The sequence below is a fragment of the Atopobium sp. oral taxon 416 genome, from assembly GCF_018128285.1.
Lineage (GTDB): Bacteria > Actinomycetota > Coriobacteriia > Coriobacteriales > Atopobiaceae > Olsenella_L.
On the sequence record NZ_CP072380.1, the window covers coordinates 623,067 to 679,079 of the forward strand.

Consider the following 56,013-nt stretch of genomic DNA (forward strand, 5'->3'; position numbering starts at 1 on the left):
ACTGGCTTGGAGAACGCGTACGTGAAGCTCGACGAGCATGCGGCGTCAAGTCTGCTCGATGCCGACAATAGAGCTGAGATTGGTGGCTCGGCGGGTGCTCGATTTGCCACGGTGGGGAACTACATCGACGGTCTGCAGAAGACCCTCGAGGAGCTTTTCGCGCTCTTCTCGGCGGTTCTGGTTGTTTTGGTGGCCACCGTCTCCGTCATGGTTGCATGTCTTGTCAATGTGGTCAACCGAGTAAGTGCCCAGGAGATTTCCGTAAAGTACGTCCTGGGCTTCGGAGTGTGGGAGCTGTACCGTCGAGAGGTTCTGTTCGTGACCGTTACTGCTCTGCTTGGCGCTGGGGTGAGTGCTCTCTTCGGAAGCAGCGCTGGCGTGCTTGTTGGCTTTGCCTTGCTGGTCTTGTCCAATTTCGTTATCGGTGCCGCATCGCGCAGGAAATCTGCGGCCGTTGTGCTGGAAACCGTCTCCAAGGAGTAGTGATGCAGTCGTACATTCAGATTGAATCCCTCTCGAAATCCTATGGGAAGCATCGCATCCTTTCTGGTATAGATCTCGTTGTCGGAAAGGGTGAATCTGTCGCAATCACCGGGCCGTCGGGATGCGGCAAGACAACGCTGCTGAACATTCTGGGACTGCTCGAAACGTATGAATCTGGGAGCATTCTCCTATCGGGAAAGAAATATCCGGGACCAGAAACCAGACAGGCGATGCTTCTGCGTCGCAACGAGATTAACTATCTCTTTCAGTCATTCGCCCTCATTGACTCGAGGACGGTACGCGACAATCTCATGCTCGCCCTCTATTACACGAAGCTCTCCAAGAGGGAGAAAGAGGGGGCTATTGAAAAGACATTGAAGAAGTTCTCGGTCTCCAGCAAGCTCGATTCCAACGTAAACGAGCTCTCAGGTGGCGAGAAGCAGCGTGTTGCGATCAGTCGCGCCATGCTCAAGCCGGGCAATCTCATTCTTGCTGACGAGCCGACGGGTTCGCTGGATGCTCGCATGGCGGAGATAGTCATGGACTCGCTCGTGTCCGCCGCCCGAGAGACGGGAAAGACACTTGTGGTCGTGACGCACGACATGTTGATGGCAGATAAGTGTGACCGCACGCTTAGCATGCAAGAAGGGAAACTAGTCTGAGTCGGCCTTCTGACGGTGGCCGTGACGAAAGGCACCGCTTGTGCGTATTGCACTGCTAGCAGGCGAGGTTGAGATTATGGTGATGGACGGGATACGCATCAAAAGATGAGCAGCCCGCACTCCGATTGCGAGCGGTCTTTTCGGGCATTTGTCCCTCTTGCGGGAGGGCACACCTTACGTGAGGGGACTTCTGTTTGAAGGCTCCCATGACAGGGCGGGCCGTCTGATTATCCTCTCCGGCTACGGTCGGATTCCCCTTCTGCGCGAGAATTCAGGGCTTGCGATGATGGTGGCGTCTCGCTTCATGCAGGTGTCAGAGGAGGTCTACATGATGAGGCAAGTGCTGTTGGCATCGAGCGGCAGGAGGCTGAAGCTCGACTTCACGGCCCAGACGTCACTGGCATCTGCTACCCACTAGAAATGCGGAAGACCCCTTTAAAAGCTCACCTGCGGCAGCTCGGCGCCTTGGAGCTATATGCGTTGTCGTCGCAAAACTGCTAGAGGAAGTCGCGCTTAACGCTAAAGCTGCCCGATCGTCTTGAGAGCATTGTCATACCTTCGCCTGCTCCTTGCTTGCGCACTTCGTTCTTGCCTTGCCGAATATGTCGTCGGAGCCCGCCGGCAGCTCATCTTTTCAGCTAGCCGCCAGCGACAGGCTCTACACCGTGCTTCGCCGCTACCGGGGAGAGCATCTCCTGCTCCTTTGCGACCTCAAGTACCACCTTCATCTTGAACTATGGGCTGTAGGTCTTCCTTGTCGTCTTTGACATTGCCACTCTTACAATCCGTGTCTTTTAGACACATCTTCGCAGGGTTTAGATGGACGGTCAAATCTGTGTCTCAAAACCGGCAGCCACATCATCGAGATAGGGCATGCTCTTCGCCGACGACAAGCTCGCGGCGGCCATCGTGGAGCGCGTCGTGCACCACGGGCAGGCTCGTGGAGTTCGGTGGCCCTAGCCACAGGCTTAAGCAGAGTCTCATGCTGAGCAAATCAGGAAAGTAGGGCATCGGCGCGCTCATGCGTAAAGCCGAAAAATTTTAGAGCAGAAATCCGAAAAGAAGTCATGCTCAAAGACGAAATTCTGACTTGACTAAACAGTAAGACTCGCAGATGCCAGAGGTTTCGCTATCCGACGGGATGTGCGAGTCTGGTGGGGGAGGTGCTCCCGGCGCCTTGACCCGTGACAAAACCGACCCGATCGGTGTCGCTTCTGTGATCTGTCAGACGCCCTGACGGCTCCTATGACCGAATAGAGGCCTGATACCGACAGGCATCCCATCACTGTTTTGCCCGAGAGGCAAATGGCGGAGGCGATCGTTCAGCCGTAGGCAGTCGAAGGTCGCCCATGCAACAAGGACAGGTGGAAAGCGTCATCTACATTGGCGTCGACGCCGGCGGGACGGAGGTCGCCCCCATGCCTTCTGCCCGACGAGCAGGCGGGGGTGCGCCGAGATGCTCGCGTGGGCCCGCTCGAACGGCGAGGTGGCCCGCTTCGGCGTGGAGTGCACGGGGATCTACGGTGTCGGAGCTGCTCAGGTACCTCTCGCGCGAGCACGTGCAGGTCGTCGAGCTGAAGCGCCCCCGACCGCACGGTCGGGCGCAGCAGGGGCAAGGACGACCTTGGTGGCGCCGCGATAGCGCACAGGGCCGCCAGGAGCGGGGTGTGGTGCGCGACGCTGAAGGGCAGGGACAGAATGGTCGAGAGCCTGCAGGTCCTGACCAGGGCGAAGGCGTCTGCGCTGAAGGCGCGCAAGGCCGCGATCAAGCAGATCCGCTCCCTGATCGTCTCGGCCTCCGACTCCGCGCTCGCCGCTCGCATCGCCCTCGAGGCGCTCGCCGCTCGCTACCAGGACCTCGACGATAAGGTGGGCGAGCTCGATGTGGCCATCGGGGCCATCCTCGAGGAGGTGGCGCCACTCCTGCTCGAGGAGAAGTGCGTCAGCTCGCAGGGCACTGTCCAGCTGATGATCAGAGTGGGGGACAATCCGGAGAGGCTCAAGCAGCGAGTCGTTGCTGTGCGGGGTGGCAGCGCGTCCTGCGTCGTCAGGGCTCACGACACTCTACAGGCTCAACAGGGGCGCTGGCAGGGCAGCGAACAGCGCGATACACATCGTCGCTGTCGGAAGGCTGAGGACGGACGACAGGGCTCGCGCTTAGGTGGCCCGCAAGATGTCTAAGGGACACTCCAAGCTCGAGGCGATACGATGTGTCAAGCGATACATAGCGCGCGAGCTGTACTACGACATCATTGCCCAGAGTCGCATGCTCAAAACGACTTGACAATTAGAGGGGCATCACACCACCACAGTGCACTTTTGCTCTTCGGTGTATATACCCTTGCTGCGGCCGTCTTCTGAGATAGCGCCTGACATCTCGTAGTCTTTGACCCAATTGTAGAGGGCGTGCCTGTCAGGATAGCCGAGCTCGTTGATCAGTGGGGCGACCCTCCTGCCACACTTGTAGTAGAGCTCGATCGCGCTTTTCTTGTTTTCGTAGCTGAACATCTGCAGAATCCTCTCATACATCTGTTCGGTACGGATTTTCGGTACCACCTTCAGCTGGGGCATCCCTTTGTCCTGATTGGCAGCTTCTAGATTGCCATTAACAACCCTGAGGAGATCGAGACCGTGAAGCCTTACCCGACCGGTCACAATATGACAGTTGAACAGGGTAAGCGCGAGGTGAATGCGGGTTTCGGGCCCAAGATCAAACTGCTGAGGGTACAGCTTCAGGACTAAGACGCGGTGGCGATCGGCTCACCCACCTGGTGGTACATGGCCGCATCGGTGGTGCATACCTTCTTCGACGGGAATGACTCCACCGGTAAGATGGCTGTTCCCTTCACGATGAGCAGCGGTTGGCTGGGATATGCGTTGAAAGATTTGGAGAAAGGTGCGAGCTAAGCAACGGCTGCCCTTCCGAAAGAATTCCGGTTTGATTCGACCAACGAGGCAAAGATAGCGAGCAAGGAAAGTGGGCTCACAGATTGGGCCAACAACGTACAGGCAAAACTGTAGTAACGATATTGCGTGAGTGATAAGGATATCACGATGAAACAGATGACAAGCAGAGATCAACTGGGTAATTTCGTACTGCTCTTCGCCCACCTGAACAACGACGTACTGTTCGGTGAGGTGTGGGATCAGGATACAATCTCCAACAAGATTAAACCCATCGTCATGATCATCTCACAGGGTATCACCGACAATTCCTCACTCTATCATCTGCAGACCGCAAAGAAAAACGGTGCGACCCATGAGGAGATCGTCGCAGTCATCACCCACGCTACGATGTAGTCCGGCTAGCCTAAGGGATGGACGGTCTTCAACCTCGCTAAGCAGGTATGGAACGGAGAGGACGACGATAAGCCCGCAACTGAGAAAGACCCTTCTTTGATCCTTCCGGTTGACAAGCTGAGTGACGCCTTCACACAGTACTTCATCGGTCAAGGCTACCTCGCACCGTTGGGAGACGATCAGCTCAGTGCCGCAAACGTCACCCTCGAGCCGGGTTGCCGCAACAACTGGTACATCCACTACAAGGGTGGCAAGGTGCTGGTCTGCATTGCCGGTCACGGTTGGTACCAGAAGGAGGGCGAGTCTGCCCAAACCTTGAAGTCGGATGCTATTGTGAGCATCCATTCGGAGGTCAAGCATTGGCGCGGCGCGGCCAAGGATTCTTAGTTCTGGCACATCGCGCTGGCAGTCCCTGCTCCAGATGTAAGCAACGAGCGGCTTGAGCCGGTCACCGACGAGGAGTACGACGAGCTCTAATCCCTGACTGAATGAAGCTCATTCCCTTGCGGCGTCCTGATGATCCTGTGTGGATCGTTGAGGCGCCGTGTTTTGTTGTCAGAACAACGTATCTCAGCGATGCTCTTTTCGTATGCTTTCCTCGGTACAAGAACAACAGAAGGGGAGCAGTATGGCTACCACAGCGACAGACACATTAATTGGGTACTTGCAGCGACTCAATAACGGAGAACCGCTCGAGTCAGTACAGAAGGATTTCCGTGCCCAATTTGAGACGGTCCCACCCGAGGCGATCATGGAGGCGGAGCAGGAGATGCTCGCAGTAGGGGTACCGCTTGAACGTGTACAGCGGCTCTGTGATCTACACTCAGCGTTATTTCATGGAGAGGGAGAACCAGAGCAGCCTGCACCACAGGCACCGGCGCCGAAGCAGCAAAGCTTCGTCAAACCTTCTTCCAAATCCGAAGATATCAATGTGCCCGCAGGACATCCGCTCGATATCCTGATGAAGGAAAACACCGAGCTGATGTCCCGGCTGCAGAAGCTTCACAACCAGCTTGAACAGCATGCCCCCGCAGCGGAGCTGGCGGATACTATGCAGGACCTCTCACCGGTATCTACCCATCTCGCTAAGAAAGATGAGCTTGTTATTGTCCCGCTCAAGCACTACGGGTTCCCGGGGCCGTCGGACGTGATGTGGAACGTCGATATTGAGCTGCGCGACGAGCATCATTTCCTACTGCATGAGCTTCAGAAGCTCGCTGAAAATCTTGACGAAACTATGTCTGCCTATATCAATAGACGGATTGAGAAGTATATCGAGCGCGCACAGGAAATGGTCTTCAAAGAGAACAACGTGCTGTATCCGATGGCGAAAGAGCACTTTACGGATCAGGACTGGCGTTCAATCAAGGCGGATATGCCGAAGTTTGGGTATGCCTGGCTCAGAGAGATTCCTGCATGGCCAGGGGAGGCGCTTGAACCGTCACAGCAGTCACCGCTGCCTGAGGTCCAGGTAGGCAGTGATACGACATCCGTATACATTACGCTGCCGACCGGGAGACTGAGTGTGCCAGAGATTGAAGGGATCCTGCGGACGCTCCCGTTTGAGCTTACCTTTATCGATGCGCAGGATACCAACCGCTACTTCTCAGAAGATTCCAAGCTCTTCCCGCGTCCGCTCAATGCACTGGGGCAGAACATGCTTGATTGCCATCCTGCCAACATCCTCTCTAAAGTGAAGACCGTGCTCACCATGCTGAAGAGCGGAGAAAAGGACTGTATCACCCTTGTGATGCCTAAACAGGGCAGAAAGGCACTGGTGCGATACATGGCGGTGCGTTCAAAGGGGGGCACCTACCTGGGTACGCTTGAGGTGGTCGAGGACATCACGGACTACCCAACCGGGGAGTAACAGAGGAATCTCAGGATAGGACTACATAGGTAAGGAGATACACGATGAGTGTCGAAGCAGGCAAGGTATTCAGTGTTGTTAAGGACAATCCTTGGGTGGAGGGCTGCACGCTCTCCTCTGAGGTAATGAAAACTGCGGCCGGTGAGGTGCAAGTCTTTTCACTTGCCCCGCATACCCGTATCAGCCCTGAGAGCTATGCAAACACGAGGCTCTGGTATGTGGAATCAGGCACGTTTGATGTGGAACGCACAGATAAGCAGGCATTTCAAGTTCACACCGGGGAGCTCTATGCGGTTCCGTTGGATGAGCCGATCGGCATCACGACCGAGGAAGGCTGCATCTACCTTGAGTTGAGTTTTCCGAAGGGCTCCGTCTCAGAGTTGAAGTTCGAGCGGGGGAGTGCGGTGAAGCTGGCCTCCCACCTTCCGTATCAGCAAGGCAAGATCATCAACATGGATCTTATGCAGGCGAAGGGTGCCCACTTTGCGCTGATGAGCTTCTTTGAGGATACCGCCCTCTCAGAACATGCCGCGCCGGGGAGGGCGTTGGTGTTTGACGTTGCTGGTTCGACGACGATCACCTACAACGGGACACCTCACAAGCTGACCGCCGGCGAGCACTTTATCTTCGACAAAGGTGGCAAGCATGTGGTCCATGCAGACACGGATTATACGATGGCTCTCTTGATCCTCGATGACTGAGGGTAGTCCCTACGCCTGCCGGTAGGGCGGCGTCAGCAAGTGAAAATGGTTCTTCTGGTAGTCGATCACGCCCTGTTTCTTGAGTTTCGAAAGCTCATTGGACAGGGCGGATCGCTCTGCATTGAGGTAGTCCGCGAGCTGTTGGCGGTCGTAGGGGATATCGAAATAGGCGGAATGCTGCCGCTGTGATTCTGCCGAGAGATAGGTCAGGATCTTGTCCTTCAAAGTGTGCTGCGTCACGTAGGTCAGCTTCTTGTTGAGTAGCAGATTTTTGCGGGCGAGTAGCGACACGATATTGGAAATCAAGCGTGCATGGAAGGGGCAGGACGAAGTGCACATGTGGAGCGCCTTGTTCAGGTCCAAAAATATCACGCTTGTTTCCTCGCCGGTCACGACGCTCACAAAGGCAGTGGTCTGCGGTACAGCCGCAAAGCTCTCCCCAAAGGCATTGCCTGGCAAGAGGGCGGAGATAATATGGCGGTCGCCCCAGTAGTCGTAGCGCTCGATGTGGGCGCTCCCTGAGAGGATAACCCCGAATTTGGTGATTGTGTCACCCATACGAAAGATGTATTCACCTTTGCCGTAGGTACGCCTCTCTGCCTTCAGGCAGGAGAGCAATGCCTTGAGCTCGCTGCGATTGATCCCATGGAAGAGAGGGGAGGACAGTAGTATGTGCACATCGTCTTCGCGCTGCTCCGGATGTAGTTCTCCCATTGCGATGCCCTTCTCTCTGAGTTTGTTGTGTTGGCAACATAATTGAGTGTATGTCTATCCTAAAGTTTGAAGCGGACAATGCAAAGGGGACATGATGCAGAACATATTCATCATGAGCGCCTATGAGATGAGTGGGAGTTCTTCGGCAAGCTGCAGGGGGTGAAGGCGGGTCTGGTGTTGGACGTACGCCTGCGCAACAGCAATCAGCTTTGTGGATTCACCAAGCAGGAGGATTTGGAGTATTTTGCAGAGACCATCAGCCGGGCCCATTATGTCTACGATCCGATCTTTGCCTCGGCCTCTGAGCTTCTGGACGGGTATCGGAAGCATGAGCTGGATTGGGACGGCTTTAAGGAGGGCTATCTCACAGTGCTGCAGGAGCGTGATGCCCTGCAGCACTTCAAGGATGCTTGCTCAAAGTATTCAAGCATTGCGCTCTTAGGTGCAGGAGCCAAGAAGCGTCACTCCCACACTGAGATCCTATTGGAGCTCTCAGGCGGGAAGAAATAAGGCAGATCTACTATACATGCCGTGCACAGTAGGCTCTGGTTTTTGTATTGTACAAATTGCCTGAGAGTATAGGTGTTGAGAAGAAAAGCCTAGCCCAAGTAGGTATACATCATGGGGTACACAAAACTAGCCAACGGTCTTGAGGGTCGGTGCTCGGCTACGGAGCCTTCCAGATCGGAAACGATGAGACAAAGCACTGCGTCCAGGATGCTCCGGATAGCGGCTGCCGTCTGATCGACACCGCTCAGGCCTACGGCAATGAGGAAAGCGTCGGCGAGGGCATCAAAGAGTTCGGCGTCAACCGCGACGATATCTTCCTCATCGATAGGGTATGGATCACCAACTACGGTGAGGGCAATGTCTACGATTCCATCAAGGAGTCCCTCAAGAAGCTCGGCACCGACTACATCGATCTGGTGCTTCTGCACCAGGCGTACAGCGACTACCATGCCGCTTGGAGAGATATGGAGTGCGCTTACAAAGCGGGTCTCGTTCGCTCGATCGGTGTCTTCAACTTTCCGCCGGTCCGCCTCGCAGGCATCTGTGCCTTCTTTGACATAGCACCGATGGTCAACCAGGTTGAAACCCACGTGTTCTGGCGGCAGAAGCCGGCGCATGGGAAACATGGAGCGTCTGGGTGTACGGCACATATCCTGGAGTCCGTTTGCTGAGGGAACCAACAACTTTTTCAAGAATCCGACGCTGATCGAGAGTGGCAAGGCTTACAGCAAGAGTGTTGGCCAGGTTGTACTGCGTTGCCTGATTGATTCCAATGTGGCCGTTATTCCGAAGTCTACGCACAAGGCCTGTATCCAGGAGGACATCAACGTTTTTGATTTCGATCTGATTGACGATAAGAAAAAGTAGATTGCAGCTTTCGCCGGTGGCAAGCCCCTGATCTTTGATCACTCTGACTCAGAGTTCATTGGCAAGTTCCTGAAGAGCGTTAAGGACGCAATGTAGGTTTCACTTCGAATATCTCGATACCTTGAGTGATAGGGCAAGGACTTGGCCCGTACTCTTCTCGATAGAGGCTAAACCCGCACAACTGATGATGAGGTTGGAAGTGCGATATGTCGGATACAGTAGATGCGCAACAATACATTCGATTGGCGCCACGTGCCACTCCGTTACAGGACTATGAGGCAAGCGCTCGCAGGCAGTTCTCGAAAATGGCTGAGTGTTTGCATCACAGTTAGGTCTGTCGAACTGTAAGCGGCTTAGGCAACTTCGGCTGCAGTGTGGCTGTCGCGGCGATGCCGGAGAGAGCGGCACATGCACAAGGCACATCCCATGCAGGAGCTCCATACATGCATCGTTGTAGCCCCTGTGGCTGTACCTCTAGCTGAAAAAGTTCGCATACGACTGTGTGTGCGTCTTCGGAAGGCTATGGAATGTGCTACAGACATATGCCTTGATATTCGAGATGAGCCTGCAGACCTCAGGGAAGCGATGCATCACCGTCGAAGCTGTCACACTCCTTCTGGGCGAGCCTGCAGAAGGAGGAGAGCCCGACCGATATCCCCTTCATGCGTCCGCTCCTATCCTCGACCTGCCAGAAGTCCCCTGAGCAGTCCTTAGCCCAGCGGATTGACGCAGGCGCCCTGTCCATCGCAGCGAGCATGGGCTGCTGCTTTGTGCCGTATCCCCCTGTGCCTTTTGCCCTGGCTTCTATATAGGAGACGTCCACCTCGAGTGTGTCAGCTGAGAGGACATCGAGTACACTTCAATCTCGCTATGGCGCAGCAGCAAGGACGCTGTCCTGTAGCTGTGGCCTATCTGGCGCTTGAGCACATGTGCTCGTGTTCAGCCGCTTTGGTGTGCCATGAGGCAGAAGGCCACAAACCACGTCCTGAAGGCAGGTGGGTGTTTTCCATCATCGTGTCCGCAGTGAGGCTGAAGCCGGTGTTAAATATCTCGTGCACTACCATATGTATGTGCATGCCCGTACACCTTCTGAGCAGCTGGTCCCTTTGCAGGCCGGACAGGCAAAGCTTCAGGGGAACTTCTTTCCCAAAAGCCTTTTTCGCACGACTCCTCTCCTTGATACCTCTCTGTGAGGTTCATGAGCGTTTCTCCCTGCGCTTGCATTCCTTCAGGCTCAAGCCCGCCTGTATGCCCTTTGGCTATGTCTTTCTCTGCTTTGACGGATGTATCACTTTGCATCCATATCGTACAGTGCAGGGGTGACAGGAAGTGTTGGGACTGTGCCGGAAGTGCTTAGCCATTAGTGCACACAATAAAGTATTTGGTGACTCTATCAGGGCACGACAGGCTGAGCACGTGATGGGGCTCCGGCCATATTGAGGTTTTATGCAGAGGGCTTGAAGAGAATTGACAATCTGAGATTTCTTGAATATATTTCACACGGTGTGAAATAATACTCACAGTGTGAAAGAACTATTCGACCAAGGAGAGGAGGCCTGCTTGAGAGAGCTTTCCGCTCTAACAGATGAGATTGGCGCACCTTCGACAGCGGTGACGAGCAAACATCAGGCCCGGCCCGATCGCAGAAGCGTGAGAACACGGCAAGCGCTGCGCGACGCGTTGGCGCGCCAGATCGAGGAGACAGGGGATCTTGCGCAGGTAACAGTTACCAGGGTGACTGGCACGGCCGGCGTGACACGCCGTACGTTCTACTCCCACTTCCGGGATATCTCCGATCTCGTGAATTCGATTGAGGAGGATACCCTGGCGGATATCACCGTCCTTGTGCACGCATTGGCGCAGACGGATCTCGATCGGCTCCAGGAAGCGATCAGAAACTTCGAGCCCTGTCCGGGTGCCGTCGATATCCTGACCTATTTCCTGCAGCGCAAGAGTTATCTTCCGGCACTGTTGGGTGATGGGGGAGATCCGGGCTTCGTCGAGAAGATCAAACGCGTGGTCTTCAATACGGTCAAGGACCGCGCCTCCGAAGGGCTTCACGTGCCACTGCCATCTCAGATCTTTGAGTACTACCTCATCTTTGCAATTTCGGCTGAGGTGGGTGTCCTGCTCAGATGGCTCTCTTCGGGCATGCGGGAGTCTCCGCACGATATGGCCTGTGTCATGACTATTTTGATGTTCGTCCGTCCAGGCGATCTGTACGGTAAAAAGATTGACTTTTCAATTCCGGGAATACACGATGCATCCCCAAGCACAAAGGAGATGGAGTGATGACAGAAAATATAGCAGCTGAGCGCAATGCTCGCTACGCTATGCCGCTCGTCCAGGAAGAGGCTGAGCTGAAGCCAAAGAGCCGCGTTGACTTCCGTCATGCGCAGCTGCGTCTCGGTATCGACGTCGGCTCCACGACCGTCAAGCTGGCAGTCCTCGACCAGAACGACCATCTGGTCTACGCCAATTATGAGCGCCACCACACTGACATTAAGGCAACCGCAGTACAGGTCTTCCGCAAGGCACAGAAGGTCTTGAGGGACGCCGTGATGCGCGTTTCGATCACTGGTTCCGGCGGTATGCTCCTGGCTAAGTGGCTGGGTGTCGAGTTCGTGCAGGAGGTCATCGCTTCCAAGCGCGCGGTTGAGACACTGATTCCGGAGACCGATGCCGCAATCGAGCTCGGCGGCGAGGACGCAAAGATCATATACTTCGACAACGGTATCGAGCAACGCATGAACGGTACCTGCGCCGGCGGCACCGGTGCCTTCATCGACCAGATGGCCTCGCTGATGGAGACTGATGCACAAGGCTTGAATACGTTGGCCAAGGGTGCCAAGAACATCTACCCGATTGCGAGCCGCTGCGGCGTCTTTGCTAAGTCGGATGTGCAGCCGCTCCTGAATGAAGGTGCAGCGCGTGAGGACGTTGCGGCCTCCATCTTCCAGGCCGTCGCGAACCAGACCATCTCCGGTCTGGCCTGCGGCCACCCGATCCGTGGCTATGTCGCCTTCTTGGGTGGACCTCTACAGTATCTCTCTGAGCTCAGAAAGCGCTTCTATGTGACGCTTAAGCTCGATAAGGAACACAGGATTGTCCCGAAGAACGCCCACCTCTTTGTCGCCTGCGGCGCAGCGCTTGCCGGTGAGACCGACAAGCGCGTCACCTTCCAGGAGCTGATCGACCAGCTCGAGAGCCTGAGGGACGTTCAGGGCTCCGAGGTTGCCCGTCTGGATCCGCTCTTCAAGACCAAGAAGGATTATCAGGAGTTCAAGTCCCGCCACGACCAGCAGGTCGTGCCGAAGGGCAAGCTTGAGAACTACCATGGCCGTGTCTTTATCGGTATCGATGCTGGCTCCACAACCATGAAAGCCGCTATCGTCGGTGAAGACGGCAAGCTGCTCTACACCTGGTACGGCAACAACAACGGCGATGTCTTGGGTACCGCCCGCACAATCATGGACGATATCTACGACCATCTGCCTGAAGACTGCACAATTGGCCACGTGACCACCACCGGCTACGGCGAGGGCATCCTGATCGAGGCCCTGCAGGCCGACGATGGTGAGATCGAGACCGTGGCGCACCTGCGTGGCGCTAAGGCTTTTGTCCCGGATGTCAACTTTATCCTCGATATCGGTGGCCAGGACATGAAGTGCCTGCAGGTCCACAACGGCGTCATTGAGCACATCGCGCTGAACGAGTCCTGCTCCTCCGGCTGCGGTTCCTTTATCGCGAACTTCGCAGATTCCATGGGCATGACGGTCCAGGAATTCGCGCAGGCCGCACTCAAAGGCAAGCGCCCAGTGGACCTCGGCAGCCGCTGCACGGTCTTTATGAACTCTCGCGTCAAGCAGGCGCAGAAGGAAGGCGCTACGATCGGCGATGTCGCCGCAGGCCTCTCCTACTCCGTCATTAAGAACGCACTCTTCAAAGTCATCAAGCTGCGTGACTACGACCAGATCGGCAAGTACATCGTGGTCCAGGGCGGCACCTTTATGAGTGACGCGACGCTGCGCGCCTTCGAACTTCTGACCGGCCGCAACGTGATCCGTCCGGATATCGCGGGCGACATGGGCGCTTACGGCGCCGCACTGCTCGCGCGTGACCGTGCGGGTAAGGATGGGGTGTCCACGATCCTCTCCCGTGAGGAAGTCGATAACCTGACCGTCAAGCACATGAACGTCCACTGCGGACGCTGCTCTAACCACTGCCTGCTCACAGTGAACATCTTCAACAACGGTCGCCGCTTTATCACGGGCAACCGCTGCGAGAAGGGCTCCGGCAAGCCGCTGAAGGAGCAGAGCGACGCCCCGAACCTGTTCGACTACAAGAACCATCTGCTCTTTGACCGTGAGTGCCTTGACCCGACGACCGCACCGCGCGGCACGGTTGGAATCCCCCGCGCACTCAACATGTACGAGAACTATCCGTTCTGGCATGCGTTCTTCACGACGCTCGGCTTCTCAGTGATCCTGTCTGACAAGACCACGAGGAAGACCTACGAGGCTGGTACGGAGTCGATGCCGTCTGAATCGGTGTGCTACCCGGCAAAGCTCTCCCACGGCCACATCATGAACCTTCTTGAGAAGGATCCTGACTTCATCTGGATGCCCTGCATCCGCTGGGAGCGTCAGGAGGACGACGGTGCGACCAACCACTACAACTGCCCGATCGTGATGAGCTATCCACAGTCGCTGGGCCTCAACATCGACGAGCTCTCTGATCCAAAGGTCGAATACCTCGACCCGTTCATCCCGTACGATAAGAAGGATGAGCTGAAGCGTAGACTCTACGATATCATCTCCGTCCAGCGTGAGAAGGACGCTGCTGCCGGCCATGGTCGCTTTAAAGGTCCGCACATCACGCGCAAGGAGATCGACCATGCTGTCAACGTCGCCTGGCAGGCAGATATCGATTTCAAGAACAGTATGCACCGCGCCGGTGACAAGACCTTAAGGTGGATCGAGGATCACGATGCTCACGGCATCGTCCTTGCAGGCCGTCCGTACCACAACGACGGCGAGATCAACCACGCAATTCCGGAGATGCTGCACGGCTTTGGCTTTGCAGTCTTGACTGAGGACTCCGTGGCCCACAAGGTGAAGCCTGAGCGCCCGATCCGCGTGATCGACCAATGGATGTTCCACTCCCGTCTGTACCGTGCCGCCCGCTTCGTCGCTGAGCGTAACGACCTCGACCTGATCCAGCTCCAGAGCTTCGGCTGTGGCCTCGATGCACTGACGACCGACGAGGTCCAGGAGATTCTGGAAGCCTCCGGCAAGATCTACACGGTCTTGAAGATCGACGAGGTCTCCAACCTGGGTGCCGCCCGCATCCGTGTCCGCTCACTCATGGCGGCACTGAAAGAGCAGCGTGCGCAGCTTGAGCGTGAAAACGAGGAGGGCAGGCTTCACGAGATCACCCCGATCGACGTTCACAGTGCGGATGGCTCACTGGAGAAGACGCGTAACACCGATCTGTCCAAACGTCCGCCGGTCTACCGTCCGTCCAAGTCTGCCGCCTTCCACAAGGTACACTACACCAAGGCGATGCAGGATCAGCGCTACACGATCCTGGCGCCGCAGATGTCACCGATGCACTTCGAGATCTGCGAGGCAGTGCTGCGCGCGGAGGGCTACAACGTCGTGCTGCTCCCGGGCGTCGACCACAAGGCAGTGGACATTGGCCTGAAGTACGTCAACAACGACATCTGCTACCCCTCAATTCTGGTCACCGGCCAGATCATGGAGGCTATCCTTTCAGGCAACTATGACCTGAAGCGTACCGCAGTACTCATCAGCCAGACTGGCGGTGGCTGCAGGGCTACCAACTACATCGCCCTGATCCGTAAGGCGTTGAAGGATTCTGGCCATGCGGACATCCCGGTCATCTCACTGACCGCTGCAACGAACCTGGACGAGGATAACCCGGGATTCAAGATCTTTAGGAATCCGCGTCTGCTCATCAAGGCCGTCTATGCGCTGCTCTACGGTGACTTACTGATGCAGTGCACCTACCGTGTGCGCCCGTACGAAGCTCAGAAGGGTTCCACAGACAAGCTCTATGACACCTATATGGACCGTGCGGAGATGCAGATTGCCCACGATGCGTCCTCAAAGCACTTCTATAAGCTCTGCGAGGATACGATCCGTGACTTCGATACGCTCCCGCTGGTGAACGACCGTCAGAAGCCGCGTGTCGGCGTCGTCGGGGAGATCCTGGTCAAGTTCCATCCGACTGCGAACAATCAGGTGGTCCGCCAGATCGAGGCAGAGGGCTGCGAAGCCAATGTCCCAGGACTTGTCGACTTCTTCCTGTTTGGTCTGTCCAACCAGATCAATATGAATCAGGAGCTTGGCACGAAGGCAACCGCGCGTATGACGCACAAGGCTGGCATCGACGTGATCGAAGGCATGAGAAAGCCGATCAACGAGATGCTCGCAAAGTCCGAGCGCTTTGAGCCCTATGGCTCCATCTGGGGCTTGGCTGGCAAGGCGAAGAAGGTGCTCTCTCTGTGCAACACGATGGGTGAGGGCTGGCTTCTGACCGCCGAGATGTGCGATCTGATCGAGTCCGGCACCCCGAACATCGTCGTGTGCTCACCGTTTGCGTGCCTGCCAAACCATGTGGTCGGCAAGTCTGTGATCAAGCGCCTGCGTCAGATGCATCCTGAGAGCAACATCGTCGCGGTCGACTACGACCCGGGTGCTTCTGAGGTGAACCAGCTCAACCGTATCAAGCTGATGATCTCCGTGGCTAAGGAGAACTTCAAGAACGGCCACGACAAGAGGTTCACGCTGAGGAATCCGGATGGGCCGACTGAGAAGTTTAGGTTTGCGACAGCTGGCAACAAGCACATCCGCCGTCCGGGTGAGCTGCAGGATTCTTTCGTCCGTGAGGGACCAGCAGGCGGTGCGGACTATGCCGAGTTCGGTGAGAGAACCGACGCCGACGGCGGTAAGACCTATGGCTACGGTGAGGGTGCCATCCACCTCACGAAAGAGCAACTTGAGAAGATCAGGGAAGCTCAGGAAGAGGCTGGTGTCCTAAAGTAGTGACCTAGGCTTACGCACATATCCGTATATAGATAAGGCCGGCTCGCTTGTACGTAAGCGAGCCGGCCTTTGCTATAGTGTGTGAAAAACAACTCGGCAGTCGTTCATGCCTGTCGAGTTTATCATCAACTACTGAGCGTTGTTGAGCGCCTTGTGGCCGAGGGCATCTGCTGCGAGCATTGCATTGGCGACAGCGTCCGGGGTGACCTCAAACGGCATGTTGTGTAGGGTGTCGTTGTCTGCACAGGCAAGCCTGGCGACCTCAAGGATACGGTCGTAGCTCGCATCAGTGACGCCGAGCTGCTTGAAGGTGACCGGAAGCCCCACTGCAACATCGAAGGAGAGGACCTGGTCGAGCTCAGGCGCATCTTCGAGGACCAACTGAGAGATGGTGCCAAAGGCGACTTTCTCACCATGATACATCCCATGCGTCTCAGGAAGTGCGGTCATCCCGTTGTGGATCGCATGGGCGCCGGCTAAACCTGCAGACTCAAAGCCCAGACCGGAGAGCAGGGTGTTGGTCTCAATGATGGTCTCGACGGCCTCCGAGCGGGCTCCTGCCTCGAGTGCGGTCTTCGCTTTGAGACCATCCCGCATCAAGTTGTCAAAGCAGAGTTTTGCGAGTCCCAGGGCTGCCGTGGTAGTGTGGCCACCGTTGCAGGTGATTGCGTCGGAGCGCTTGCAGGCGCGGGCCTCAAAGTAGGTGGCAAGGGCATCACCCATACCGGAGACGGTGAGTCTGAGTGGGCTCTTCGCAATGACCTCAGTGTCCATCAGGACGAGGTTCGGGTTCTGCTTGAAGTACTGGTACTCCTTAAACTGTCCTTCCGGAGTGTAGATGACCGAGAGTGCAGAGCAGGGGGCGTCGGTGGCGGCGATAGTGGGAACTACGACGACCGGGATGTCCTGCGCTGCCGCGACCGCTTTAGCGGAATCGCAGATCTTGCCACCGCCGATACCGACGATCACATCGCAGTTGCTCGTGTAGGCAAGCCCGGAGAGCCGGTCGATCTCATCCTGGGAGCACTCGCCGCCGAACTGGTCGACCACCGGTTTGATCTGAGCCTCGTCGAAGCTCGCTTTCAGGATGTCGGCGAAACGTTTGACGCCGCCCTTCGAGATAATCACCAGTGGGGTTGTACCGTAGGCCTCAACGTACGAGCCGAGGTTTTTGAGCTCACCGGATCCCTGAACGTACTTGCCAGGGCTGATAAACACACGTGCCATACCATCGTTCCTTTCTGCTGGATCATCGTCGATTCTAGTATAATCGTATCGTATGTAATATAAAAATAAATCAAAAGAAACTAATTATGGTTGTTAAATGACATCTTTACGGTTGTAGTGTGACGTCGCCGGAGCTCAGAATCAGCGGGTGATGCTCCAAAAAGATTGATTAATAATCTTTGTAAAAAATCAAGAAAAATTGTAGGAGTGATTGGAAATTCTCTCTGAACGGTATATGATAAGCCGTGTTTACAGTACAGGCCGTAAACAGTGAGAACCAACAGAACGTTCTCACGTACTTTGTTAAGGCTACGGAGGAATAGGTAGCCGATAGTTTCTTTTTTTGAGCGCAGAGTCGCTCCATGTTCACCCTTTTTGTATAACCGAAAAATTGAGAGGATTGTATTATGGCTAAGGCAGCAGAACTCAACTGGCAACGTCTACCGCTGGAGGGCGCCTGCAACGTTCGCGATTTGGGTGGCTATCCCGTTGGTATCCGGCAGACCAAGTGGCATGCTTTTTTACGTGGCGACAATCTGAGCCATCTGACTGAGGACGATGAGCAGTTCCTGTATGACTACGGGGTGCGTACCGTTATAGACTTACGATCTGATGAAGAGGTCAAACGAGAGCCTGACCAACTGGTTACGCGACCGGACCTGAGCTTCATTCACGTGGCGCTGGGCCAGACTGACTACTCTGATACCGAAGTGTTAAACGAGCTGCAGAAGAAGGTTCTGTCTCAGGGTTTTAAGATTGAGTCTGTCTACGACGATATCTTCGATAACACCAAAGCGTTGCGCGCGATCTTCCGTTCGATCGCAATGGAGCCTGAGGACACCGCGATCCTGTTCCACTGCAACGCGGGCAAAGACCGCTCCGGTATCATCGCAATGCTCCTGCTGATGCTTGCGGGCGTCTCCCGTGAGGACTGCATCGGCAACTATATCCTGTCCTATTCCAACATCTATGAGTCAAAAGAGGGGAAGGCCGAACTTGACCGCGCGCCTGAGGAGGTCCATGAGCTCGTGTATCTGATGCAGAACACGCTCGGTGGCTACATCTACGATACGATCGAGGCCCTCGGCGGCGCCCGTACCTTCCTGGAGGAGAAGTGCAATGTCTCCGACAAAGAGGTTGGTCGTGTAAAGCAGCGTCTGCTTTAGACGCTCATTGCTCGCGGTCGCGTGGCTTGGTATGGTGGGAAGGGTGAAATCATTTTTGATTGATTCGCTCTCCACCGTATCGATGTAAGGGGGCCGCTAGTGGCTCAAACAGGATATTCCGACGTCGTAGAACGCTTTTTGCGTATTGTCCAGATACCTTCACAGTCCGATGAATCCAATGCGGAGGTAACCCCTTCGACGAAGGCTCAGCACGCAATGGCCCAGGCACTCTACGAGGATCTGAAAAAGCTGGGCTGCGAGGATGCTACCGTCGATGAACACGCGTATGTCACTGCTTCATTCTCCGCTTCAAAGGGGGCAGAGGATCTGCCAGCACTCGGCTTGATCTCTCACATTGACACCTCACCGGATGCCCCTGCAGACCATATCCATCCGCACATCGTGCACTATGAGGGTGGGGATCTCGTTGCCGGTACCGCTAACGGGAAGGCGGTTGTCACCACACCAAAGCAGGTCCCCGACCTCGCGCAGTTTGTGGGTCAGGACATCATCTGCTCGGATGGCTCGACACTGCTGTCTGCAGACGATAAGGCGGGAGTTGCAGAGATCTGCTCACTGCTGCACCGGCTGTCTCAGAATCCTGAGCTGCCGCATCCGACCCTTAAGATCGCCTTTGTGCCGGATGAGGAGATTGGGCATGGAGCTTCTCTGCTGGATTTAAAGAAGTTCGGCGCAAAGTGGGCCTACACTGTGGACGGTGAAGCGCTCGGCGAGTTCAATTACGAGACCTTCAACGCTTCTGAAGCCCTTGTCGATATCACTGGTGTGATGGTCCATCCGGGTTCCGCTAAGGACGTAATGGTCAACGCAATCACAGTGGCCGGTGAGTTTGATGCGCTGGTACCGCAGGCGGAGCGTCCGGAGCACACCGAGGGGCATGAAGGCTTTTACCATCCGCTGGCAGTGAATGGCACTGCGGCACATGTCCGTCTCACATATATTGTGCGTGACCACAGCGAGCGGAAGTTTGCGGCGCGTGAGCAGACCTTATGGGATATCGCAGCCTTCCTGAATAAACGCTACGGTGCGGATACGGTCAAGATCACGATCAAAGAGCAATACAAGAACATGGCGGCTTACCTCAAAGGTCAAGATTTCCTGATCAACAATGCCCTCGAGTCTAACCGTGAGGCAGGCATCGATCCTCAGGTCGTTGCGGTGCGCGGCGGCACTGACGGCTCGCAGCTCTCGGCGCGAGGACTTCCGTGCCCCAATATCGCGACGGGCGGTTACAATGCGCACTCGGTGAGGGAGTTCATCCCATTGAAGTCGCTGGAGAAGACTGTCGACGTATTGACAAACCTGGTAGCAAAGTTTGCTAAGCCGCAACAGTAATATATCTGTCCCAGACATTGTTGTGATCGAATCTTGCGAAGAGCATCGGGAAGGCAGCCGATTGCGGTTGCCTTTTGCCTAATCAGGGAAAATGCCAGTAGAGAGTAATCAAAATAGACGCTTTATACACCCGAATGTGACGATTACGCTTATATGGACGCCTAAACCTATGTATACACGCACTTTTTGGCCGTTTACGGAAATATTTGTTGCGGGTACAGCCTGTTGTGCATAATGGTTACTTAATTGAGCTTCTACAAGCAAAAAAGGCTATTTACGGGGCATTTTGAGTGCTCGACAGTGTCGAGCACCTTGTCGAGTAGAGCTCAACGGGAAAAGATATATTCACGATATAGAGTTAAGAAGTTGATTTTTGTGGGCTTTGGTTATCAATTTCTGATTGTTGCGGGGATTCCTGTGGCCGCGGTATTGGTGGACTGCCTTGCATCTGCTGCTGTCTCTGAGCGTCACCATACGCACCATGATACCTATCAGGCTCCTGCCAGTCTCTTTCACAGTCTTGTTATCATTATGGTCGCTATGGGCATCCTGGGTATTGCGGTTAGCATCATGCTCGGCGGTATGAATCTGATGAGCTACTATGAGTCGGTCATGATGTTCTTTGTGGTGTTTGAGATCGTCCTCTTCGCCTTTTGGTTTGGCATCCGTCGCTATGCGGTCGCGACCTATAGCGACTACATGCGGGTTATACCGTTCGTTGGCAAGACCGTGATGATCCCGTACAAAGACATCACGGCGCTCAGATGGACCGCCTCCCATTCGCTTCTCAGAGATCGCAACCTTCACATCTTTGTAGGAGACAAGGAAGTAGCCTCACTGTGGAATGCGATCGATATTGACCAGATCCTAGGCACGATCGACAGAGACGATGTGCTGCAGATCCTCGGTGCTTGGGCCTGGTAGCGCTGCTACACTGAACAACAGAAAACCTCTGACAGGGTTCGCGCTGAGGTGGCGCGAACCTTTTCTTTACTGTGATGAATATCGTTACAACAATCAGTGAGGCTGTATCTCAGGATCAAGCTTGTAGTGAGTTAAACGACACGCTGCTGCCGATCGGGCAGTACACATTCTCTCCCTTAGCGATGGAGGGCATCCGGGCCCTGCAGCGGGAAGGCATTGCCTCTGTCGCAGGTATCGACAGAGGCAGGGAGAGCTGCGGCAGTTTTTCGACGGCTCGGCTGCACCGAGCAGTGCTGTCCGTACCGACGGACAGCAGATCTGGCTTCAAGGACAGCTGATCTTCAACAGAACCATTCCACTCCCCGATGTGCAGGCACTCTCGGAGGCGTTAGAGCCACATAACTCCCACACATATCTGATTGCCTTCAGTGAGGACTATCATGGCTCTATCAGGCAGGGCGGCTATCTCTGAACGGACAAAAGGTAGGGCAGGACACGAGCATCGTCGAGGCCTTTACCGATACTGTCTATTCCAAGTCGGGGATTTTGCTCAACACGGATGCACAGCGTGATGAGATCCTCAAGGCAGTAGTACCTGCGGTCCCGCACTTCGATTTGGTACCACAGCCTCCCGGATGGGCCGATGTGATTATCAAAGGCATCGGCAAGGGTTCCGGAACCCGCATGCTGATGGAGCAACTGGGCGTGAATCCGGATGAGGCATTGGTATTCGGGGACGCCGAGAATGACCTCACGATGCCCCAAGCGGTGGGTAGATCGGTTGCGGTTGCCAATGCAATCTTCCACAGTGAAAGCCCATACCCGCTATCATATAGGGCGTGCAGAGGACGGTGCGGTGGGAAAGGCCTTCCATAAGCTTGCTGAGGCTACCGCCCATGGAACCCTACCTGACTTTATGCGCGACTGACGACTGTTAGGGAACAGGCAATGATCGAACTCGTTGTAACGGATCTCGACGACACTTTAGTGGCCCGGGATAAGCTCATCGCCTCAAAACGATGCTTACACTCGATCCATCAGATGCTCGATGCAGGGGTGGTTTGCGGACCGGCAACGGGGCGGGATATTTCCCATGTGAGCTACCTGTATCGGTTCGACAAAGCCTGCTATCAGACGGCCATTGTCGCTAACGGGATGCGTGTGTACTACAACGGGGAAGGGGTCCTCACCAAAGAGCTTGACCGTGAAGGTATGCGCAAGGCGGATGATGTGGTGAGCCAGGACGAACGCGCCTGCATTCTGGCGTATCAGGCGGACAACCGCTCCTGGGCTTCCGGCACGACGGTCGATGAGATGGTTGAGCACCACATGGGGCACCTGAGAAATTGTTCCGGTGTCGATCGGTACAATCCCGATACCTTCTCGCTGGTCAAAGCCAACGTGCAATTCGACGGACCGCTGGAAGATCAAAATGAGCTGATGGAGGCGCTGCAACAGGCGTGTCCTGAGCTCTCTTTCTCCTGTCCAGTCGGCGGCATTATCGATATCACCGCACACGGTTGGGACAAAGGGGAAGCGGCGCTCTGGCTTGCCCACTATCTCGGTATTGCCGACGCCGAGATCGCAGCCTTCGGGGATGCAGGCAATGACTATCAGATGATCAAGAAAGTCCCCAACTCGGTTGCTGTAGCCAACGCCTTCGACGAGATCATCGATACCGCGCGCTGGCACATCGGGTTCGCAGAGGATGACGCAGTGGCAACTGCCTTTGAGGACATTGCGCAGGCAGCACAGGAACAGCGTATGCCGAAGTTTATGAGCACAGAGGAGAACGAGAAGTATCTCAAACTGGCGCACCAGATCAAGACCGTAGTACCGTCGGTGAGATGTCGGGATAAGCAGTAGCCTTAAAACAACAGATCAGTAACCAAAACGAGGGCTGCAGGAACACTCCCGCAGCCCTCGTGTCAGACGTGTGAGGTGTTTCGCTTAGAGCAGCTTGTTGAGTTCCTTGACAAGTTTGTCGAACTCTTCAAGCGCGGAATCCACAGCCTTGCCTGAGGCCATGTCAACACCCGCTCCACGGAGCAGTTCGATCGGGGTTTTGGAGCAGCCACCGGAGAGGAAGTTCAGGTAGTCGTCGACTGCCGGCTTACCTTCGGTCAGGATACGGTTGGAGAGTGCCACCGCAGCGGCGAAGCTCGTCGCATAAACGTAGACGTAGTAGTTGTAGTAGAAGTGTGGGATGCGTGCCCACTCGAGCTCGATCTCTGAGCTGTCCTCAAAGGCTGGACCGTAGTAGAACTCGTTGAGTTTGGCGTAGAGGCGGTTCATATCCTCTGCACCGGTACCCTCGTTGTTTGCGCAGGCTTTGTTGATGTCACGCTCAAACTCGGCGAAGAGGGTCTGACGATAGAGGGAGCTCTTGAAGTTCTCACAGAACTCGTTGATCAGATAGGTACGCTCTGCTTTGTCATCTGTCTGATTCAGCAGGTAATGCGTAAGGAGGCATTCGTTGGTCGTGGAAGCTACCTCAGCGACGAACATCGCGTAGTTCCGATAGCGAACAGGCTGGTTCTTGTGGGAGAGCCAGGTCTGCATCGAGTGACCCATCTCATGGCAGAGGGTGGAAACGTCTTCCAGTGTGCCTTGGAAGTTCAGCAGGATCAGCGGGTTAGCGCCTGAGCCGTCTGCAGAGTAAGCGCCGCTGTGCTTGCCGGGGGTCTCAAAGACGTCGATCCAGCGGCTTGCGACACCGTGCTTAACGGTGTTGACGTAATCCTCACCCAAAGGAGTGAGCGCCTTATACATGAGCTCACAAGCCTCCTCATAGGAGTATCTGCGGTTGATATCTGGCACCAGTGGGGTGTAGATATCCCAGTAGTGCAGGTGATCGACGCCCATAACGCGCTTTCTCAGCTCAACATAGTCATGCAGGGGCTGAATGCGGTTGTGGACGGAGTCGATCAGATTGTCGTAGACCTCGACCGGCACTTCGGTGGGGGTGAGGGAGGCCTCCAGAGAATTGCTGTAGTGGCGAGCCTGCGCGAAGAATTTCAAGGTTTGCATCTGTGCGGTGAGGACCGCAGCTGCGGTGTTTTTCACGCTACCGTAGACGCCATACACCGAGTGGAAAGCGTTCTCACGCAGTGTTCTATCCGGTGACTTTTCAAGCAACGGCACAAAGCTACCGTGCGTCACATGGTGGGTGTTGCCCTCGCTGTCTTTGACATCCGGGAAGGAGAGGTCTGCGTCATTGAGCATCGAGAAGATCGTGTTCGGCTGTGACTCCAGAACGTCTGCCTGTGCGAGCAACTGCTCCTCGTCCGGCTCTAGGGTGTGAGCTTTGAGTGCTCTCATACGATCCAGTGCGAGCTTGTAGAGCTTGAGGCCCTCAGTCTCGTTGTACCAGGTGTCGAGTTGTTCGTCGCTGACAGCGAGAAGAGCGGGCTGGAACCAGGCGTTGGCAGCTTCGATTTTGGCTTCGAGGTCGTTCATCTGTGTCAACACGGTCTGCCACTGGCTGTTGCGGGTATCCTGGTCAGCTTTGCAGGTGCTATAGTTCCAGAGCTTACTGAGCTCAACCGTTTCCTCATCGTCGAACTTCATGTAGGCGAGGAGGTTCGCCCCAGAGGTGAAGGCTTTGTCCTTCCAAGCGGCGTACGCTTCTGGGATTGATTGTACATCCTTGAGCGCCTGTTTGAAGTCGTCGTCGGTTTTATAGAGTCCCGTGAGGTTCCAGGTGTATTGCTCGGGGATCTCATCTCTCGAGGAATACGGAGGGACTTTATTCTCTGTATCTGCCATATGCTCCCTTTCTCAGAGATTTTCAGAATACAGAGTTCAGTATGGCACAGATGGAATGAGTATAGGGACGCCTCCGTCGTATGGGCAGCCCCCATACTCTGGGCCCTGTCTCACATCCAAGGGTGATGAAAGATCCATGAGAGATTTTTGTACAAGCCAGAAACATTTCATGTTGCAGCATCGACAGGATGCAAAAGGTTGTTTCAAGTCCTCTGAAACCGATATCTCCCTTAGTTGCCAAAAATGGACGCTCCTATAGGGAAACGATGATTGATTCGCCTCGATGAGGTCAGTGGGACCACACGCTGTATGCCACCGGCTCAAAATGTCTCGAACCACGCAGTGCCCATACCCACATAGATGCCTATCTGTCTTCTGGATATGGTATAGCTACATCCACGCATTCCTGCATATCCAAAAGGAAGATATGGGCAGATAGATGAGCTTTTAGGACCTTACATCCTAAGGTCTGAGGAGAAAGACCAGGCGAGAGGCACACCTGGAGCAAATGGATGCAATCGTTGTGTGGGATAGCTGGATTGCACTGGTGAAACCCAGCTACCACTGACAGGCTCTTGTCAGGCATGTGTGCGCTGCAAAGACGATGCTTTGAGATGTAGCCTGTTTAGGTAATGTTTGCTCTCTTAAGACGAGGGAACTTAAGGATGCTATCCTGGATTGCCACTCCTAGTAGCGCTTCTGTGCACGTAGACCTTATGCAGGCGCAGGTGCCGGATGCAACGACACTTGCGAAGATGCGCCATAGCCTTAAAGAGGCAGGGATCACGGCGCGCGGTGGCTCCATAGTGGATGCGACCTTCACCTGGGCCTTAAAGCTTCACAAAGAACAAAGACCATGCACGCGACCCTTAAAGCGCACCAGTCCAAGAAAAGGGGAGCCTGGCGTATCGGATACAAGGCGCATATTGGCGTAGACGCCGGTAGCGGCCTTGTGCACGGTGTGGAGACGAGCGCTTAGAATGTATCTGACATATCCTGTGGCACATGCACTCGTGAGGGAAGATGACAGGTTCTGCTATGCAGACTTTAGGCTATAGAGGTATAGCGAAGCGCCCTTAAGGACGGTGGATCAGCATTCTAAGTGCAACAGGATGGCCTGCTGAATGCAAGCGTGGCACACTCCGGAAGGCTACGATGTTGGTTGTCTCAATCAACGTCGAAAGCTAAAAGGAATGTGCCACTACACACATCTTAGCCTACAGGAGAGGAACTGCATAGCCGAGCTGCATGGCACAAGGGAAGGCCAATTGCCTATATCGCGGCAGAGATCGGCAGGGACAGCTCCAGCGTCTGCCACAAGCTCAAGAGGAACGGCTGGCACGGCCGCTTTAAGGCATGTACTGCCCAAAAGGAGGGCGGATGAGCGCCGCAGGAGATGCAGGGCGAAAAGGCGGCTTTCAGACCCTGCGCTTGCACAGAAGGTGCGCTTGCTCATCATGGACAGACACTGGTCCCTGGAGGAGATAGACTATATCTCAGGCTCGAGGGTGGCGGCAGGTGCGTCGTTGAGCCTGCCGACTATTCTTACCGGCAGGTCCGTAGCCGCCACGCTCGAGCTGCCGGGATCCGGCCCGCAAGGCCAGGTGCGGCGCCACCTGCGCAGGAAGGGGAAGCAGGTCTGCAGCAAGAGGCCTAAGACGAGGGGTAAGATCAGGATCTTACACAGCGTGGATGAGAGGCCCAAGCAGGCCGATGAGAGGTCTCGTCTCAGCGAGTGGGCAGACGACACACTCGTGGCAGCGAACCCGTGTGCCTGCTCGTGCTTGCCGACAGGGCAGTGAGGCTGCTTGGCCGCGAGAAGATGCCACCACGACAGCGGGAGCGTCTCTAAGGCCGAGGTCGGGCTTTTGCAGGGACGTCCCCTTAAGACGCTCACTTCCGGATAGGGGCAAGCAGCTCGCAGGGCATGCAGATGTCACAGATGCCCTTTGAGGCGTGCAGTTCTACTTCTGCGACCCTCACCATCTATGGCAGAAGCTAACAGTTAAGAACACCAACGGGCTCCTGCGGGAGTTCTTCCCCTAAGGGCAGCGACTTCGGCAAGGTCACAGACGAGGAGGTGCAGCATGCAGTGGAGCTGATCTGCGACAGGGCAAGGAAGGTCCTGAAATACAGGACAGCCAACGAGGTCTTTAGGGAGATGTTACACTCAGCTTGACAATCTGCCGACGCATAAAGACCCACACCTCTCATCTATGCGCTGGAGTGTCGCAAGGAAGCCTTCGACCATAAAGGGCCTTGCCTGTGCACTCTTGTCCGAGAAAGGCATCGAGTCCAGGAAGGCCTCCGGCCGCTCAAAGGCAGAAGCATCCCTTCCTTATCGTGAAGCGGCGCTTCTGCCCCTTAAGGAAGCGCTACTAGGGGATAGAGAAGATGCCTGCACACTCGAGTCTGCCTCGCCCTTGCAAACCTTACCCATGTGCATCTTTTGCCGGCAGGCTGCACCTCCCGGCTCCCAGAGTCGCTTGATCTGTCTTGGAGCCTTCTTGCGGTGCATGGGGCAGGACAGATGTAAGGATAGCGGCTCCTGCACGTGCTGGATGAGCATCCTTTTCTGCCTTCCCCGCATACCGGCCGCGAAAAGTCGTGTGGTCGGTCCCCTCAGGCACGTCATAGGGCATTAATCATCGTTTCCCTAAGGGCACCGACTTCGGCAAGGTTACGGACGAGGAGGTCCAGCATGCGGTGGAGCTGATCTGCGACAGGCCGAGGAAGGTCCTTGGATATAGGACAGCCAACGAGGTCTTTAGGGAGATGTTGCACTCAGCTTGACAATCTGCCGTCCGAAATATTGACACAGGTCATCACCCCCCCCACGGCAGTGCTTCGAGGGGCCTCTCCAGGAACAAGATCTGCATAGGCATCTCCGCCAATGTGCACGGGGCATCGCTTCATCTGGCCGATGAATGCGGGAAGACGAGTCGGAAGAGGACATGGGATGCCTTCGGTGGGTATATCGCGCAAGGCACCGTGCTCGTGTATGACAGGGAAAAGTTGTAAGGCATCCTCGCAGAGCGCTTGGGCCTTAGGAGTAAGATGCAGGGCGCTAAGGCATGCCGCAGGTTCCCCGACAGGGAGAATTCCTAGGACATGGTCAACCAGGAATGCAACCTACTCAAGAGTCTCCTGAGGTCCTACAGCGGCTTCAGGGCAGCCGACATCCAGAGGATGGCTCGACCTTTGATGAGTCTTCTGGAATGTCAGCGACACCATGGACGAGGAGGTCACTTGGATGCTGGGGTGCGCCATGTGCTGCCGAGAAGTGCTCAGATACAGGGACTTCTACGCAAGGCAGGTCATGTAGCCAGCACAGCTATGCAAATTGGGCTTGTTCTCGAGAAGGGCGCCAAGGTGGTTATTGCCGGACGTGACGAGGAGCGCGGTGCTAAAGCGTTTGAGGAATTGAAGGCAGTATCCCCGAATGGTTTCTTTTCACAGAACCGATGCCAGCGATCCTAAGCAAGCCAAGGACCTGATTGATTTTGCCGTGAAGACCTATGATTCCATCGATATCATATACAACAACACCGGTATCGACAGTGTCCATCCGGTTGACCAGATGGGTGACGATGACTTCAATAACGTTGTCAAGTACGCAGCCCAGCAGATGGAGCAACAGGACCATGGTGGGGCTATTGTGAGTACCTCATCGATCGAGGGATCTGTTGGTGATCCGAATCTGCCTTCCTACAACGCTTCTAAGGGCGGCGTAAACCTGCTGACGCAATCCGTCGCCTTGACGCTTGCCGAGTATAACATCCGTGTGAACGCCGTGAACCCCGGCTATGTCTATAGTGGCGCGGTGAACGGGGAAACCAAGGGTAAGGAAGGCATGGAGCGTTTGGCCGCTTTGCATCCACTTGGTCGGCTCGGTAAGCCTGAAGAGATTGCCCACGGCGTTATGTTTCTCGTCGAGAACGAATTCACCACCGGTACGCACCTCTATATTGACGGCGGCTATCTTGCCCAGTAATCCACCGACGAAGTAATGCGGTTGAATCGCATGGATTCCATCTCGTATTGAAGGGCCTCCCATTTTGAATAGATGGGAGGCCTTTCTGGTATGAGGTGCCTCAGAATCCGGAGGTTGTGCCCTCCGTATGGGCAGCGTCCAATTTAGCCGATTTGCTGTAACACTCTGCCTTGCTTCGTGGGTATGCTGAAAGTAACCATAGATATCTCTTGAATGAAAGGACCTAAAGGATGGCGAAAGTGAGAGTCGCGACAATCGGCAGAAGTCACATTACAGAGCTCTTTTTGGATGCGCTGTCTCAGGTGGAGAAGGCTACATATGCCGCAGCATATTCGCGCAAGCTTGAAGATGCAAAAGCCTTTGCGGAGGCACATGGTGTCTCCCTCTGGTTTGATTCCCTCGATGATCTGGCAGAATCGGATGAGGTAGACGCCGTCTACATCGCGACGCCGAACGGGCTGCATGCCAAACAGGCAAAACAGATGATTGAAGCTGGCAAGCACGTTCTGGTGGAGAAGTCCTTTGCGGCAAACCAGAAGCTCGGACAGGAGCTCATTGACCTTGCCCGTGAAAAGCATGTCGTGGCCCTTGAAGCGGCACGCAACACCTTTGGCCCAGGACCGGAGAAGCTCCAGGAGCTGATCGAGCGTGTGGGAACTCCGAGAAAGGGCACCATCCGCTTCTCGAAGATTACCTCACGTATTGCAAAGCTGAAGGCGGGGGAGGGTGTCAACATCTTCGATCCGTACATGGCAGCAGGCTCACTGATGGATATCGGCGTTTATCCACTTGAAGAGGTGATGCAGCTCTTCGGTAAGCCTGAATCAGTCAAAGCGAGTGCGCTTACCCACAAGGTGGAGCCAAAATGCGACAACGATCCGTATACACTGATTGATCTTGCGGGAGAGGCGATCCTAACCTATCCGTTATTCCTTATTGATATTTCCTACGGCAAGGTGTCCAACGATTATCTCTCCTCACAGCTTGAAGGCGATGCCGGTACGCTTTTGTGGGATGAGGCATCATTGCCGTACAAGTTCCGCTTTATCCCATATGTGAGCTCCGGTGAGGCCTTCGGTAGCCGGGGTAACGGTAAAGCTGAAGATATTAATCTCGAGGTACCAAAGAACGATATGGTCTTTGAAGTACAGGTCTTTGCCAACGCAGTACTGGGTGACAAAGAGAACGATAAGACAGTGTTTGAGCACCAGCAGAACACGCTCAATGTGCTTGCAGTATCTGATGAGATCCGCAGACAGATCGGTGTTAAGTTCCCACAAGACGACGAGTAACGCTAACGATGGAACTTTGATTTGACTGTCAGGGCAATGTGTGCTTTCGGTGTAGTACCGCTCTTGATCTCAAGGATCGCTGGGAGATGCTCTTCCAGCATAATGAGGGAGAGTGCCAGTGCGGCAAGCAGCGAAAGCACGTCTGTGCCCCGGATGAGCAGGATAATGAGATAGGAGACAGGAATCACCAGAGCCCCGACGCAGAGGTATTCAGAACCGAGCACCGTGGCAAAGCCGATAAGGCTGGCGATAGTTCCCCACACGGGGTCAGAGAAGATGATCGTCGAACAGGTTGTTGTGACCCCTTTGCCACCCTTGAAGTGGTGCCAAATCGGGAAGTTGTGGCCACAGGTCACGCCTAAGCCGGATACTAGCATCAGAGGAAGCGTGTGGCCGAAGAAAATCCAGGTGAGGGACATACCGAGCACAAACTTCAGGATGTCTCCCGCAAGTACGACGAGGGCCCATTTTGTGCCTAGTTCATGCCCCACGTTTGCCATGCCTGGATTGCCAACGCCTACGTCGAAGACGCTCTTGTGAACCACGTGACGGCAGACAACATCAGCGGTAAGGAAGTTACCGCAGGCATAACCGATCAAGAGTGCAATCACGTATTGCATGGCTACTCCTTTTGTATAACAGCTGACACACCCGGCAATAGAGTGGATGAGCTCATTTTACCTATACGGGGCAGACAAAGCCGCCGGAGACCTTCTCCTCGATAAGCCTCCCCTCGCACGACTCCTCGTCTGAGAACCTCTCCAAAAGGCCCATCAATGTCTCTTTGCTCTCGCATTCGCGCCTACTCAGAGCGCCTGCATGCCCCTTTACCATCTCTTTCTTTGCCCTCTCGGATGCATCAACCTTGTATCCTCATTGTACGGTTTGGAGGCGACAGGAACTCCTGCGGTTATGCTGGAGGTCCTCAGTCATTTTTAGAGTCTTCGGTAGTTTGTGTGGCCCGGAGCTCGGCTAGGCAGCCTTCGCCTTGTCTGCCCTCTCCTTGCTCCTCTTCCTGTCGCGTTCCCGGTCCTTCCGCTTGCGCTCGTCCCTCTTCCGCTTCTCCTCGGCCCTGTCCTCCCAGGGCAGCGCAGGCTGCAGGTCGGGGCAGCGCAGCATGATCAGCGCTCAGAGGTTGTCAGTGTTGCAAAATCCGTATCCGCTGGCTATGGTGACCTTGATCTTGTTGTTGATGCTCTCGACGCGCCCGTTGCCGGTTCCGAGCTCGACGGCGGCTATCACGTCAGCACGCCTGCGCCTCACCTTCTTCTCGACTGCGACGACGGGCGCGATCCTGCAGTATGCGGTGGCCTTCAGCCAGCTGTCGTGCAGCCCTTGTGCCTCATGCGCATCCTTTGCGCGGAAGATGGCCCTCAAGATCCTCCTTGAGCGTCCATGCACGTGCAAGATGGCCCTCTGCGCGCTTCAGCTCTAAGAGCCGCTCCCTCTGCCGCGCGCTCAGGTCCTTAGGGGTTCTTCGCGAGCGCATAGCTGCTCCCCTTAATGCGAAAGGCATCCGCCGAGAGGCTGCGCGCACGCTCCCTGAGCTCCCCGGTACGTGCTGCGCCCTGGGCTCGGCGGCCCTCGCCTGCCTGTCTGCCTGGCGCGCTGCCTGCCATTCGTCGCGCCTCACCCGCTCGAGCACATCGTTTATCCATTCGACCACATGGAAGGGGTCCATGACCCATCTTGCATTGGGGCAGCGACGCCAGAGTAGCTCTTCTATCCACTTCGCTGCGTCTGCCGTGACGACCTCGATCGAGCTTTTCTGCTCGCGCGTAAGCCCGTCCAGGAAAAGCGACAGCACCTCCTTGCCGTATCCCTCCTGTGCCCAAACGAGGCATCCCAGATCATGGTCGACAACGGCCGTGAGGTATCTGTGGCCCTTCTTGTAGCTCGTCTTGTCTTATGCCTTTGTGCCTCAGGCCGTCGATGTGGCCCTGTCCGCGTGCAGCCTCGATCTCCTCCTACACCCGCCTGCAGATGCCGCCCACGCTCTTCCACTCGATCCTGGCCAGCCTTGCAGTCCATAAGAGCGGGCTGTGAACAGCGAGGCACGCCACCCACTCCTTAAAGTCGCGGGTGACCCTCGATGCCGCCCTTGCCCATGGCACCCTCTCCTCATGCACGCCGTGCTCGGGGCAGCTCACGCGTGCGGGGCGCTACTTAAGGTAGCACCTCGAGGAGGCGAGCTCCATCGCCCTCCACCGCCTCGCCGGCACGTGGTCGTGGCAGCTGCAGCGGCGCCCGCACACCGGGCACCTCAGCTGCTCGCGCCTGTGCGGCCTCACCCGCACGACTATCGAGTCCCCCTTATCGCGGCCCCCACCACGACAGTCTTCACAAGCGACAGGACGTAGTGCAGAATCGTTCCCATACGCCTGCCTCCCTTTGCATCGGATGCATTTGACGAAGTGAAATCCTTTGGGAAAACGGCGCGGGGCGGCCCCTCGCGCGGCCGTTCGTCTTGAGACTGCGTGTTTTCTGCATGCGAGCTGCGCAAAGCTATGGCGGGCTACCCACACAAACTACCGAAGAGCCCATTTTTACCTATTAGTGCTTTCTTAGAGCATCTCGAGGATAGGTACATCGATGAATACCAAGTAAAATGATTCAAGAGGGTAGAACGATTCCCATGGATCAGTGATGTTTGGTTTACTGCATGGTCTCTATTTACCTGCCACCAGCAATGTATCCACGTCGACTGGTATGTTAATATGATTAAGTGTGTAGAAAACGTAGTAGATTTGACTCAGTCCAAGGAAGCAATTATATTTATTATTTGCACTGAGGTGCAACGCATATTGCGGGGTGGAGCAGTTGGTAGCTCGCCGGGCTCATAACCCGGAGGTCGTTGGTTCAAATCCAGCCCCCGCGACCAAAATTACAGCCCTGAACTGCGAAAACAGGTCGGGGTTTTCTTTTGACCGACATCTGACCGCCAACCTGACCGACATTTTACCGCCAAAAATTTTTCGCGAGTAGCCAAAAACGCCACGAAAACCGGCTTCTGGTTGCGGTGTGGCGCAAGCAGTAGTTATTAACATGCGCCCTGGCGCAAATATGGTTGCGGCCCAGAGAAACCTCTTTTGCGCTCCAGCGCAAGCAACTAAGGGTGAATTTGCGCTCTGGCGCAACCGTTCTGAACTTCTCTTTGAATTTTTAAAAAGAAATGGCCCGAGAAGGGCTCAAACCGCCCGAGTTTTCAACAGACGTCGCAATCCCCCATCGCATCACCTCGAAGCGCTTCCACTCTAATTTGCAGCGATTCCTGCCTATTGCGCGCCTTCTGACATAGCGTGCTCACTAGAGACGAATCAGAAGCAACGGAGGCGGGAGGATTCCCATGGAGGAGAAGAGCGAAGCAAGGACAAGCTCGGAGGGGGAGATTCTCACCCTCGCGCAGGCGGCGGAGTACCTGAACGCCTCGCTTTCCACGGTGCTCAGGCTGGTCAATAGTGGCGAGTTGCGCGCGTTCAGGATCCGCAAGGCCTGGCGAACGAGCAGCGGCGCATGCGATGAGTTCGTAAAGCGGCAATTCGCGGACCAGGCCGTGGTATGCAAGTCGGTAGACGAGGGCTAAGTGGGGCGAGGAAGGAAAGCACCTTCGCCCTGTACGCCAAGCAGAGCTTCACGATCCTGCCCGATGCCCTCGTGGGCGTCCTCGTCGCGCGGCAGGTCGGCAGGAACGGCTGGGCGGTCATGGCGGCGCTCTGCCATGCGATCTTTTCCGACGGCAGGATAGGCGTCATGTCGAGCAACGAGGTCTGCGCGCGTACGGGACTCACGAAGTACCAGGTGGCGCGTGGCATGACGGAGCTGCGTGACAAGGGAATCATCGCACCCGTGATCAGGACTAATGCCGAAGGCTACCGCCATCCGGACCGCTCGAACTACGGCCACGTCGCGCGCTACTGCATCTGCCGCGACATCTGGGCGCTCGTGGAGCTCAAGGAAACGGGAGATCCGCCCCTCGGATAGAATTTTCTCGAGCACCCTCGCACGGGGGCTCCCAGACGCACGTCGAACCGCCGTGAAGCGGCACCCAGGGCGCGCGCCAGGGGCCTTCAGCGGAGCAAGACGAAAAGCCCGTGGCCGAGCCTGGTCACTCTGACTCCGAGCGGGAACCCTCGAATCGAAGGTGGAATTCGCACGGGACCCCTGCGAGCCGCTACCTTCCTGCCATCCGACCGGGAGGCTGCAGCGACATAGACGCTCCAAGCCGTGACCGGCACGACGCCGTGCGGTCGGAAGGCAGGAGTGAACCATGGAACTCAACAGGTACATCGCGAGCAAGATCGCGCTCGCCCGGGAGATGTCGGGCATGTCCATAGCGACGCTGGCACGCCGCGCGGGCATGACCCCCAACGCCCTGAGCGAGAGCCTGCGCGGCAACCGCACGCTCACGGCGGCCGAGCTCGTGGAGTTCGCGCTGGTCTTGGACATCGACCTCGTCTGCTTCGTCGAGAAGGAGCGCTTCGACGAGATCGTCGAGCGCCGCCGCCAGGTGATAGAGGAGTTCGGCTCCGGTGCCGGCATGTCCGACCTCAGGCAGGTGCGCAGGTGATGGGGAAAGCGCCGGGTGACGAGGCGCGCGCGACCGCGCGCGAGGTGGCCCTGTGCCTTTTGAAGCACAGGAGCAAGGAGATCATGGACGCCCACGACGACTGGTGGGCGTTCCTCTCGTGCGTGGAGAGGTCCATCGCCGAGAACCCCGAGGCAATCGCCGCCGACCTCAGGCGCCTGGCCGAGGAGAAGGGCGACGCCGAGGCGCTCGCCCTTCTCCCTCGTCCTCGGTGACGTGGCAGAGGGAGGCGGTGCCTGATGGCAGACGACTACGGTGACGACTCCGGGCAGAAGATACTGGACGACCTCACGCGATTCGCGGAGTGCATGGGCGCCGCCGCCATGATCCGGCGCGCCGACGGCCTGCATGCCGCCCTGGAGCATGCGAAATCAACTACCGCTCAAGAGAAGACGAGAGGCGGTGCCGCGCCCGTGGAGTACGCGAAGCTCGATATGTACGAGTTCCGCGCGCTCGACGACTACGACGGCATCAAGGAGATTATCGAGGCGAAGCTCAGGGCCCACGGCGTCAATACCGCTTGGTTCGCCGACGAGCAGCTGGACAAGGAGTACCTGCTCTTCCACGTCTCGGACGCCTAGGAGGTCTGGCAGGGGCTCGACGAGCTCTCGCGCGAGACCGAGGCCGCCAAGGCGAAAGCCCTTGAGCGGCTCGGGCGCGAGGCCGAGAGGGTCCGCGACGAGCGGCCCCTTGAGGAGCGCGCCAAGGAGGCCCGCAAGGCGTCCGAGGCACTGGAAAGCGAACGCGGGCACACGCGCGTGCGCGAGAGGCCGGCGCCCGACCGGGAGAAGGGCACTCGATGAGCGCCGTCTCCAAGGCCATGCTCGCAATCGCAGCCGCAGGGTCGGCGGCAGCGTTCGTCGTCGCGGACGCCTACGTCTCATGTTTAACCACGCTTCCTGGCCCTTTCATGGGAAACCTCAACCAGGCACTAGGAGCATTGCCTGCATTCATCGCGCAGAACGGAATCCTCCACGGAGGGGCCGCCCCGCTCGCGTCGGGGCTCGTTGCCGCCTGCGGCGTCTGGGCCCTCTGGGCCTACTCGCTCACGCACGGGCGGGCCGAGCGCGCCGGCGAGGAGCACGGCAGCGCCCGCTGGGCGAAGCCCAACGAGACCCGCAAATTCGCAGACACAAAGCACCCCGAGAACAACGTCATCCTCTCGCGCGACGTGCGCATGGCGCTCGACGCCAAGGCAGCCAACGTCGGCAGCCTATGGCAGCGCAACCTCAACCGCGCGGTCGTGGGAGGCTCGGGCTCCGGCAAGACCTTCTTCGACCTGCTCCCCAACATCATGCAGGCGAACGCCAGCTACTTCGTGACCGACCCCAAGGGCCAGACGCTCCCCATGGCAGGAGGCCTTTTGGAGGAGCGCGGCTACAGGGTGCTCGCGTTCGACACCATCGACTTCACGAAGTCCCTCCACTACAACCCCATCGCCTACGTCGAGGACGAGGCGGACATCCTGGAGCTCGTGGGCTGCCTCATCGCCAACACCTCCGGCGACGACCGCCACGCCGCCGACTCCTTCTGGGAGAACGCTGAGCGCCTGCTCTACGTGGCGCTCATCGGCTACCTGGTCAAGCACTGCCCGCGCGAGGACCGCTCGCTCTCGGGCGTGGTGACCCTGCTCTCGCTCGCGCGCCAAGGAGACGGACGAGGACTACGTGAGCCCGCTCGACCTCCTCTTCTATGAGGTGGAGACGGGCATGCGCTACGTGGAGGTGCCCGCAGGCGAGGACGTCGCGGACCCGCTCTCGCGGACGGCGAGCGCGGGAAGCGCGCGCTTCAGGTGGGTCAGGGTGGCAGAGCCCGTCGCCGTGGAGGACGACTTCTGCCTTCTGCACTACAAGATGTTCAAGGACGCGGCGGGGCGCACCGCCAAGTCCATCCTGGTCTCCTGCAACACGCGCATGGAGCCCTTCGCGATACCCCAGGTGCGCGAGCTCGTCTCCTACGACGAGATGGAGCTCGACAAGCTCGGCGACGCGGACTGCCGCCGCGCCATCTTCGCCATCGTGAGCGACACGAGCGGGCTCTGCTCGTTCCTCCTCGCGATCATGATGTGGCAGGCGGTGAACGTCCTCTGCCGCCGGGCGCTCTCACGCTACGGCGGGGCGCTTCCCACCCACGTGAGCTTCCTGCTCGACGAGTTCGCAAACATCGGGCGGCTCCCGGACATCGAGAGGACCATCGCTGTCGTCAGGAGCCGCAACGTCTCCATGACCGTCTACCTGCAGTCGATGTCGCAGCTCAAGAGCCGCTACAAGGACGACGCCGCGACCATCGTGGACTGCTGCGACACCACGGTCTTTTTGGGCGGCAAGTCAACCGACACCGTGCGCGAGATATCGGAGGCCGTGGGTAAGGAGACGGCAGGGTTACTGGGTTCAAGAGAGACGGCGCGCGGCATCGAGGAGTTCGATCGGGCTGCGCTCGTGGGGTGCGAGCCCGCACCCGAGGTCTACCCCGTGCGCATTCCCGTGACCAACTTGCGAGGAGAAGAAGACTGTATCCTCGTGCTTGAGATAGGTCCCTCATCGGGCCATGTCATCTCCAGGCGCAGCGACAGGGCGGTCTTCCTGCGCCAGAAGGACAGCAGCGTCGAGCTCGAGCGCGATCCGGTGCTGGCGCTCGAGTACGACAAGAACCAACGCCGCTACGAGGACGAGGTGCAGGAGCGCTCCTCGATGGGGGACGTGGACCCCGAGGTGATGTCTCGCTACAAGACCGAGCTTGGCACGGAGGCGAGCGACGAGCTGGTCCTTCGGAGCTGCGGCTTCCTCCAGGATGGTCACCTCACCAACGCGGGGGTACTCCTCTTCTCGGAGAACCCCGCCAGGTTCATGCCATGGGCTCGGGTGCGCGTCATCCGCCTCGACGGCAGCAAGATGGAGACGGGTCGCAGGCTCAACATCGTAAAGGATCGGACCTTCGACGGGCCGCTCCCCAAGACGATCGAGGGTGCGAAGGAGTTCATCTCGAGCCAGCTGAGGGAGTTCCAGTACCTCGGGGCCGACGACAGGTTCAAGGTCATACCGGAGTACCCGGAGTTCGCCTGGTTTGAGGGGCTCGTGAACGCGGTCACGCACCGCGACTACGCGATGAGTGGCGACCATATCCGCGTGATGATGTACGACGACCGCCTCGAGATAACGAGCCCGGGCAAGCTCCCCAACATCGTGACGCTCGAGAACATGAAGTATACCCGCCGGTCGCGCAATCCCACGATCGTGCGCACCCTGGTGGAGTTCGGCTGGGTCAGGGAGCTCAACGAGGGCGTGCAGCGCATTTACGATGAGATGGCGAGCTTCTTCCTGAGGGAGCCCACCTTCTCGGAGCCAAACGGCGCCTCGGTGCGGCTTACGCTCGAGAACAGTGCGACTTCGCGCGTCCTGCGCCGGGGCGATTCGATTGCGAGTGACCTCGGCGAGGACGTGGTCGGCGTCCTGGGCGAGTACGAGCGTGCCGCCCTCCAGTACGTGTACGGGAGGGGAAGGGTGACGGTCAAGGAGCTGGTCGGCCATCTGGGTCGTAGCGCCAAGGGTGGCACGCGCGGCGCTGAAGTCGCTCTCGAAGAAGGGTATCCTCGGCTGGCACGGCACGAGTCCGACGGACCCATCCCAGTACTATGACCTCTACAGGGCATAGTAGGGCAGAGCTCGGTCATAGCTTCCGGGCGTTTCGCAGGTAAGGGCAGGCGCAGGGCTATTACCAGAAGGGCATAGTGGGTTAGAGTAAAAACGGCCCGCCCGAGGGGCCCGCAGGTCCGGTAGCCCACGGAGGTCGAACCTCGGGTTCGAGCAGGTTCAAGTAGGTTCGAGCAGAAGCCTGGTTGCATGAACTTGAGCGCTATGCGCGCGACGGCCTTCAGCAACTGCAGCAGTGCTCTAAGCGCTCTCATGGTCGGCTTCCCTCCACTTGGCTTCGGCGAGCATGGCCTCAAGCTGCCTAACGGTGAACGTGGGGCCCTCCGGCTCGGCGACTGGCTATGCAGCCTGCGGTCCCCAGAGCGCCGTCGAGCTCATGTCAATGCCGAAGCTCTCGTCCGCCTTGCCCACGGCGGCGTGCTTGGCCTCCGAATCAAAGCCTGCGTATATGTCGAGCGTCAGTATTACCTCAGGGTTTTTGCGCTTATTGTGGTAGTGGTTGTTGCAATGATTGTGGTGCTCTCGTTTGTAGGAGCGCTCCTTCTCCGGTTTGTCTATGGTACGAGCATCGAGGAATACACCTACCTCTTCCCTTTGGTGATGGTGAGCACAGGTGAGATTGCCCTTGTCTGGTTCCTTACCGATTCTCTGGTCATTGCCCGTTGCATGCGTGGGGTTCTTATAATGAACGCTGGTGCCTTTGTTGTCTGTCTGGTATCGATGGTGCCGCTTGAGACAAGCTTTGGCATGAACGGCATCAATAGTACCGTTATCATATCGGTGCTTGTGGGGATTGGGCTGGGTGTATGCTTCCTTCGGGCGTCTATCGATGCATCGCTGGAGTAAACGTCAGCCCGGCGATAGGACCTTTAGCCACGGTAAGAAGAACAATGGAGGACACTTTACCCAAGGTTGCCATCGGAAATTTATAGGTAGCCTAAAATTATTTCAATTTATGTATTCCCTGAGAAGCACGACATGTACATATGGCGTCACGAAGGGACTTTTGCAAGTGTTGCCCATCCGAATATCCTGTAGGTAGCAGGTTGACGAGGGCGAGTCCGAAATTCACCGCTGCTGTCTCCCCACAGATAAGTCGGATGACAGCCATTAGAAGCTCGCTGTGTACTAGAGCGTAGATGTCCGCTAGACTTTCCATTACTAAGATGGCAATACAAAGTAGCATGACATTCGCGCTAGGACCCGCGAAGTAAAAGAAGACACGCTCCCATCCCCCACGTCGCAGGGGTGGTGTTCTTACTGAGATGGGATGGCCGATACGGTCGAGCGAAACGATCAGTTCAATGTGTTCTGCTCCTGCGAGCTTAGCTGCAGCAGCATGAAAGAGTTCATGTATGATGACACTAAGTAGCACCAGGGGAATGCACAAGACCACTGCGACGACAGGCCCCAACTTCCGCACGGTTGCGACGAAGCCATATGCAAGCTCTGTCCACGGAGTTGTGGGTACGAGCACAAAAAAAGAACCCAGCCTACGATAGAGGCCAAAAGTGCGGACATTCCCGCAATGCGGGGGATATGAAGGTTAACCTGTCTCTCCCCAGACCCCACGGAGTCCCTCCTTGTGTCTAATCGGTTAGTCGCCGCATACGGAAGAGCACGAGGAACAGCACGACGAGTGCCATCGCGTTGACGGCGACCACCATGGCCTCCCGGGAGGTCATGGTGGTGCTGGCGAGGTCGGAGAACTGCTCATACGCTGGCTGGGTGTAGGTCCAGCGTGCAAAGGCTTCAAGCCTGTCGTTCAGCGATGACAGCATGGGGAGCATACCCAGCGCCATCGAAACGGGAGCTGAGATGGGCGCCGCATTGACCTGCCGCTTGGCCACGAGCGCTATGGCAAGGCCAATGAGCAGGGAGCACGCCACACACGCCGCATTCGTCATGAGGAATCTCTCCACCATGCCCGCATTGAGTCCGTCGATGCAGGGGAGGAAGAGCAGCGACGAGAGGATTGACGCCACGCCGATGGTGCCGGCAACACCACACAGGTAGGAAAGCGGCCCCACGCCGGACATCGTGAGCATGCGCAGCGTGCCTGCCTCCTTCTCCTCTGCGACAACGCTTGAGGTGTAGATGATGGGCACGATCAGTACATGCATCGTCATGAACATGGGCAGGGCACTTGCAAGCTGGGTCTCGGTCATGGCGTTCTTGAAGATAAGGGCAACCAGCGGGAACATGAGAAACATCATGAGCGCTGATTTGTTGCGTAGCGAGTCGACCACCTGCTTGTAAAAGACGGCGTCCACTCCATTTGGGCCACTGCCCGGCCGTGTTCCGCTCATTCCAGCTCCCTTCCCGTCAGCTGCAGAAAGACGGCCTCGAGGTTTGGGCTCTCGGTCGAAATCGAGGTGACGTTGCCTGCCTTCAGGATAGCGCATATCTTGTCCGCATCTTTATTGATGTCTGAGAACCTGAAGCTCCGTTTGCCTTGAATCACTGTGACGCAGTGCTCCTTGCTATGGCGCGCGCATATCTCGCGTGGGGCTCCTGCCTCGACGATCCTGCCCTCATTGAGGAGGATGACCCTGTCACAGATTTTTGTAGCCTCCTCCATGTTGTGGGTGGTAAGAAAGATCGTCACGCCGGTGGCCCGCCGCTTGAGGAGCAGTGCGTGGATATCCTCTGCGGTGCCAGGGTCAAGACCGCTTGTAGGTTCATCCAGGAAGAGGAGTTCGGGATCATGCATGAGCGCCCGCGCAAGGCTCAGGCGCTGCCGCATGCCCTTGGAGAGGTCCTGCGCACAGACCGAGCGGCTCTTGTCCAGGCCCACGCGCTTCAGAATCTTGTCTGCGCATCCCATGTCTTTGATCCCGCGTGCCTTGAGGAACACCTTGAGGTTTTCCGTACAGGTAAGGCGCTCGTAGAGGCAAGGATCATCCAGAACGACGCCAATCCTCTTGCTGGCATCCGAAGAAAACGCCCGGGGTGGGTGTGAGAAGACGGAGACCTCTCCGGCATCGGGGGCGAGAAGCCCGAGCATGATCTTGATGAGGGTCGTCTTGCCGGCGCCCGAAGGCCCAAGGAGCCCGAGTATCTCCCCGTGCTGTACCCCCAGCGAGATGTCATCCAACACGACATGGCTGCCGAACGCCTTCCTCACGTTGCCGAGCTCTATAACGTCCTCTGTAGTTCTGGGATCGTCCACGATGCCTCCTGATGTGGTTGCTATCTGAAGGAATGAGATGATGGATGGTGATGAATAGGCAGGCCAGCGTGGCCGCCCAAACACACTGGACCCACGATACACCCCTGGCAGTGTAACGGCTGCCAGGGGTAGGGGCGTTACGCTGCGAAGGAAGCTGCTACGGCGCAGCCAATAGCAGCGGCACCCGCAGACGCACTTGTCGCTTCCTCGTAGGTCTCGCAAATCTCTTCGCCCAGGATAGTCGCATTATCGAGTTCCTCCTGGAGCATCAAGCCATACTTCTTCTCCATTGTCTCCTCCCTCCTTTATATCCGCATCTTTAAGTCCCATCCCCAATCGCAGAGAAGTAGGACTCATTGCCATAGTTAAGCGAGGGGATCTCGCTGGGATATGTCAGCACTGATCTCTGTTTGCTTGAGCGTGTAGAAGATATTGGAGATGCGGTCATAGATGTCCCGATAGCGTTCGTAAGGCGTTTCGCCATCACGTACTACGCCAGGGTATTGCTTCATCACGATTTGGGCCGGATTTACAAAGACCCTATCAAGTCGATCGCAGATGTCTGAGGTAAAAAACATTCTAAGGTATCCGATGACTTCATCATGGTCACCCATAGCTCCCATCGCTTCGGCATATTTCAGAACAGCGCGATACCATGGTGCGTCTGGAGAGTCTAGTTTGTCTGCGTGTTTCACTACTACTTTAAGTGATGGTACAGACTTTTTATACTCGCATTTAGATAGATGGCACATAGCAATCATGTACATACAGCCGCCATTGATACTTTCGGCGGGAAGATCTTCTTCCCGGGCGATACCGTAATAAGATGCCATGGTGTTCTCAAATGCATTGCCCAAAAAGTAGTTCATAACACCGATGACGTAATCTGCATTTCTACCATGAATTTCTTCAGGCTTATTGTTAAGCAAATTTGCCACGAAATAACGTGTGTTTGTTGCCCTGAACTGGGCATCCGTTACCTTCTGCATCTCAGATAGGCCAGGGATAATGATATGATAGGAGGGGAAGCCGAAGTACGAGACATCGCGGATAAGTACATCCCAACCCTGTGCTAGTAGACTATCAATCATATGACGCGCCTGTTTCTCATTGGACAATCTTGATACATCCACAGGTTCATCGAACTCGAAGGAGGGACATCGCCTGAAGAGCTGGTAGGGATACTTTCCCATACCAAACTTGAAGCTGTTGTAGATATTGAGAGAACTCCTCACATTCTCGTTCGAGAAGTCGAGAGTCGATCGATCGGTGTAATCGAAGAAGTCTTGGCCCTGGGTAGCCTCAGTCATACAACGTTCCATGGCAATGCCAAAGTCGGGGTGACAGCCAAGCTTAATGCCAAATCTTCCTGTATTAAGTTCGGTAACGACAAGGCCGGCTACCGGGTATTTCCGTGAACAGAGCTTCATTGATACACGATAATCCTTGTTATTCTCAGCTAAGGAGAGCCTTTCATCAATCTCGGGGAATCGTTTGATATAGGCTCGTGGAACATCTGGAAGTGATGGCATGTTGACAAAGAGATTGGTCTGCACAACACGTTCCAAAATCTCGGATATACCTTGAACAATCGCTTCGGCGCTCGTGTTGCCTGCGCACATCCCGTTACTTCCGTAGTATACGTTGTAGGTGCTCTTGGGCAGGTAAACAACCTTATGGTTCCGCATACTGTAGAAGGGAAGAGTGACGTACGAACCCTCTAAGCCATAGACCATGCTGTCGACCTTCTGGAGATTGCGGAATGCTTGCGCCTTCTTTGATACAGAAGAGCCGTCTATTCCTCGTTGGCTGAAATACATAGTATAAAGGCATTGTCCTGTGAGGCAATCTCCTTTGAAGACATGATGCGTTCATCCGCTGCATATAAGAAAGGAAGTTTGTCACCATAAGTCACACGTGGACCCATCATATCGTTTTGATACCGCTCGAACAGCTCTGCGTAGCCGCTTGCACGAGCGAATTCCTTTGAGACTCCCTTGCCATTAGCACCTAGGCCAGTACCCTTGAACTCCACACGCAACGCGTTGGTTTTGATTGAACTGGTCTCCTGCCACGACTCCGTAACGGGAATGTTGTTCTCTGCTAAAATAGTATGAAGTCGTTCCACGGTAGCGACGGGTGACGCCTCTTTGTAGTGGGCTCGCTGTGCTTCTGATCCAACCATGTAATGCCTCCAGGTATCCAACTTCTGGTTTACGCGCTACCTTCAAGGCGGTTCAATACAGTATAACATTCAATAGTGCGATATCGTAGAGCGGTTATTTAGAGTTTAGAGTAACGCTTACATTTCTATTGTGCTCCATATCTCTGCAATCAAAAACCAGTTGCATTTCAAGATTTTTATGGCACTGCATCACTTTTTGATGGCTTCGCCGACCTTGTATTTTATTTCACGTCCATTCTTCGATCATTAACGCCCCGTTTAGTCTGAATCAGTTTCGCTTCGTCTTTGTACAAGTAATGTGGCTGCCAGTTTCTAGACACATTTGCACCTGACTTTGCGAAAGCCTGACAATGTGCAGCGATGCACGGAAGGGGTCCTTGCCCGGCCGCGTGGGGTTGTAGGGGGTGGCTCTCCGGCTCCTGCGTCTCCAGGATCAGGGGTCGCACTTGAGGCCGAACTCAGCCATCTGCGCCCGCGACTCGGCGCGCATGCGCCTGAGGGCCTGAAAGGTGTGCTTCGCGAGCGGAATCGTGGGCGCCGAGCTCTGGATCTTGGGTTCTTTCACGTAGAAGCCGCCGCCGTTTCCCAGGGCGTGGCTCACGGCTATAGTGCCGCCGTCGGAGAGGTCGGACCACCTGGGGGCACAGGCCTCGCCGCGCCGCATGACCGTGGTGAGGGCTATCTCCACCGCAAAGTCAAAGGGCTGGAGCTCCGCCTCCATGACGAGGCGCAGCATTCGCGTGCGCTCCTCGCGCGAGAGGGCGTCTATCGGCGTCTTCACGCGTTTGAGCGGCTTGCAGAAGTCGCGGTGGTCTTGAACTGAGGTTCTGCGCCATGGCTCACTTGAGCAGGCGGAAGGCCTTCGAGCAGCTTTTGAGCACGTAGCCGACGGCGGTCGTGTCGTGTATCCATCCGGAGACGTCCGGTATGGAGAGCTCGGCGAGCTTCATGTTGCCGAGGTGGCGGCAGATGATGCGCGTCTCGGCGTGGTGGCCGCGCACCGTGGAGGGCTCTATGGTGCCCGAACCCTCCCCGTGGCGCATGAAATTAGAGAAACTACAGGTCAGACGCATATCGGCTGTGCTGTGGATTGGCAAGATTTACGGTGAAACGGCCTCTGACGCCCTCATAACCCGGAGGTCGTTGGTTCAAATCCAGCCCCCGCGACCAAAATTACAGCCCTGACCTGCGAAAACAGGTCGGGTTTTCTTTGACCACCATGTGACCACCAACGTGACCGACATTTTACCGCCAAAAACTTTTCGCGGGTAGCCAAAAACGCCGCGAAAACCGCCCTCTGGTTGCGGTGTGGCGCAAGCAGCAGTTGTTAACATGCGCGCCGGCGCAAATATGGTTGCGGCCCAGAGAAACCTCTTTTGCGCTCCAGCGCAAGCAACTAAGGGTGAATTTGCGCCCTGGCGCAACCGTCTTGAACTTCTCTTTGAATTTTTAAAAAGAATGGCCCGAGAAGGGCTCAAACCGCCCGAGTTTTCAACAGGTGGCCAAACCCTCATCACGCCGCATCAAAGCGCTCTCACTCGAACTTGCGGTGACTTCCGCCCAACGATCGCCTTCTGATATAGCGTGCCCACTAGAGACGAATCAGAAGCAACGGAGGCGGGAGGATTCCCATGGAGGAGAAGAGCGAAGCAAGGACAAGCCCAGAGGGGGAGATTTTCACCCTCGCGCAGGCGGCGGAGTACCTGAACGCCTCCCTTTCCACAGTGCTCAGGCTGGTCAATAGTGGCGAGTTGCGCGCATTTAGGATCCGAAAGGCCTGGCGCACGAGCAGCGGCGCATGCGATGAGTTCGTGAGGCGGCAATTCGCGGACCAGGCCGTGGTATGCAAGTCGGTAGACGAGGGCTAAGTGGGGCGAGGAAGGAAAGCACCTTCGCCCTGTACGCCAAGCAGAGCTTCACGATCCTGCCCGATGCCCTCGTGGGCGTCCTCGTCGCGCGGCAGGTCGGCAGGAACGGCTGGGCGGTCATGGCGGCGCTCTGCCATGCGATCTTTTCCGACGGCAGGATAGGCGTCATGTCGAGCAACGAGGTCTGCGCGCGTACGGGACTCACGAAGTACCAGGTGGCGCGTGGCATGACGGAGCTGCGTGACAAGGGAATCATCGCACCCGTGATCAGGACTAATGCCGAAGGCTACCGCCATCCGGACCGCTCGAACTACGGCCACGTCGCGCGCTACTGCATCTGCCGCGACATCTGGGCGCTCGTGGAGCTCAAGGAAACGGGAGATCCGCCCCTCGGATAGAATTTTCTCGAGCACCCTCGCACGGGGGCTCCCAGACGCACGTCGAACCGCCGTGAAGCGGCACCCAGGGCGCGCGCCAGGGGCCTTCAGCGGAGCAAGACGAAAAGCCCGTGGCCGAGCCTGGTCACTCTGACTCCGAGCGGGAACCCTCGAATCGAAGGTGGAATCCGCACGGGACCCCTGCAAGTCGCTACCTTCCTGCCATCCGACCGGGAGGCTGCGGCGACATAGACGCTCCAAGCCGCGACCGGCACGACGCCGTGCGGTCGGAAGGCAGGTGAGCTGTAATCTTTTGGTGGACAGTGGGATTCAGGGACTAGCAGCAGATATGCTCTGTCCAGATACCCACCCAGCACCGCCAGCAGATTGAAGAGATGAGATGTCGCTAAGCGCAAGCGAGATAGAGAAGGCAAAGTCCCGCACGAAGCCGGAAACACCCAAACACTACACTGAAGAAGTATTGCCTTAAGGCTATCGACTACTACAGGAAGGCACGTAAGGCCAACCCGAAGAAGAGCATCAAAGGATGCGCCGCGAAGCTTGAGGCCCACGACAAGACCTTAAACGACTGGATCATCAAGCACTCAAAGACCAAAAGGGTGACCCAGGAAAGGATCGACGAGCACAAGCAGCTCGACAGGGCCAACAGGCGCATGCACGAGCTCGAAAGCGAGAATAAGTTCCTAAAAAAGAGGCAGCCTTCTTCGCCGGAAGCCTCTGTTGAAGGACAGGTTTTAGCTCATGCTGGAGAAGAGGGCAACCTACAGCGTCTCGATGATGGCGCGCGTACTGGAGGTGAGCAGGGCTCACTTCTACAGATGGCTCAAGGCCAAAGGCGGTGGCGAGGATCCGTGGGGTCCTATCAAGGAAGCCATCTGCACGATATGGGAGGAAAGCGACAGGCGCTTTAGCTCCTGCTAGGTCTGGACCAAGCTCACAGGAGATCCAAAGTTACGCAGAATTTACAGGCACGACCCGCTACCGCGTGCGCAGGTGCATGGCTAAGCTTGGCATCTGCGGCATCTGATCCAATGCCTCCAAGAGAACGATACTGCCCGCACCTGATACCCCCGAGCGCCCTGCCCTCACCCGGCGCGGCTTTTCGTGTCTTGTGCCGACAGCCAAGCTCGTGGGTGATACAACCTATCGCAGGACCACGGCAGGCTTTATATATCTCGCCGTCGCACACGATCTGTACACACACATGGTGGTGGGCTGAAGCATACAGGACAACATGAGGGCAGGCCTTGTCGTCTTTGCCCTTGAGATGGCATATTCGCGCGGATACGTGGCCAGAGGGGCCATATTCCACAGCGACCGTGGCAGCCAGTACATAAGCTCAGAGTTCGCCGCCTGCTCAGCCGTACCCGACGTGAGGCTCTCCGTGGGGAGAACCGGAAGCTGCCACGACAACGCGGTCGCCGAATCGCTTTTCGCCACGCTCAAGAACGTGTGGTACTACCATAAGCGCCTCTTAGACGCATCCACGACCAAGCACAAGGCACACGAGTTTATCGAGTCATACTACAACCGCTTCCACCCGCATAAGTCCATAGGAGATCGCGTGCTGGCAGAGGTGATGCAGGAGTTCTTCGAGCGCTTCGAGAGAGGCCTTGCATACGATCCGGAGGTGATGCAGACCGCATAAAAAATCTGAGATTCCTCTGTCCATTATATTGACAGGGCTCAGTCCTGTAGTCTTCTTCCGGTCGCGAGGTTGGTGTTGTTGACGACGACGTGCGCGTGCGGGATGCGGCCAGCGTTGTCATCGTGGTAGACGATGGCCACCTCGTAGTCGCTGAAGTTCTCCCTGGCCCACGCGATGGCGAGGTCGCGCAGCCCCTCGAGGGAGACGGCGTCGCCGGGATCGGGCGAGATGACGTAGTGCTTGTAGGTCCGCGCGGGCCTGTCGCCCCAGGGCGTGTCGTTGCGGTAGGCATGGCGGGTCTCGTCCATGACGGCCGCCCAGTCGAAGCCTTCTTCCTCCGGCGCGTCGATGTTGAGGAAGTCGCGCGCAAGCGCCCTACCGTTCTTGGTGAGGTACCTGTAGACGCCGGCGCAGGAGGTGTGGCCGGATATGGGCTTCAGGATCGGCAACGCGGCCCCTAGAGGAAGAGGATCCGCGACTCTGCGACAGAGCGCACGCTGGAGGCAAGCGGGCCGGTCGCGCGGCGGACGGTGTCGAGGGCATCTTTCGTTTGCGCCAGTGCGTCGAGCACGTCGGCGGCGTCCATGTCGTTGCGCCTGAGGTAGTAGGCGATGCGGTTGAGCGCGTGCGCGGCTTGGTTGCGCTGGTAGCCCCAGTGGTTGAGCTCGCGGTAGAGCCTGTTGGCGGTCGCGAGGTCGAGCACGACGGCGCGCTGCGCTGCGGCATCGCCGGCGGGAAGCTGCAGGAGCAGCCGGACGAGGTCGGATACCGAGAGTTCCGTTCCCTCGGCGAGCGCCTTGGCACGGGCGAGGTCGGCGTCGGTGACCCGCACGTAGATTCTCCGCGTGTAGCGCTCCATGCAACTCCGATCTTCCCGGCGGGCGAGAAAGCCCGCGAATCCCAGGGGCGCGGGGCCTCCCCCGCTTGGAGGAGCGTAGCCGGTGCGCACGTGGATGTGCGGCTCTTGCTCCGGATCGGTGCGGCGCGGCCCCGGATTCGCTTTGCCGGAATCCGGGGCTAGCCAGGCGCCGACAAGCGCTGTTTCGGGCGCGTACGCACGAAACAGGCTGCTTGCTAAGAAGCATTTGAGTTCTTACTCGGTCGAATCCTCTTGCTTAGGCAGGTACATTTTCCTTGCATAGTGTATTTCTGTTTGGCAGAAGCAAGATGTCCTAAATCGCTCGAGAATAGTATCTGGTGTCATGCTCAGCTGCAACATAATTGCCCCGTAGCAGAGGACCTTAATCGCCATCGTAAGCGAATAGAGTTCTGCGTCAGAGAGCGTGCTTGATTTATCAAGTGCCGATGTCTGGTGCACATAGGCATTGCGGTTCTTGCGGAGGTCTTTTAGGAAACGCGGCTTATCAGGAATTACGTAGTCGGCAAATGGACCTAATTTTTCTACTAGGGAGCTGGCAAATTCGCTCGCTGGAGGTATGTTATTGATCTTTCTGAGAACCCATTGGGCATCCGCATCGTCTTCAAGGCACTTCTTTATCTGAACCCTAATTCTTTGGAATCTATCGCTTGCGATGTCTTGGGTCCTCTCTCCTACGCGCGAAATGGCTTCGAAGGCACTTGAAACCGTGGTGAACATCGGGTCGAGCAAACTGATACCATTGCTGTTGTGAACGCCAATCAAGGTTATTGCAGCGCGTTTTGCATCGCCGTCTAGGTGTAGCCAGTTTTCCAAGAAGCTCGTGTGCGATTGCGAGATGAAGCTATAGGGTAGAGGCATGTGATCCAATTGAGCCTCGCTGGGATTCTCGTCTCCTTCTATCAAGGGAAGGTAGTAAAGCGCGCTTTGGTCATCTTTTGTTTTGATTCTTATCTCATCTATTGAGCATCTGAATCCCATGCAGAAGATGAGCATTTGCCACGTAGGGTAAACCCACTGGTTCATGGCGTCATCAAGGGGTATTGGGTGATCAGTAAACTTAATTTGTAGGTGCAAGTCGCTCTTCATGCTGAATTCCTGCAGGGGGAGATGACCGCCTTTTTGTGTTATCACTGGCTGCAGAGATATGCTCACATTGCTGTCTGTAAACAGGGGTAGTTCTTCGAGAGTGTCGCTGTGCCAAGTACCGTTGGTTTCTATCCATTTGCCATCTTTGTATGTATGCGTGAACTCACCAAAATACTTTCCTACCCAGTTCCAGAGACCTGAGACCTGCAGTGTCAAACTCTGGACGTTCGGATTTGGCGAGATAAAGCTGGTCTTGCATACCAAAGCGGAGGTAGCTCTCAAGTCTTCCCGTTCGGTTCCCGGTGCCGAGAATCCAGGGCCAGTTGCCGATAGGTCCATCAGGGTGATTCGCTCACCTGTTTGGCAGAACCCGAAGGCTACGGGCGCCTCGATTGGGTCCATACCGTATGTAACCATTCCATTGACAGGGGTTTTGTCGAGAAGACATCCCATGGGGATAGCGAGGTCAAGCTCTCTTCCGTTGAAGGAAGCAATCCCTTGAATCCCCTCGCGTTCGAAGTCAGCATCTTTATTCAACACCCAAAGTGCCGGCGAGAATTTTCTGGTTCTCAATGTGCTCCAACACTCCCATCATCCCAGGATGTACATTTCCATTCTAATGATAAGATTATAAATGTATTCACGTTGTATTTACTCAAGAGACAGGTGCACGAGGTGAAGTATTCGGAGCTTGTGAACAGTGGCGCCACCGAGACCGAGCTGCAGGAGCAACTCGTCGGCGGCGACATGACCACCATCACCATGCGCATACCAAGAAACCTCAAGGAAGCGGGAGCAGAGGCAGCCGCCCTCAAGGGCATCAGCTTCAGCGCCTTCATCCGCATGTGCATGATCGAAGAGCTTACAAAGAAGGGACAGTAGCCAGTGGTGCTAGACGAGCTACATACCGCTGGCTCGGGCTTCATCGAAAGCTTCGACTCGCGCTACCCGACGCGCATCTTAGAGACCCTCCTCAGGGACCGTACCACCGGCCACAACATCATCTGGGCAGACGACGAGTACGAGGCCCTGGGCGACGGCTACATGGGAGACGACGAGATTACAATCGAGAAGATCACTGGCCTCTCATCCGGCGTCATCAAACCGCGCATCGCCAAGGAGCGGGAGCACCAGACGCAGCGCACCAAAACGCGGGCCGAGGTGTTCACGCCGTCGTGGCTGGTGAACCGCATGAACAACGACCTCGATGCCGCCTGGTTCGGCGTCCGGGATATCTTCAACGCCGAAGACGGCGTCACTTGGCGCACCAGCCATGAGCCGGTTGCCTTCCCCAGGAAAAAGGGGCACGGCTGGCACGCCTACGTCGCAAGTCCGCGCCTGGAGATCACCTGCGGCGAGGCTCCCTTTGTGTGCTCGCGCTACGACACCGTCACGGGAGACGCCCTGCCCGTGGCCGAGCGCATCGGCTTTCTCGACAGGAAGCTGCGCGTGGTGAGCGAAAAGACCAAATCCCGGCACGAATGGGCGCGCTGGGGACTCGCCGCCCTCAAAGCCTCCTACGGCTTCGAGTGCCAGGGAGACAACCTGCTCATCGCGCGCATCAACGTGTTCGAGACGTTCTGCGAGCACCTGCGCGAGCGCTGGGACGCGGGCATATCCGACGAGGAGCTCGACCAGGCGGCCTGGGTGGTGTCGTGGAACTTCTGGCAGATGAACGGCTTAACCTGCGCGGTGCCCACCAACAAGATGGATGCCGTCGTGCAGTCGGCGCTCCTCGAGTACGAGGAGCCCGTGCCGGAGCCCCTGCAGCCCACACTCTTCGATTTCCTAGACGAATCGCCCTTCAACGATACGGCAGAAGAGGAAGAGGAGCCCGGTGAGACGGTGCCCCTCTGCGTCATATACGACTGGCAGAAAAACGAGCCCCTCGAGTTCCAGGCGATGAAAGGCAAGGCACGTCCCATGGACAAGAAATTCTATGCGGTAATCGGAAATCCTCCGTACCAGAGCGATAAAGACGACAATGACCGTAAGCCGCCAATATACGATGTATTCATGGACTCAGCTTATCAAGTGAGTGACCGAGTTGAACTTGTTACGCCTGGACGTTTTCTTTTCGACGCTGGTCAAACGCCTAAAGTGTGGAATGAAAAAATGCTTAATGACGAACATTTGAAAGTTCTGTCATATGAGCCAGACGCATCAAAGGTCTTCCCCAACACAGACATTAAGGGTGGAATTACAGTCACACTGAGGGATGCCACCTCTGATTTTGGGGCAATAGAGACTTTCACAATTTACCCGGAGCTCAACGGGATATTAAAGAAAGTCAATCATGCAATACGTGGGCAGTTGCGCCTTGACAGCATCTTTGCGTCGCAGCGTTGCTACAAATTCTCTGACCTCTTTTACCAAGAAAACGCTAAGAACGAGAACGTCTCGAGACAACTAGGACCAGGGAATCGAATCAAAATTGTCTCGAAGGTAATGGAGACGTTGCCTGAAATTTTTACAGTCAAGCCGAACGGTCCTGAGACAGACGTCTATAAGTTCTTTGGCCGGATAAATGGTAAAAGAGGACATCGCTATATAGCAAAGAGGTTCATCAGCGAGAACGAGTACATAGATGGATTCAAGCTTTTGATTCCAGAAGCCAACAACTCAGGAAAATACGGAGAAACGCTCGCAGAACCAATGGTAGTTGGTCCCAATACGGGATCATCGGATACATTCCTGAACGCTGGGCCTTTCAAGACTGAGGGTGAGGCTTGTAATCTTGCACGCTATTACAAAACAAAATTTTTCAGAGCTCTTCTTGGTGTAAAGAAGGCGACACAGCACAGCCCATCGCAAGTATGGAGGACGATTCCGCTCCAGGACTTCACCGATAATTCAGACATTGATTGGTCGAAGTCCATCTCCGAGATTGACCAACAGCTCTACGCGAAGTACGGCTTAGATGACGAGGAAATCAACTTCATCGAGTCCCACGTGAAGGAGATGGACTAGCCATGGCCTTCACTGACATCAGCGATTTCGTCAAGACTTCGCGCCCGGCGCTGCCGCAGATATACGCCTATACCACGCCCGAGATCCGCAGCCATGACGGCTGGACCAAGATTGGCTACACGGAGCAGAACGTCGAGAGGCGCCTCAGGCAGCAGACGCATACCGCCGACGTTGACGTCAAGCTCGAATGGCACGGCAACGCGACCTTCGAGGACACGGGCGAGACGTTCCGCGACACCGACTTCCACGGTTACCTCCGAAAGCTCGACGTCAGGAGCAAGCCCGGTACCGAGTGGTTCCAGATAGAACCCGATCCTGCGCATCGGCGTTTCTACGAGTTCCGCGAGAACCGCGGCGTCGTCGAGGATGCGCCCACGGCTATCGGCTACCGCCTGCGCGACGAGCAGGAACGTGCCTCGAAAGAAACCGCGAGCTACGCGCGCAGCCACGATGGCGGCGAATTCCTCTGGAACGCGAAGCCCCGCTTCGGGAAGACGCTCACCAGCTACGACTTCTGCAAGCGCGTGGGCGCGCAGAAGATCCTCATCGTCACGAACCGGCCAGCCATCGCGAACTCCTGGTACGAGGACTACGAGAAGTTCGTAGGGCGGGATTCCGGGCTCGTGTTCATCAGCTTGGCGCCCGCGCTTCAAGGAAGGAAGTACTGTCTCACCCGAGAGCAGTACCTGAACGGCCTTCGGGAAGGCGGTCCCAAGGGCTTCATCGAGTTCGTGAGCCTGCAGGACCTGAAGGGCGCCATCGACTTTGGCGGCAAGTACGACAAGCTCGGGCACATTGCCGGCCTCGTGTGGGACGTCCTCATCATCGACGAGGCGCACGAGGGTGTGGACACCTTCAAGACCGACGTCGCCTTCGACCACATCAGGCGCAGGTTCACGCTGCACCTCTCGGGAACGCCATTCAAGGCCATCGCCAACGAGAAGTTCCCCGAGGAGGCCATCTTCAACTGGACCTACGCAGACGAGCAGAAGGCCAAGAGGGACTGGGACGACCCGGAGCTCCCGAACCCCTATGCGGACCTGCCACGCCTCAACATGTTCACCTATCAGATGTCCGACATCGTGGCCGACGAGGTCGGCCGTGGCATTGACATCGACGGCGAGACCGTCGAGTACGCCTTCGACCTGAACGAGTTCTTCGCCACCAACGAGAACGGCTACTTCCTGCACAACGAGGATGTGGACCGCTTTCTGGACGCGCTCACCACGCAGAAGAAGTTCCCGTTCTCCACGCCCGAGCTCAGAGACGAGCTGCGCCACACGTTCTGGATGCTCAGCCGCGTGGACTCCGCCAAGGCGCTCGCGAAGAAGCTCAAGCGGCATCCGGTCTTCAAGGAATACGAGATCGTGCTGGCGGCTGGCGACGGCAGGCTCGACGACGAGGACGAAAGCGCGCGAGCGTTCGACAAAGTGCGCGAGGCCATAGCCGAGCGCGACCGCACAATCACGTTGTCGGTGGGTCAACTCACAACCGGCGTCACCGTACCCGAATGGACGGCCGTGCTCATGCTCTCCAACATGAAGAGCCCCGCGCTTTACATGCAGGCGGCCTTTCGCGCGCAGAACCCGTGCCTGTTCAACAGGGACGGGAAGTTCCTGCGCAAGGAGAACGCCTACGTCTTCGACTTCGACCCGGCACGTACGCTCACCATCTTCGAGGAGTTCGCCAACGACCTCTACACCGACACTGCCTCTGGTGGCGGCACTGTGGACGACCGCAAGCGGCGCGTGAGGACGCTTCTCAACTTCTTCCCGGTCATCGGCGAGGATGAGGACGGCGAAATGGTGGAGCTCGACGCCGAGCACGTGCTCTCCATCCCGCGCAGGATCCGCTCGCGCGAGGTAGTGCGCCGCGGCTTCATGAGCGACTTCCTCTTCCAAAACATCGCGAACGTCTTTCGCGCACCCGCAGAGGTGCTCAATGTGCTGCAGAAGCTCGAGCCTTACAAGACGCCCAACAAAGATCTGGGCATTCAGGGGGACACCGCCGACGAGCTCGACCTCAACGGGGAGGGCGAGGTCGAGATGCCGCAGGAACAGGTAATAGGCCTTGCCGACGGGATGTTCGGCGACAAGGTTTACGGCTCCATCGCCGATGAGCTCGATGACGCTATCGACTCCATCGCCATCGACGAGGACGGCGACCCTGACGACGTCTTCCTTAACAATTTGCAGGCGATGTTCACGGACGGCATCGCCAAACCGCTCGTGGAAGCGGCGAACCGGAGCTACGGCGACGAGTTCCGGCCGTCCCAGCAGAAGAAGGTAAAGCGTCGCATCAAGGCGGATGTTGACGCCAGGCTCAACCGAGAGGTCGGCAACTTCTCCATCGAGAAGAACCGCATCGAGAAGGATCGCGCGAACCAGCTTAGCCGTGCGCAGACGCAGGAGGAGGCAGACGAGGTCAACCGCACCTGCGACGATCAACTCGAAGAGGCACGCCGTAATCTTGTCGAAAGTCTCAAGGACTCGCGCGATGAGCTGGTGAGAGGCGCCGGTGAGACCGTGGTGCGCGAGGTTGAGACCGCAAAGAGGGAGAGGAAGAAGCAGACCATCGAAGACGGCATTCGCGACCACCTGCGCGGCTTCTCTCGTACCATACCGTCATTTCTCATGGCGTACGGAGACGAGAACACAACGCTCGCGAGGTTCGATAAGATCATTCCCGCCGAGGTCTTCAAGGAGGTCACGAGTGTGACCGTGGAGCAGTTCCGCCTGCTACGCGACGGCGGCGACGTCGTGGATCCCGAAACCAGCGAGACAGTCCACTTCGAGGGGCGGCTCTTCGACCCCGTGGTGTTCGACGACTCGGTACGCGAGTTCATCGGCTTGCGTACGAAGCTTGCAAACTACTTCGACGAATCGCTAGACGAGGATATCTTTGACTACGTGCCGCCGCAGAAGACTAACCAGATCTTCACGCCCCGGAATGTCGTAGTGAAGATGGTAGATTTGTTCGAGAAGGAGAACCCTGGGTGCTTCGACGACCCGGACCACACCTTCGCAGACCTTTACATGAAGAGCGGACTCTACATCACTGAAATCGTCAAGCGCCTTTACCGCAGCGAGAAAATGAAGAAGTTGTTCCCCGACAATCGCGAAAGGCTCGATCACATTTTCGAAAAACAGGTTTTCGGAATCGCGCCGTCCGAGATCATCTACAAGATAGCGACGAACTACATCCTAGGCGCGAACGGCGAGGTAGGCGGTGGCTGCGACACGAACTTTGTGAAGGCCGACTCTGCCGAGCTCGCCAAGGAGGGCAAGCTCGCCGAGTTCGTCGAGCAAACGTTCGGGGATAAGCTGTGAGGAAGGGTCTTTCAATGAGGCGTTTCAGGCACTATGGAATACGACACTGCTCAAGCGAACCTGTCTGCGATTGATGGAAGCCGGGGTATAGAAATGCTCAATAGCGATATTAGGGTGGATTTGCATATCCACTCGAAGGCGAGCGAATATAAAGAGAACCCGGACTCAACGGGAAACAATATCGTCGCCGATTCCGACATAAACCATCTTGACGTTCTGTTCGAGAAGCTAAGCGCCTCGGAGAACAGCATCAATATGATTTCAATTACAGACCACAACCGCTTCGATCCCGAATTATACGAAGCGATAAACAAACGTATTGATGACGACAATAGTGG

Annotated in this window: 62 protein-coding genes, 1 tRNA gene and 2 pseudogenes (2 of these 65 running past the window's edge); 42 read left to right on the forward strand and 23 right to left on the reverse strand. The window is 56.5% G+C overall.

From position 1 onward, the window contains the following. From J4859_RS03345 to J4859_RS03360, 4 genes are all read left to right on the forward strand, one after another. Window positions 1–483, forward strand: partial view of a hypothetical protein gene (locus J4859_RS03345; RefSeq protein ID WP_212332833.1) — the 3' end only. It extends 1,680 nt beyond the left edge of the window; 483 of the gene's 2,163 nt are visible here — the last part of the coding sequence; the start codon falls outside the window, past its left edge; it ends in the stop codon at window positions 481–483. Between the two features lie 2 nt (window positions 484–485). Further along, window positions 486–1,145 (forward strand): ABC transporter ATP-binding protein, encoded by a 660-nt coding sequence (locus J4859_RS03350; protein WP_212332835.1) that lies wholly within the window; start codon window positions 486–488, stop codon window positions 1,143–1,145. A 178-nt stretch (window positions 1,146–1,323) separates the two neighbouring features. Further along, on the forward strand, window positions 1,324–1,563 hold the full coding sequence (locus J4859_RS03355) for a hypothetical protein (RefSeq protein ID WP_212332837.1): 240 nt from the start codon (window positions 1,324–1,326) through the stop codon (window positions 1,561–1,563). Window positions 1,564–2,843: 1,280 nt separating this feature from the next. Further along, window positions 2,844–3,326 (forward strand): hypothetical protein, encoded by a 483-nt coding sequence (locus J4859_RS03360; protein WP_212332846.1) that lies wholly within the window; start codon window positions 2,844–2,846, stop codon window positions 3,324–3,326. Between the two features lie 117 nt (window positions 3,327–3,443). Here J4859_RS03360 and J4859_RS03365 read toward each other — a convergent pair whose 3' ends face one another. Beyond that, window positions 3,444–3,716: a transposase gene (locus J4859_RS03365; protein ID WP_212332847.1), complete on the reverse strand. Its 273-nt coding sequence runs from the start codon at window positions 3,714–3,716 to the stop codon at window positions 3,444–3,446. 177 nt (window positions 3,717–3,893) lie between these two features. Between J4859_RS03365 and J4859_RS03370 the strand changes: the two genes are divergently transcribed. The 5 genes from J4859_RS03370 to J4859_RS03390 all read left to right on the forward strand — a co-directional run bounded on the left by J4859_RS03370 (window position 3,894) and on the right by J4859_RS03390 (window position 7,016). Continuing rightward, window positions 3,894–4,052, forward strand: coding sequence for a flavodoxin (locus J4859_RS03370; RefSeq protein ID WP_212332848.1), 159 nt, complete (start codon window positions 3,894–3,896; stop codon window positions 4,050–4,052). Window positions 4,053–4,178: 126 nt separating this feature from the next. Further along, a complete protein-coding gene (locus tag J4859_RS03375) occupies window positions 4,179–4,445 on the forward strand; it encodes a carboxymuconolactone decarboxylase family protein (RefSeq protein ID WP_249113740.1) in 267 nt (88 codons plus the stop codon). 96 nt (window positions 4,446–4,541) lie between these two features. After that, complete coding sequence (locus J4859_RS03380) at window positions 4,542–4,832, forward strand: hypothetical protein (RefSeq protein WP_249113741.1); 291 nt, start codon at window positions 4,542–4,544, stop codon at window positions 4,830–4,832. A 241-nt stretch (window positions 4,833–5,073) separates the two neighbouring features. Then, the gene (locus J4859_RS03385; protein WP_212332849.1) at window positions 5,074–6,315 is read left to right on the forward strand and encodes a DUF438 domain-containing protein; all 1,242 of its coding nucleotides are present in this window, start codon (window positions 5,074–5,076) and stop codon (window positions 6,313–6,315) included. A 44-nt stretch (window positions 6,316–6,359) separates the two neighbouring features. Next, the gene (locus tag J4859_RS03390) at window positions 6,360–7,016 is read left to right on the forward strand and encodes a cupin (protein ID WP_212332850.1); all 657 of its coding nucleotides are present in this window, start codon (window positions 6,360–6,362) and stop codon (window positions 7,014–7,016) included. A 9-nt stretch (window positions 7,017–7,025) separates the two neighbouring features. On the opposite strand, the gene J4859_RS03395 is transcribed toward J4859_RS03390, so the two are convergent. Then, window positions 7,026–7,730 (reverse strand): Crp/Fnr family transcriptional regulator, encoded by a 705-nt coding sequence (locus tag J4859_RS03395; RefSeq protein WP_212332851.1) that lies wholly within the window; start codon window positions 7,728–7,730, stop codon window positions 7,026–7,028. Window positions 7,731–7,880: 150 nt separating this feature from the next. Here J4859_RS03395 and J4859_RS03400 point away from each other — a divergent pair, with 150 nt between their 5' ends. The 3 genes from J4859_RS03400 to J4859_RS03410 all read left to right on the forward strand — a co-directional run bounded on the left by J4859_RS03400 (window position 7,881) and on the right by J4859_RS03410 (window position 9,107). Beyond that, window positions 7,881–8,240, forward strand: coding sequence for a DUF488 domain-containing protein (locus J4859_RS03400; protein ID WP_256436906.1), 360 nt, complete (start codon window positions 7,881–7,883; stop codon window positions 8,238–8,240). 149 nt (window positions 8,241–8,389) lie between these two features. Continuing rightward, window positions 8,390–8,911, forward strand: coding sequence for an aldo/keto reductase (locus J4859_RS03405; protein WP_212332853.1), 522 nt, complete (start codon window positions 8,390–8,392; stop codon window positions 8,909–8,911). Beyond that, window positions 8,856–9,107 (forward strand): hypothetical protein, encoded by a 252-nt coding sequence (locus J4859_RS03410; protein WP_212332855.1) that lies wholly within the window; start codon window positions 8,856–8,858, stop codon window positions 9,105–9,107. Before J4859_RS03405 ends, J4859_RS03410 begins: the two co-directional genes overlap by 56 nt. 574 nt (window positions 9,108–9,681) lie before the next feature. On the opposite strand, the gene J4859_RS03415 is transcribed toward J4859_RS03410, so the two are convergent. Beyond that, entirely contained in the window at window positions 9,682–9,852 is a 171-nt protein-coding gene (locus J4859_RS03415; protein WP_212332857.1) for a hypothetical protein, read from the reverse strand. Window positions 9,853–10,757: 905 nt separating this feature from the next. On the opposite strand from J4859_RS03415, the gene J4859_RS03420 reads away from it, so the two are divergent. After that, on the forward strand, window positions 10,758–11,399 hold the full coding sequence (locus tag J4859_RS03420; protein ID WP_249113742.1) for a TetR/AcrR family transcriptional regulator: 642 nt from the start codon (window positions 10,758–10,760) through the stop codon (window positions 11,397–11,399). Further along, a complete protein-coding gene (locus J4859_RS03425) occupies window positions 11,399–16,177 on the forward strand; it encodes a 2-hydroxyacyl-CoA dehydratase (RefSeq protein WP_212332859.1) in 4,779 nt (1,592 codons plus the stop codon). Before J4859_RS03420 ends, J4859_RS03425 begins: the two co-directional genes overlap by 1 nt. A 129-nt stretch (window positions 16,178–16,306) precedes the next feature. On the opposite strand, the gene J4859_RS03430 is transcribed toward J4859_RS03425, so the two are convergent. Then, a complete protein-coding gene (locus J4859_RS03430; RefSeq protein ID WP_212332864.1) occupies window positions 16,307–17,404 on the reverse strand; it encodes a glycerol dehydrogenase in 1,098 nt (365 codons plus the stop codon). A 407-nt stretch (window positions 17,405–17,811) separates the two neighbouring features. Between J4859_RS03430 and J4859_RS03435 the strand changes: the two genes are divergently transcribed. The 5 genes from J4859_RS03435 to J4859_RS03455 all read left to right on the forward strand — a co-directional run bounded on the left by J4859_RS03435 (window position 17,812) and on the right by J4859_RS03455 (window position 22,716). Continuing rightward, window positions 17,812–18,570 carry a tyrosine-protein phosphatase gene (locus J4859_RS03435; RefSeq protein ID WP_212332865.1) on the forward strand — a complete coding sequence of 253 codons (759 nt, stop codon included), beginning with the start codon at window positions 17,812–17,814 and terminating at the stop codon, window positions 18,568–18,570. A 99-nt stretch (window positions 18,571–18,669) separates the two neighbouring features. After that, complete coding sequence (gene pepT, locus J4859_RS03440) at window positions 18,670–19,926, forward strand: peptidase T (protein WP_212332866.1); 1,257 nt, start codon at window positions 18,670–18,672, stop codon at window positions 19,924–19,926. 366 nt (window positions 19,927–20,292) lie between these two features. Continuing rightward, window positions 20,293–20,850 (forward strand): hypothetical protein, encoded by a 558-nt coding sequence (locus J4859_RS03445; RefSeq protein WP_212332867.1) that lies wholly within the window; start codon window positions 20,293–20,295, stop codon window positions 20,848–20,850. A gap of 546 nt (window positions 20,851–21,396) precedes the next feature. Then, complete coding sequence (locus J4859_RS03450) at window positions 21,397–21,726, forward strand: HAD family hydrolase (protein WP_249113743.1); 330 nt, start codon at window positions 21,397–21,399, stop codon at window positions 21,724–21,726. 72 nt (window positions 21,727–21,798) lie between these two features. Next, complete coding sequence (locus J4859_RS03455; protein WP_212332875.1) at window positions 21,799–22,716, forward strand: HAD-IIB family hydrolase; 918 nt, start codon at window positions 21,799–21,801, stop codon at window positions 22,714–22,716. A gap of 84 nt (window positions 22,717–22,800) precedes the next feature. Here J4859_RS03455 and pepF read toward each other — a convergent pair whose 3' ends face one another. Further along, window positions 22,801–24,618 (reverse strand): oligoendopeptidase F, encoded by a 1,818-nt coding sequence (gene pepF, locus J4859_RS03460; RefSeq protein WP_212332878.1) that lies wholly within the window; start codon window positions 24,616–24,618, stop codon window positions 22,801–22,803. A gap of 797 nt (window positions 24,619–25,415) precedes the next feature. On the opposite strand from pepF, the pseudogene J4859_RS15975 reads away from it, so the two are divergent. The 5 genes and pseudogenes from J4859_RS15975 to J4859_RS03475 all read left to right on the forward strand — a co-directional run. Continuing rightward, window positions 25,416–25,594: pseudogene (locus tag J4859_RS15975) on the forward strand (transposase); the annotation flags it as partial. A 481-nt stretch (window positions 25,595–26,075) separates the two neighbouring features. Next, window positions 26,076–26,420: a hypothetical protein gene (locus J4859_RS03465; RefSeq protein ID WP_212332880.1), complete on the forward strand. Its 345-nt coding sequence runs from the start codon at window positions 26,076–26,078 to the stop codon at window positions 26,418–26,420. Window positions 26,421–27,270: 850 nt separating this feature from the next. Further along, window positions 27,271–27,411 (forward strand): annotated as a pseudogene (locus J4859_RS15985) (IS30 family transposase); the annotation flags it as partial. Between the two features lie 649 nt (window positions 27,412–28,060). Continuing rightward, window positions 28,061–28,612 carry an SDR family NAD(P)-dependent oxidoreductase gene (locus J4859_RS03470; protein WP_212332881.1) on the forward strand — a complete coding sequence of 184 codons (552 nt, stop codon included), beginning with the start codon at window positions 28,061–28,063 and terminating at the stop codon, window positions 28,610–28,612. Between the two features lie 230 nt (window positions 28,613–28,842). Further along, window positions 28,843–29,904: a Gfo/Idh/MocA family protein gene (locus tag J4859_RS03475; RefSeq protein WP_212332882.1), complete on the forward strand. Its 1,062-nt coding sequence runs from the start codon at window positions 28,843–28,845 to the stop codon at window positions 29,902–29,904. 2 nt (window positions 29,905–29,906) lie between these two features. On the opposite strand, the gene J4859_RS03480 is transcribed toward J4859_RS03475, so the two are convergent. From J4859_RS03480 to J4859_RS16710, 7 genes are all read right to left on the reverse strand, one after another. Further along, window positions 29,907–30,524, reverse strand: coding sequence for a glycerol-3-phosphate acyltransferase (locus J4859_RS03480; protein WP_212332883.1), 618 nt, complete (start codon window positions 30,522–30,524; stop codon window positions 29,907–29,909). 61 nt (window positions 30,525–30,585) lie between these two features. Beyond that, on the reverse strand, window positions 30,586–30,738 hold the full coding sequence (locus J4859_RS03485) for a hypothetical protein (protein WP_212332884.1): 153 nt from the start codon (window positions 30,736–30,738) through the stop codon (window positions 30,586–30,588). A 138-nt stretch (window positions 30,739–30,876) separates the two neighbouring features. Beyond that, on the reverse strand, window positions 30,877–31,023 hold the full coding sequence (locus J4859_RS03490) for a hypothetical protein (protein ID WP_212332885.1): 147 nt from the start codon (window positions 31,021–31,023) through the stop codon (window positions 30,877–30,879). Between the two features lie 9 nt (window positions 31,024–31,032). Beyond that, the gene (locus tag J4859_RS03495) at window positions 31,033–31,281 is read right to left on the reverse strand and encodes a transposase (protein ID WP_212332887.1); all 249 of its coding nucleotides are present in this window, start codon (window positions 31,279–31,281) and stop codon (window positions 31,033–31,035) included. Then, entirely contained in the window at window positions 31,247–31,753 is a 507-nt protein-coding gene (locus J4859_RS03500) for a transposase (protein ID WP_249113853.1), read from the reverse strand. Before J4859_RS03500 ends, J4859_RS03495 begins: the two co-directional genes overlap by 35 nt. A 118-nt stretch (window positions 31,754–31,871) precedes the next feature. Then, complete coding sequence (locus J4859_RS17450; protein WP_371812166.1) at window positions 31,872–32,054, reverse strand: transposase family protein; 183 nt, start codon at window positions 32,052–32,054, stop codon at window positions 31,872–31,874. A 12-nt stretch (window positions 32,055–32,066) separates the two neighbouring features. Continuing rightward, a complete protein-coding gene (locus J4859_RS16710) occupies window positions 32,067–32,195 on the reverse strand; it encodes a hypothetical protein (RefSeq protein ID WP_256436813.1) in 129 nt (42 codons plus the stop codon). Between the two features lie 514 nt (window positions 32,196–32,709). On the opposite strand from J4859_RS16710, the gene J4859_RS03510 reads away from it, so the two are divergent. The 9 genes from J4859_RS03510 (at window position 32,710) to J4859_RS03555 (ending at window position 38,985) form a co-directional block, all read left to right on the forward strand. Then, window positions 32,710–32,785, forward strand: a tRNA-Met gene (locus J4859_RS03510). A 465-nt stretch (window positions 32,786–33,250) separates the two neighbouring features. Next, entirely contained in the window at window positions 33,251–33,487 is a 237-nt protein-coding gene (locus J4859_RS03515; RefSeq protein WP_212332891.1) for an excisionase family DNA-binding protein, read from the forward strand. Continuing rightward, window positions 33,463–33,885: a hypothetical protein gene (locus tag J4859_RS03520; RefSeq protein WP_212329970.1), complete on the forward strand. Its 423-nt coding sequence runs from the start codon at window positions 33,463–33,465 to the stop codon at window positions 33,883–33,885. Before J4859_RS03515 ends, J4859_RS03520 begins: the two co-directional genes overlap by 25 nt. A 286-nt stretch (window positions 33,886–34,171) precedes the next feature. Further along, window positions 34,172–34,471 (forward strand): helix-turn-helix domain-containing protein, encoded by a 300-nt coding sequence (locus J4859_RS03525; RefSeq protein ID WP_212332893.1) that lies wholly within the window; start codon window positions 34,172–34,174, stop codon window positions 34,469–34,471. Beyond that, window positions 34,468–34,704 (forward strand): hypothetical protein, encoded by a 237-nt coding sequence (locus tag J4859_RS03530; protein ID WP_212332895.1) that lies wholly within the window; start codon window positions 34,468–34,470, stop codon window positions 34,702–34,704. Before J4859_RS03525 ends, J4859_RS03530 begins: the two co-directional genes overlap by 4 nt. A gap of 24 nt (window positions 34,705–34,728) precedes the next feature. Next, window positions 34,729–35,070 (forward strand): hypothetical protein, encoded by a 342-nt coding sequence (locus tag J4859_RS03535; protein ID WP_212332897.1) that lies wholly within the window; start codon window positions 34,729–34,731, stop codon window positions 35,068–35,070. A gap of 218 nt (window positions 35,071–35,288) precedes the next feature. Next, a complete protein-coding gene (locus J4859_RS03540; RefSeq protein ID WP_212332899.1) occupies window positions 35,289–36,185 on the forward strand; it encodes a type IV secretory system conjugative DNA transfer family protein in 897 nt (298 codons plus the stop codon). A gap of 106 nt (window positions 36,186–36,291) precedes the next feature. Beyond that, window positions 36,292–38,124: a TraM recognition domain-containing protein gene (locus tag J4859_RS15990; RefSeq protein WP_249113744.1), complete on the forward strand. Its 1,833-nt coding sequence runs from the start codon at window positions 36,292–36,294 to the stop codon at window positions 38,122–38,124. Window positions 38,125–38,328: 204 nt separating this feature from the next. Beyond that, complete coding sequence (locus tag J4859_RS03555; protein WP_212332901.1) at window positions 38,329–38,985, forward strand: hypothetical protein; 657 nt, start codon at window positions 38,329–38,331, stop codon at window positions 38,983–38,985. Between the two features lie 97 nt (window positions 38,986–39,082). Here J4859_RS03555 and J4859_RS17455 read toward each other — a convergent pair whose 3' ends face one another. The 8 genes from J4859_RS17455 to J4859_RS03595 form a co-directional block, all read right to left on the reverse strand. Continuing rightward, the gene (locus tag J4859_RS17455) at window positions 39,083–39,616 is read right to left on the reverse strand and encodes a M50 family metallopeptidase (RefSeq protein ID WP_371812167.1); all 534 of its coding nucleotides are present in this window, start codon (window positions 39,614–39,616) and stop codon (window positions 39,083–39,085) included. Between the two features lie 112 nt (window positions 39,617–39,728). After that, the gene (locus tag J4859_RS03565) at window positions 39,729–40,448 is read right to left on the reverse strand and encodes an ABC transporter permease (RefSeq protein WP_165443491.1); all 720 of its coding nucleotides are present in this window, start codon (window positions 40,446–40,448) and stop codon (window positions 39,729–39,731) included. Beyond that, entirely contained in the window at window positions 40,445–41,311 is an 867-nt protein-coding gene (locus J4859_RS03570; RefSeq protein ID WP_212329962.1) for an ABC transporter ATP-binding protein, read from the reverse strand. Before J4859_RS03570 ends, J4859_RS03565 begins: the two co-directional genes overlap by 4 nt. A gap of 137 nt (window positions 41,312–41,448) precedes the next feature. Next, entirely contained in the window at window positions 41,449–41,601 is a 153-nt protein-coding gene (locus J4859_RS03575) for a hypothetical protein (protein WP_165443489.1), read from the reverse strand. A gap of 75 nt (window positions 41,602–41,676) precedes the next feature. Next, the gene (locus J4859_RS03580) at window positions 41,677–43,131 is read right to left on the reverse strand and encodes a YcaO-like family protein (protein WP_212332904.1); all 1,455 of its coding nucleotides are present in this window, start codon (window positions 43,129–43,131) and stop codon (window positions 41,677–41,679) included. After that, window positions 43,107–43,496 carry a hypothetical protein gene (locus J4859_RS03585; RefSeq protein ID WP_212332905.1) on the reverse strand — a complete coding sequence of 130 codons (390 nt, stop codon included), beginning with the start codon at window positions 43,494–43,496 and terminating at the stop codon, window positions 43,107–43,109. Before J4859_RS03585 ends, J4859_RS03580 begins: the two co-directional genes overlap by 25 nt. Before the next feature lie 433 nt (window positions 43,497–43,929). After that, window positions 43,930–44,277 (reverse strand): hypothetical protein, encoded by a 348-nt coding sequence (locus J4859_RS03590; RefSeq protein WP_130810717.1) that lies wholly within the window; start codon window positions 44,275–44,277, stop codon window positions 43,930–43,932. 58 nt (window positions 44,278–44,335) lie between these two features. Next, window positions 44,336–44,593 carry a hypothetical protein gene (locus J4859_RS03595; RefSeq protein WP_212329966.1) on the reverse strand — a complete coding sequence of 86 codons (258 nt, stop codon included), beginning with the start codon at window positions 44,591–44,593 and terminating at the stop codon, window positions 44,336–44,338. Between the two features lie 211 nt (window positions 44,594–44,804). Between J4859_RS03595 and J4859_RS03600 the strand changes: the two genes are divergently transcribed. From J4859_RS03600 to J4859_RS03620, 5 genes are all read left to right on the forward strand, one after another. Further along, entirely contained in the window at window positions 44,805–45,074 is a 270-nt protein-coding gene (locus J4859_RS03600; RefSeq protein WP_212332906.1) for a hypothetical protein, read from the forward strand. A gap of 53 nt (window positions 45,075–45,127) precedes the next feature. Continuing rightward, on the forward strand, window positions 45,128–45,364 hold the full coding sequence (locus J4859_RS03605) for a helix-turn-helix domain-containing protein (RefSeq protein ID WP_212332907.1): 237 nt from the start codon (window positions 45,128–45,130) through the stop codon (window positions 45,362–45,364). Continuing rightward, a complete protein-coding gene (locus J4859_RS03610; RefSeq protein ID WP_212329970.1) occupies window positions 45,340–45,762 on the forward strand; it encodes a hypothetical protein in 423 nt (140 codons plus the stop codon). The genes J4859_RS03605 and J4859_RS03610 overlap by 25 nt, the downstream gene beginning before the upstream one ends. Before the next feature lie 741 nt (window positions 45,763–46,503). Continuing rightward, window positions 46,504–46,683: a helix-turn-helix domain-containing protein gene (locus J4859_RS03615; protein WP_212332908.1), complete on the forward strand. Its 180-nt coding sequence runs from the start codon at window positions 46,504–46,506 to the stop codon at window positions 46,681–46,683. Between the two features lie 313 nt (window positions 46,684–46,996). Further along, complete coding sequence (locus tag J4859_RS03620; RefSeq protein WP_212332909.1) at window positions 46,997–47,410, forward strand: integrase core domain-containing protein; 414 nt, start codon at window positions 46,997–46,999, stop codon at window positions 47,408–47,410. A 38-nt stretch (window positions 47,411–47,448) separates the two neighbouring features. Here J4859_RS03620 and J4859_RS03625 read toward each other — a convergent pair whose 3' ends face one another. From J4859_RS03625 to J4859_RS03635, 3 genes are all read right to left on the reverse strand, one after another. After that, a complete protein-coding gene (locus J4859_RS03625) occupies window positions 47,449–47,859 on the reverse strand; it encodes a relaxase/mobilization nuclease domain-containing protein (protein ID WP_212332916.1) in 411 nt (136 codons plus the stop codon). A gap of 8 nt (window positions 47,860–47,867) precedes the next feature. After that, window positions 47,868–48,269 (reverse strand): hypothetical protein, encoded by a 402-nt coding sequence (locus tag J4859_RS03630; protein ID WP_212332918.1) that lies wholly within the window; start codon window positions 48,267–48,269, stop codon window positions 47,868–47,870. A gap of 234 nt (window positions 48,270–48,503) precedes the next feature. Beyond that, window positions 48,504–49,949, reverse strand: a complete 1,446-nt coding sequence (locus J4859_RS03635; RefSeq protein WP_212332920.1) for a HEPN domain-containing protein — start codon at window positions 49,947–49,949, stop codon at window positions 48,504–48,506. Between the two features lie 102 nt (window positions 49,950–50,051). Here J4859_RS03635 and J4859_RS03640 point away from each other — a divergent pair, with 102 nt between their 5' ends. The 4 genes in view from J4859_RS03640 to J4859_RS03655 are tightly spaced (at most 33 nt apart) and all read left to right on the forward strand, a layout consistent with a single transcriptional unit that may run on beyond the window. After that, window positions 50,052–50,258: a BrnA antitoxin family protein gene (locus J4859_RS03640; RefSeq protein WP_249113745.1), complete on the forward strand. Its 207-nt coding sequence runs from the start codon at window positions 50,052–50,054 to the stop codon at window positions 50,256–50,258. A gap of 6 nt (window positions 50,259–50,264) precedes the next feature. Further along, window positions 50,265–52,346 carry an Eco57I restriction-modification methylase domain-containing protein gene (locus J4859_RS03645; RefSeq protein WP_212332924.1) on the forward strand — a complete coding sequence of 694 codons (2,082 nt, stop codon included), beginning with the start codon at window positions 50,265–50,267 and terminating at the stop codon, window positions 52,344–52,346. A gap of 2 nt (window positions 52,347–52,348) precedes the next feature. Then, a complete protein-coding gene (locus tag J4859_RS03650; RefSeq protein WP_212332926.1) occupies window positions 52,349–55,675 on the forward strand; it encodes a DEAD/DEAH box helicase in 3,327 nt (1,108 codons plus the stop codon). A 33-nt stretch (window positions 55,676–55,708) separates the two neighbouring features. Then, window positions 55,709–56,013, forward strand: the 5' portion of a protein-coding gene (locus J4859_RS03655; RefSeq protein WP_212332928.1) for an AAA family ATPase. Its footprint extends 2,107 nt past the window's final position; the window shows 305 of its 2,412 coding nt (coding positions 1–305); its start codon is at window positions 55,709–55,711; the stop codon falls past the right edge of the window.

What these genes read in the sequence shown, in the direction of transcription:
- J4859_RS03350 (WP_212332835.1), top strand. Translation starts at nt 486, where the DNA reads ATGCAGTCGTACATTCAGATTGAATCCCTCTCGAAATCCTATGGGAAG.
- J4859_RS03360 (WP_212332846.1), top strand. Translation starts at nt 2,844, where the DNA reads ATGGTCGAGAGCCTGCAGGTCCTGACCAGGGCGAAGGCGTCTGCGCTG.
- J4859_RS03365 (WP_212332847.1), bottom strand. Translation starts at nt 3,716, where the DNA reads ATGCCCCAGCTGAAGGTGGTACCGAAAATCCGTACCGAACAGATGTAT.
- J4859_RS03385 (WP_212332849.1), top strand. Translation starts at nt 5,074, where the DNA reads ATGGCTACCACAGCGACAGACACATTAATTGGGTACTTGCAGCGACTC.
- J4859_RS03390 (WP_212332850.1), top strand. Translation starts at nt 6,360, where the DNA reads ATGAGTGTCGAAGCAGGCAAGGTATTCAGTGTTGTTAAGGACAATCCT.
- J4859_RS03395 (WP_212332851.1), bottom strand. Translation starts at nt 7,730, where the DNA reads ATGGGAGAACTACATCCGGAGCAGCGCGAAGACGATGTGCACATACTA.
- J4859_RS03410 (WP_212332855.1), top strand. Translation starts at nt 8,856, where the DNA reads ATGGGAAACATGGAGCGTCTGGGTGTACGGCACATATCCTGGAGTCCG.
- J4859_RS03415 (WP_212332857.1), bottom strand. Translation starts at nt 9,852, where the DNA reads ATGGACAGGGCGCCTGCGTCAATCCGCTGGGCTAAGGACTGCTCAGGG.
- J4859_RS03425 (WP_212332859.1), top strand. Translation starts at nt 11,399, where the DNA reads ATGACAGAAAATATAGCAGCTGAGCGCAATGCTCGCTACGCTATGCCG.
- J4859_RS03430 (WP_212332864.1), bottom strand. Translation starts at nt 17,404, where the DNA reads ATGGCACGTGTGTTTATCAGCCCTGGCAAGTACGTTCAGGGATCCGGT.
- J4859_RS03435 (WP_212332865.1), top strand. Translation starts at nt 17,812, where the DNA reads ATGGCTAAGGCAGCAGAACTCAACTGGCAACGTCTACCGCTGGAGGGC.
- J4859_RS03455 (WP_212332875.1), top strand. Translation starts at nt 21,799, where the DNA reads ATGATCGAACTCGTTGTAACGGATCTCGACGACACTTTAGTGGCCCGG.
- pepF (WP_212332878.1), bottom strand. Translation starts at nt 24,618, where the DNA reads ATGGCAGATACAGAGAATAAAGTCCCTCCGTATTCCTCGAGAGATGAG.
- J4859_RS03465 (WP_212332880.1), top strand. Translation starts at nt 26,076, where the DNA reads ATGGACAGACACTGGTCCCTGGAGGAGATAGACTATATCTCAGGCTCG.
- J4859_RS03470 (WP_212332881.1), top strand. Translation starts at nt 28,061, where the DNA reads ATGGTTTCTTTTCACAGAACCGATGCCAGCGATCCTAAGCAAGCCAAG.
- J4859_RS03475 (WP_212332882.1), top strand. Translation starts at nt 28,843, where the DNA reads ATGGCGAAAGTGAGAGTCGCGACAATCGGCAGAAGTCACATTACAGAG.
- J4859_RS03480 (WP_212332883.1), bottom strand. Translation starts at nt 30,524, where the DNA reads ATGCAATACGTGATTGCACTCTTGATCGGTTATGCCTGCGGTAACTTC.
- J4859_RS03485 (WP_212332884.1), bottom strand. Translation starts at nt 30,738, where the DNA reads ATGGTAAAGGGGCATGCAGGCGCTCTGAGTAGGCGCGAATGCGAGAGC.
- J4859_RS03490 (WP_212332885.1), bottom strand. Translation starts at nt 31,023, where the DNA reads ATGCTGCGCTGCCCCGACCTGCAGCCTGCGCTGCCCTGGGAGGACAGG.
- J4859_RS03515 (WP_212332891.1), top strand. Translation starts at nt 33,251, where the DNA reads ATGGAGGAGAAGAGCGAAGCAAGGACAAGCTCGGAGGGGGAGATTCTC.
- J4859_RS03520 (WP_212329970.1), top strand. Translation starts at nt 33,463, where the DNA reads ATGCAAGTCGGTAGACGAGGGCTAAGTGGGGCGAGGAAGGAAAGCACC.
- J4859_RS03525 (WP_212332893.1), top strand. Translation starts at nt 34,172, where the DNA reads ATGGAACTCAACAGGTACATCGCGAGCAAGATCGCGCTCGCCCGGGAG.
- J4859_RS03535 (WP_212332897.1), top strand. Translation starts at nt 34,729, where the DNA reads ATGGCAGACGACTACGGTGACGACTCCGGGCAGAAGATACTGGACGAC.
- J4859_RS03540 (WP_212332899.1), top strand. Translation starts at nt 35,289, where the DNA reads ATGAGCGCCGTCTCCAAGGCCATGCTCGCAATCGCAGCCGCAGGGTCG.
- J4859_RS03555 (WP_212332901.1), top strand. Translation starts at nt 38,329, where the DNA reads ATGAACTTGAGCGCTATGCGCGCGACGGCCTTCAGCAACTGCAGCAGT.
- J4859_RS03565 (WP_165443491.1), bottom strand. Translation starts at nt 40,448, where the DNA reads ATGAGCGGAACACGGCCGGGCAGTGGCCCAAATGGAGTGGACGCCGTC.
- J4859_RS03575 (WP_165443489.1), bottom strand. Translation starts at nt 41,601, where the DNA reads ATGGAGAAGAAGTATGGCTTGATGCTCCAGGAGGAACTCGATAATGCG.
- J4859_RS03580 (WP_212332904.1), bottom strand. Translation starts at nt 43,131, where the DNA reads ATGTATTTCAGCCAACGAGGAATAGACGGCTCTTCTGTATCAAAGAAG.
- J4859_RS03585 (WP_212332905.1), bottom strand. Translation starts at nt 43,496, where the DNA reads ATGGTTGGATCAGAAGCACAGCGAGCCCACTACAAAGAGGCGTCACCC.
- J4859_RS03605 (WP_212332907.1), top strand. Translation starts at nt 45,128, where the DNA reads ATGGAGGAGAAGAGCGAAGCAAGGACAAGCCCAGAGGGGGAGATTTTC.
- J4859_RS03610 (WP_212329970.1), top strand. Translation starts at nt 45,340, where the DNA reads ATGCAAGTCGGTAGACGAGGGCTAAGTGGGGCGAGGAAGGAAAGCACC.
- J4859_RS03615 (WP_212332908.1), top strand. Translation starts at nt 46,504, where the DNA reads ATGCTGGAGAAGAGGGCAACCTACAGCGTCTCGATGATGGCGCGCGTA.
- J4859_RS03620 (WP_212332909.1), top strand. Translation starts at nt 46,997, where the DNA reads ATGAGGGCAGGCCTTGTCGTCTTTGCCCTTGAGATGGCATATTCGCGC.
- J4859_RS03630 (WP_212332918.1), bottom strand. Translation starts at nt 48,269, where the DNA reads ATGGAGCGCTACACGCGGAGAATCTACGTGCGGGTCACCGACGCCGAC.
- J4859_RS03650 (WP_212332926.1), top strand. Translation starts at nt 52,349, where the DNA reads ATGGCCTTCACTGACATCAGCGATTTCGTCAAGACTTCGCGCCCGGCG.